The organism is Taklimakanibacter lacteus (genome assembly GCA_003576695.1).
Lineage (GTDB): Bacteria > Pseudomonadota > Alphaproteobacteria > Rhizobiales > Aestuariivirgaceae > Taklimakanibacter > Taklimakanibacter lacteus.
The window spans coordinates 1-54,507 of sequence record QOZQ01000013.1 but is presented as its reverse complement, the minus strand read 5'-3'; the positions used below and the strand labels follow the sequence as shown (position 1 = coordinate 54,507).

At 62.8% G+C, this 54,507-nt stretch carries 59 protein-coding genes and 1 tRNA gene (1 of these 60 only partly in view); 32 read left to right on the top strand and 28 right to left on the bottom strand.

What is annotated here, in order from left to right:
• The 9 genes from DT068_RS23495 to DT068_RS23455 form a co-directional block, all read left to right on the top strand.
• On the top strand, positions 1 to 1,150 hold the 3' portion of the coding sequence (locus tag DT068_RS23495; RefSeq protein ID WP_119392334.1) for a D-alanyl-D-alanine carboxypeptidase family protein. The gene continues 17 nt to the left of window position 1, outside the view; the window shows 1,150 of its 1,167 coding nt (coding positions 18–1,167); its start codon lies off the left edge, out of view; its stop codon occupies positions 1,148 to 1,150.
• A gap of 1 nt (position 1,151) precedes the next feature.
• Positions 1,152 to 1,784, top strand: coding sequence for a dTMP kinase (gene tmk, locus DT068_RS23490; RefSeq protein WP_119392471.1), 633 nt, complete (start codon positions 1,152 to 1,154; stop codon positions 1,782 to 1,784).
• A complete protein-coding gene (locus DT068_RS23485; protein WP_119392333.1) occupies positions 1,781 to 2,809 on the top strand; it encodes a DNA polymerase III subunit delta' in 1,029 nt (342 codons plus the stop codon). Before tmk ends, DT068_RS23485 begins: the two co-directional genes overlap by 4 nt.
• 17 nt (positions 2,810 to 2,826) lie before the next feature.
• Entirely contained in the window at positions 2,827 to 4,374 is a 1,548-nt protein-coding gene (metG, locus tag DT068_RS23480; protein WP_119392332.1) for a methionine--tRNA ligase, read from the top strand.
• Complete coding sequence (locus tag DT068_RS23475; RefSeq protein WP_119392331.1) at positions 4,371 to 5,165, top strand: TatD family hydrolase; 795 nt, start codon at positions 4,371 to 4,373, stop codon at positions 5,163 to 5,165. Before metG ends, DT068_RS23475 begins: the two co-directional genes overlap by 4 nt.
• Before the next feature lie 3 nt (positions 5,166 to 5,168).
• Entirely contained in the window at positions 5,169 to 5,963 is a 795-nt protein-coding gene (locus DT068_RS23470; RefSeq protein ID WP_119392330.1) for an MBL fold metallo-hydrolase, read from the top strand.
• A 15-nt stretch (positions 5,964 to 5,978) separates the two neighbouring features.
• Positions 5,979 to 8,450, top strand: coding sequence for an HAD family hydrolase (locus tag DT068_RS23465; protein ID WP_119392329.1), 2,472 nt, complete (start codon positions 5,979 to 5,981; stop codon positions 8,448 to 8,450).
• A 103-nt stretch (positions 8,451 to 8,553) separates the two neighbouring features.
• Positions 8,554 to 8,892 (top strand): hypothetical protein, encoded by a 339-nt coding sequence (locus tag DT068_RS23460; protein WP_119392328.1) that lies wholly within the window; start codon positions 8,554 to 8,556, stop codon positions 8,890 to 8,892.
• Complete coding sequence (locus DT068_RS23455) at positions 8,893 to 9,792, top strand: cyclase family protein (protein ID WP_119392327.1); 900 nt, start codon at positions 8,893 to 8,895, stop codon at positions 9,790 to 9,792.
• Positions 9,793 to 9,796: 4 nt separating this feature from the next.
• Here the strand turns inward: DT068_RS23455 and DT068_RS23450 are convergent, their stop codons facing one another.
• From DT068_RS23450 to DT068_RS23435, 4 genes are read right to left on the bottom strand one after another with little or no spacing between them, the layout of a single operon-like run.
• Positions 9,797 to 11,341: a VOC family protein gene (locus DT068_RS23450; RefSeq protein WP_119392326.1), complete on the bottom strand. Its 1,545-nt coding sequence runs from the start codon at positions 11,339 to 11,341 to the stop codon at positions 9,797 to 9,799.
• On the bottom strand, positions 11,338 to 11,808 hold the full coding sequence (locus tag DT068_RS23445) for a GNAT family N-acetyltransferase (RefSeq protein WP_119392325.1): 471 nt from the start codon (positions 11,806 to 11,808) through the stop codon (positions 11,338 to 11,340). The genes DT068_RS23450 and DT068_RS23445 overlap by 4 nt, the downstream gene beginning before the upstream one ends.
• Positions 11,809 to 11,817: 9 nt before the next feature.
• Positions 11,818 to 12,210: a RidA family protein gene (locus DT068_RS23440; protein ID WP_119392324.1), complete on the bottom strand. Its 393-nt coding sequence runs from the start codon at positions 12,208 to 12,210 to the stop codon at positions 11,818 to 11,820.
• Positions 12,211 to 12,237: 27 nt separating this feature from the next.
• The gene (locus tag DT068_RS23435; RefSeq protein WP_119392323.1) at positions 12,238 to 12,699 is read right to left on the bottom strand and encodes an Lrp/AsnC family transcriptional regulator; all 462 of its coding nucleotides are present in this window, start codon (positions 12,697 to 12,699) and stop codon (positions 12,238 to 12,240) included.
• Positions 12,700 to 12,839: 140 nt separating this feature from the next.
• On the opposite strand from DT068_RS23435, the gene DT068_RS23430 reads away from it, so the two are divergent.
• Positions 12,840 to 13,799, top strand: coding sequence for a DMT family transporter (locus DT068_RS23430; protein WP_119392322.1), 960 nt, complete (start codon positions 12,840 to 12,842; stop codon positions 13,797 to 13,799).
• Positions 13,800 to 13,831: 32 nt separating this feature from the next.
• A complete protein-coding gene (gene mazG, locus DT068_RS23425) occupies positions 13,832 to 14,626 on the top strand; it encodes a nucleoside triphosphate pyrophosphohydrolase (protein ID WP_119392321.1) in 795 nt (264 codons plus the stop codon).
• A gap of 15 nt (positions 14,627 to 14,641) precedes the next feature.
• On the opposite strand, the gene hflX is transcribed toward mazG, so the two are convergent.
• From hflX to DT068_RS23405, 4 genes are all read right to left on the bottom strand, one after another.
• Complete coding sequence (hflX, locus tag DT068_RS23420; RefSeq protein WP_119392320.1) at positions 14,642 to 16,027, bottom strand: GTPase HflX; 1,386 nt, start codon at positions 16,025 to 16,027, stop codon at positions 14,642 to 14,644.
• Positions 16,024 to 16,269, bottom strand: a complete 246-nt coding sequence (gene hfq, locus DT068_RS23415) for an RNA chaperone Hfq (protein ID WP_119274020.1) — start codon at positions 16,267 to 16,269, stop codon at positions 16,024 to 16,026. Before hfq ends, hflX begins: the two co-directional genes overlap by 4 nt.
• 263 nt (positions 16,270 to 16,532) lie before the next feature.
• Entirely contained in the window at positions 16,533 to 17,897 is a 1,365-nt protein-coding gene (locus DT068_RS23410; RefSeq protein WP_119392319.1) for a PleD family two-component system response regulator, read from the bottom strand.
• Entirely contained in the window at positions 17,894 to 18,289 is a 396-nt protein-coding gene (locus DT068_RS23405; protein WP_119392318.1) for a response regulator, read from the bottom strand. The genes DT068_RS23410 and DT068_RS23405 overlap by 4 nt, the downstream gene beginning before the upstream one ends.
• Positions 18,290 to 18,521: 232 nt before the next feature.
• Here DT068_RS23405 and DT068_RS23400 point away from each other — a divergent pair, with 232 nt between their 5' ends.
• Complete coding sequence (locus DT068_RS23400; RefSeq protein WP_119392317.1) at positions 18,522 to 18,806, top strand: DUF3572 domain-containing protein; 285 nt, start codon at positions 18,522 to 18,524, stop codon at positions 18,804 to 18,806.
• Here DT068_RS23400 and DT068_RS23395 read toward each other — a convergent pair whose 3' ends face one another.
• On the bottom strand, positions 18,807 to 19,457 hold the full coding sequence (locus DT068_RS23395) for a glutathione S-transferase family protein (protein ID WP_162914402.1): 651 nt from the start codon (positions 19,455 to 19,457) through the stop codon (positions 18,807 to 18,809).
• A gap of 122 nt (positions 19,458 to 19,579) precedes the next feature.
• On the opposite strand from DT068_RS23395, the gene DT068_RS23390 reads away from it, so the two are divergent.
• Positions 19,580 to 20,869: a DNA polymerase IV gene (locus tag DT068_RS23390; protein WP_119392315.1), complete on the top strand. Its 1,290-nt coding sequence runs from the start codon at positions 19,580 to 19,582 to the stop codon at positions 20,867 to 20,869.
• On the opposite strand, the gene DT068_RS23385 is transcribed toward DT068_RS23390, so the two are convergent.
• Positions 20,866 to 21,711 (bottom strand): EipB family protein, encoded by an 846-nt coding sequence (locus DT068_RS23385; RefSeq protein ID WP_119392314.1) that lies wholly within the window; start codon positions 21,709 to 21,711, stop codon positions 20,866 to 20,868. The two genes, DT068_RS23390 and DT068_RS23385, sit on opposite strands and share 4 nt — an antisense overlap.
• A gap of 49 nt (positions 21,712 to 21,760) precedes the next feature.
• Between DT068_RS23385 and DT068_RS23380 the strand changes: the two genes are divergently transcribed.
• The 8 genes from DT068_RS23380 (at position 21,761) to DT068_RS23345 (ending at position 28,229) form a co-directional block, all read left to right on the top strand.
• Positions 21,761 to 22,732, top strand: a complete 972-nt coding sequence (locus DT068_RS23380; protein ID WP_119392313.1) for a 2-hydroxyacid dehydrogenase — start codon at positions 21,761 to 21,763, stop codon at positions 22,730 to 22,732.
• Positions 22,733 to 22,750: 18 nt separating this feature from the next.
• Positions 22,751 to 23,215, top strand: a complete 465-nt coding sequence (locus DT068_RS23375; RefSeq protein ID WP_119392312.1) for a RidA family protein — start codon at positions 22,751 to 22,753, stop codon at positions 23,213 to 23,215.
• Entirely contained in the window at positions 23,212 to 23,976 is a 765-nt protein-coding gene (locus DT068_RS23370; protein ID WP_368905085.1) for a glycerophosphodiester phosphodiesterase family protein, read from the top strand. The genes DT068_RS23375 and DT068_RS23370 overlap by 4 nt, the downstream gene beginning before the upstream one ends.
• Positions 23,976 to 25,127 (top strand): GNAT family N-acetyltransferase, encoded by a 1,152-nt coding sequence (locus DT068_RS23365; protein WP_119392311.1) that lies wholly within the window; start codon positions 23,976 to 23,978, stop codon positions 25,125 to 25,127. Before DT068_RS23370 ends, DT068_RS23365 begins: the two co-directional genes overlap by 1 nt.
• A gap of 22 nt (positions 25,128 to 25,149) precedes the next feature.
• Positions 25,150 to 25,584, top strand: a complete 435-nt coding sequence (locus DT068_RS23360) for an HIT family protein (RefSeq protein ID WP_119392310.1) — start codon at positions 25,150 to 25,152, stop codon at positions 25,582 to 25,584.
• 13 nt (positions 25,585 to 25,597) lie between these two features.
• A complete protein-coding gene (locus tag DT068_RS23355; RefSeq protein WP_119392309.1) occupies positions 25,598 to 27,517 on the top strand; it encodes an NAD(P)-binding protein in 1,920 nt (639 codons plus the stop codon).
• A 65-nt stretch (positions 27,518 to 27,582) separates the two neighbouring features.
• A complete protein-coding gene (locus DT068_RS23350) occupies positions 27,583 to 27,834 on the top strand; it encodes an AbrB/MazE/SpoVT family DNA-binding domain-containing protein (protein ID WP_119392308.1) in 252 nt (83 codons plus the stop codon).
• Positions 27,831 to 28,229: a type II toxin-antitoxin system VapC family toxin gene (locus DT068_RS23345; RefSeq protein WP_119392307.1), complete on the top strand. Its 399-nt coding sequence runs from the start codon at positions 27,831 to 27,833 to the stop codon at positions 28,227 to 28,229. Before DT068_RS23350 ends, DT068_RS23345 begins: the two co-directional genes overlap by 4 nt.
• Here the strand turns inward: DT068_RS23345 and clpA are convergent.
• The 3 genes from clpA to DT068_RS23330 form a co-directional block, all read right to left on the bottom strand.
• On the bottom strand, positions 28,226 to 30,625 hold the full coding sequence (gene clpA / locus DT068_RS23340) for an ATP-dependent Clp protease ATP-binding subunit ClpA (protein ID WP_119392306.1): 2,400 nt from the start codon (positions 30,623 to 30,625) through the stop codon (positions 28,226 to 28,228). The two genes, DT068_RS23345 and clpA, sit on opposite strands and share 4 nt — an antisense overlap.
• Before the next feature lie 11 nt (positions 30,626 to 30,636).
• Positions 30,637 to 30,960 (bottom strand): ATP-dependent Clp protease adapter ClpS, encoded by a 324-nt coding sequence (gene clpS / locus DT068_RS23335; RefSeq protein ID WP_119392469.1) that lies wholly within the window; start codon positions 30,958 to 30,960, stop codon positions 30,637 to 30,639.
• Between the two features lie 204 nt (positions 30,961 to 31,164).
• Complete coding sequence (locus tag DT068_RS23330) at positions 31,165 to 31,509, bottom strand: phasin family protein (protein WP_119392305.1); 345 nt, start codon at positions 31,507 to 31,509, stop codon at positions 31,165 to 31,167.
• Between the two features lie 305 nt (positions 31,510 to 31,814).
• Here DT068_RS23330 and DT068_RS23325 point away from each other — a divergent pair, with 305 nt between their 5' ends.
• Positions 31,815 to 33,332, top strand: coding sequence for a serine hydrolase (locus DT068_RS23325; RefSeq protein WP_119392304.1), 1,518 nt, complete (start codon positions 31,815 to 31,817; stop codon positions 33,330 to 33,332).
• Between the two features lie 164 nt (positions 33,333 to 33,496).
• Here the strand turns inward: DT068_RS23325 and DT068_RS23320 are convergent, their stop codons facing one another.
• From DT068_RS23320 to putA, 5 genes are all read right to left on the bottom strand, one after another.
• The gene (locus DT068_RS23320) at positions 33,497 to 34,186 is read right to left on the bottom strand and encodes a DnaJ domain-containing protein (RefSeq protein WP_119392303.1); all 690 of its coding nucleotides are present in this window, start codon (positions 34,184 to 34,186) and stop codon (positions 33,497 to 33,499) included.
• 12 nt (positions 34,187 to 34,198) lie between these two features.
• Complete coding sequence (locus DT068_RS23315) at positions 34,199 to 34,933, bottom strand: vWA domain-containing protein (RefSeq protein ID WP_119392302.1); 735 nt, start codon at positions 34,931 to 34,933, stop codon at positions 34,199 to 34,201.
• Positions 34,934 to 35,162: 229 nt separating this feature from the next.
• A complete protein-coding gene (locus tag DT068_RS23310; RefSeq protein ID WP_119392301.1) occupies positions 35,163 to 35,657 on the bottom strand; it encodes a hypothetical protein in 495 nt (164 codons plus the stop codon).
• A gap of 185 nt (positions 35,658 to 35,842) precedes the next feature.
• The gene (locus DT068_RS23305; protein ID WP_119392300.1) at positions 35,843 to 37,120 is read right to left on the bottom strand and encodes a flavin monoamine oxidase family protein; all 1,278 of its coding nucleotides are present in this window, start codon (positions 37,118 to 37,120) and stop codon (positions 35,843 to 35,845) included.
• The gene (gene putA / locus DT068_RS23300; RefSeq protein WP_119392299.1) at positions 37,120 to 40,278 is read right to left on the bottom strand and encodes a bifunctional proline dehydrogenase/L-glutamate gamma-semialdehyde dehydrogenase PutA; all 3,159 of its coding nucleotides are present in this window, start codon (positions 40,276 to 40,278) and stop codon (positions 37,120 to 37,122) included. Before putA ends, DT068_RS23305 begins: the two co-directional genes overlap by 1 nt.
• A gap of 57 nt (positions 40,279 to 40,335) precedes the next feature.
• Here putA and panC point away from each other — a divergent pair, with 57 nt between their 5' ends.
• On the top strand, positions 40,336 to 41,178 hold the full coding sequence (gene panC / locus DT068_RS23295; RefSeq protein WP_119392298.1) for a pantoate--beta-alanine ligase: 843 nt from the start codon (positions 40,336 to 40,338) through the stop codon (positions 41,176 to 41,178).
• On the opposite strand, the gene DT068_RS23290 is transcribed toward panC, so the two are convergent.
• Positions 41,175 to 41,630 carry a GNAT family N-acetyltransferase gene (locus DT068_RS23290; protein ID WP_119392297.1) on the bottom strand — a complete coding sequence of 152 codons (456 nt, stop codon included), beginning with the start codon at positions 41,628 to 41,630 and terminating at the stop codon, positions 41,175 to 41,177. The genes panC and DT068_RS23290 overlap by 4 nt on opposite strands.
• Entirely contained in the window at positions 41,627 to 42,043 is a 417-nt protein-coding gene (locus tag DT068_RS23285) for a DUF1489 family protein (RefSeq protein ID WP_119392296.1), read from the bottom strand. Before DT068_RS23285 ends, DT068_RS23290 begins: the two co-directional genes overlap by 4 nt.
• Before the next feature lie 110 nt (positions 42,044 to 42,153).
• On the opposite strand from DT068_RS23285, the gene DT068_RS23280 reads away from it, so the two are divergent.
• On the top strand, positions 42,154 to 42,357 hold the full coding sequence (locus DT068_RS23280) for a dodecin family protein (protein ID WP_119392295.1): 204 nt from the start codon (positions 42,154 to 42,156) through the stop codon (positions 42,355 to 42,357).
• Positions 42,358 to 42,360: 3 nt separating this feature from the next.
• Here the strand turns inward: DT068_RS23280 and DT068_RS23275 are convergent, their stop codons facing one another.
• The 4 genes from DT068_RS23275 to DT068_RS23260 form a co-directional block, all read right to left on the bottom strand.
• Positions 42,361 to 42,669: a HigA family addiction module antitoxin gene (locus tag DT068_RS23275; RefSeq protein WP_119392294.1), complete on the bottom strand. Its 309-nt coding sequence runs from the start codon at positions 42,667 to 42,669 to the stop codon at positions 42,361 to 42,363.
• Between the two features lie 8 nt (positions 42,670 to 42,677).
• Positions 42,678 to 42,974, bottom strand: coding sequence for a type II toxin-antitoxin system RelE/ParE family toxin (locus tag DT068_RS23270; protein ID WP_119392293.1), 297 nt, complete (start codon positions 42,972 to 42,974; stop codon positions 42,678 to 42,680).
• 48 nt (positions 42,975 to 43,022) lie between these two features.
• Entirely contained in the window at positions 43,023 to 43,679 is a 657-nt protein-coding gene (locus DT068_RS23265) for a glutathione S-transferase family protein (RefSeq protein WP_119392292.1), read from the bottom strand.
• Positions 43,680 to 43,950: 271 nt separating this feature from the next.
• Positions 43,951 to 45,150, bottom strand: coding sequence for an MFS transporter (locus DT068_RS23260; protein WP_119392291.1), 1,200 nt, complete (start codon positions 45,148 to 45,150; stop codon positions 43,951 to 43,953).
• A gap of 208 nt (positions 45,151 to 45,358) precedes the next feature.
• On the opposite strand from DT068_RS23260, the gene DT068_RS23255 reads away from it, so the two are divergent.
• Entirely contained in the window at positions 45,359 to 46,741 is a 1,383-nt protein-coding gene (locus DT068_RS23255) for a cation diffusion facilitator family transporter (RefSeq protein ID WP_119392290.1), read from the top strand.
• Positions 46,742 to 46,749: 8 nt separating this feature from the next.
• The gene (locus DT068_RS23250; protein WP_119392289.1) at positions 46,750 to 47,337 is read left to right on the top strand and encodes a HutD/Ves family protein; all 588 of its coding nucleotides are present in this window, start codon (positions 46,750 to 46,752) and stop codon (positions 47,335 to 47,337) included.
• On the opposite strand, the gene DT068_RS23245 is transcribed toward DT068_RS23250, so the two are convergent.
• The gene (locus DT068_RS23245; RefSeq protein ID WP_119392288.1) at positions 47,310 to 47,777 is read right to left on the bottom strand and encodes a GNAT family N-acetyltransferase; all 468 of its coding nucleotides are present in this window, start codon (positions 47,775 to 47,777) and stop codon (positions 47,310 to 47,312) included. The genes DT068_RS23250 and DT068_RS23245 overlap by 28 nt on opposite strands.
• Entirely contained in the window at positions 47,765 to 49,168 is a 1,404-nt protein-coding gene (mgtE, locus tag DT068_RS23240; protein ID WP_119392287.1) for a magnesium transporter, read from the bottom strand. Before mgtE ends, DT068_RS23245 begins: the two co-directional genes overlap by 13 nt.
• A gap of 51 nt (positions 49,169 to 49,219) precedes the next feature.
• Between mgtE and DT068_RS23235 the strand changes: the two genes are divergently transcribed.
• The 5 genes from DT068_RS23235 to DT068_RS23215 all read left to right on the top strand — a co-directional run bounded on the left by DT068_RS23235 (position 49,220) and on the right by DT068_RS23215 (position 52,508).
• Positions 49,220 to 49,579, top strand: coding sequence for a cupin domain-containing protein (locus DT068_RS23235; RefSeq protein WP_119392286.1), 360 nt, complete (start codon positions 49,220 to 49,222; stop codon positions 49,577 to 49,579).
• A 245-nt stretch (positions 49,580 to 49,824) separates the two neighbouring features.
• On the top strand, positions 49,825 to 50,730 hold the full coding sequence (locus DT068_RS23230; protein ID WP_119392285.1) for a DMT family transporter: 906 nt from the start codon (positions 49,825 to 49,827) through the stop codon (positions 50,728 to 50,730).
• 63 nt (positions 50,731 to 50,793) lie between these two features.
• Complete coding sequence (locus DT068_RS23225) at positions 50,794 to 51,258, top strand: hypothetical protein (RefSeq protein ID WP_119392284.1); 465 nt, start codon at positions 50,794 to 50,796, stop codon at positions 51,256 to 51,258.
• A gap of 779 nt (positions 51,259 to 52,037) precedes the next feature.
• Positions 52,038 to 52,235, top strand: a complete 198-nt coding sequence (locus DT068_RS23220; protein ID WP_119392283.1) for a hypothetical protein — start codon at positions 52,038 to 52,040, stop codon at positions 52,233 to 52,235.
• Positions 52,236 to 52,238: 3 nt separating this feature from the next.
• Positions 52,239 to 52,508, top strand: coding sequence for a type II toxin-antitoxin system RelE/ParE family toxin (locus tag DT068_RS23215; protein ID WP_119392282.1), 270 nt, complete (start codon positions 52,239 to 52,241; stop codon positions 52,506 to 52,508).
• Positions 52,509 to 52,563: 55 nt separating this feature from the next.
• Here DT068_RS23215 and DT068_RS23210 read toward each other — a convergent pair whose 3' ends face one another.
• The gene (locus tag DT068_RS23210; protein WP_119392281.1) at positions 52,564 to 53,226 is read right to left on the bottom strand and encodes an outer membrane protein; all 663 of its coding nucleotides are present in this window, start codon (positions 53,224 to 53,226) and stop codon (positions 52,564 to 52,566) included.
• A gap of 216 nt (positions 53,227 to 53,442) precedes the next feature.
• Positions 53,443 to 53,527: transfer RNA gene (locus DT068_RS23205), tRNA-Leu, on the bottom strand.
• A 101-nt stretch (positions 53,528 to 53,628) separates the two neighbouring features.
• On the opposite strand from DT068_RS23205, the gene lipB reads away from it, so the two are divergent.
• A complete protein-coding gene (gene lipB, locus DT068_RS23200) occupies positions 53,629 to 54,306 on the top strand; it encodes a lipoyl(octanoyl) transferase LipB (protein WP_119392280.1) in 678 nt (225 codons plus the stop codon).
• Positions 54,307 to 54,507 lie beyond the last annotated feature (201 nt).

The following is a 54,507-nucleotide window of genomic DNA, read 5'->3' as shown; positions in this document are numbered from 1 at the left end:
CCTTGCCGTCATCTGTGCCAGCTTTCTCCTTGTCGCGGGAGCCGCCGCGCAGACGGCGCCCTTGCCGCCACCGCTCGACACGAGCATACCGAACGCCATCCTGATCGACGCGCGCACCGGCATCGTCTTCTATGAGAAAGGGGCCGATGCGCAGATCCCGCCATCCAGCATGACGAAGCTGATGACCGCGATCCTGATCTTCGACGCGCTGAAGGAAGGTAAGCTCACGATGGATCAGGAGTTCCTGATCAGCGAGAACGCCTGGCGCAGGGGCGGAGCGCCCTCGGGCGGCTCGACGATGTATGCCGCGGTCAACTCGAAGATCAAATTGTCCGACCTTATCCAGGGCATCATCGTGCAGTCCGCCAATGACGCCTGCATCGCGGTCGCTGAAGGGATGGCGGGATCGGAAGAGGCTTTCGCCGACCGCATGACCCGCCGCGCGCGCCAATTGGGCCTCGCCCAGGCGAATTTTCGCAACGCCACCGGCCTGCCGGATCCGCAGCATCTGATGTCGGTGCGCGAGCTCTCGATCCTGGCGCAGTACATCATCAAGACCTATCCCGAATATTATCACTATTACAGCCAGCGTGAGTTCACCTGGAACAAGATCAGCCAGAAGAACCGCAACCCGCTGCTCATCGACTATCCGGGCGCCGATGGCATGAAGACGGGCTACACCAAGGCAGGCGGCTATGGACTGGTCGGCACGGCCATCCGCGATGGCCGCCGCCTGGTGCTGGTCGTCAATGGCGCCAGCTCGATCAACGACCGCCGCAAGGAATCGCAGAAGATCCTCGACTGGGGCTTCAAGCAGTTCCGGCCGATCGAGGTCTACAACGCCAATGACCGCGTGGCGCGGGCCAGGGTGTGGGGCGGCGAGAGCCGGTGGGTCGATCTGGTGACGCCGCAGTCGATCCGCATCCTGCTGTCGCCCCAGGAGCAGCAGAAGGTCACCGTCGACCTGCACTATATGGGCCCGCTTCTGGCGCCGGTGAAAGCGGGCGAGAAGGCCGGCTCCATCCAGTTCAATCTCGAAGGCCGCACCGTCGCCGAATTCCCGATCGAGACATCGGCGGAAATCGCCGCGGTCTCCTCCATGTGGCTCAAAGCTTGGGACAGCCTGCTGTATATGACCTTTGGCGGCTGAAGTGCCAGGCCATTTCATCACTTTCGAAGGGGGCGAAGGCACCGGCAAGAGCTCGCATGCCCGCGATCTTGCCGAGAGCCTGCGCAAGAAAGGCAAGAGTGTCGTCCTGACCCGGGAGCCGGGTGGCTCGCCCGGGGCGGAAGACATAAGGACACTGCTGGTCACCGGCAGCGCGGGGCGGTGGTCGGCAACCGCCGAGACACTTCTCAACTACGCCGCCCGCGAGACCCATTTGCGCGAGACGATCCGGCCGGCGCTGGCGCGCGGCGACCTCGTTCTATGCGATCGCTTCATGGATTCGACGCGCGCCTATCAGGGCGTGGCCGGTGGCGCCGACATGGAACTGATCGAAACGCTGGAGCGCCGCATCGTCGGGGCAACGCGGCCCGAGCTCACCTTGATCCTCGATGTCGATCCCGAGCTTGGGCTGAAGCGTGCCAAAGGCCGCGGCGCCAGCGCCGAAGACCGGTTCGAGAAGAAGGGTCTCGAATTCCACCGCATCCTGCGCCAGGGCTTCCTCGCGATCGCCGCCCAAGACCCGCAGCGTTGCCGGGTGATCGATTCGAGCCGGTCCTATCAAGCCGTCGCGGAGGACATCTGGCGCCTGGTCGCACCTCTCGCAGGTGCCACATGAGCGATGACGCCGAAGATCCGCGCGAGACGGAGCATCATCCGCGCCGGCGCACCGACCTCGTAGGCCACCAGGCGGCCGAGGAAACGCTCATCCGGCAATGGGCGTCGGGGCGCATGCATCATGCGTGGTTGCTCGCCGGGCCGCGCGGCATCGGCAAGGCGACGCTCGCTTATCGCGTGGCGCGCTTTCTCCTGAGCTTTCCCGGTCCGCGTGCGACGGCGGAGCGCACCGGCCTGTTTGTTCCGGCCGAAGCGCCCGTTGCGCACCGCATCGCGGCGAGAGGCCATGCCGATCTCATCACCCTCGAACGCGCTTATGACGCCAAGGCCGAGCGGCTCAAATCCGAGATCGCGGTCGACGATGTGCGCCGGGCCAGCGCCTTCTTCAGCCGTACAGCGGGCGAGGGGGGCTGGCGCATCTGCATTGTCGATGCGGCCGAGGACCTCAACACCGAATCGGCCAATGCGCTGCTCAAGATTCTCGAGGAGCCGCCGGCGCGCTCGCTGTTCGTCCTGGTCAGCCACCAGGCCGGCCGGCTTCTGCCGACGATCCGCTCGCGGTGCCTGAGGCTCGATCTGGCCCCCTTGAGCCAGGCCGACACGATCTCCGTCGTCGGGCCGATGGCCGATCAGAGCGGCGAAGAGGTCGAGCGGGCGGTGCGCCTCTCGCAAGGCAGCCCGGGACGGGCGCTCGAGCTTCTGAACTCGCAAGGGGCGAAGTATTTCGACCTCCTGCGCCAGATCATGTCTCGCTCGCAAAACCTTGATCTCGCAGCCAAAATATCGATCGCGGACGGGCTACAGGGACGTGACATGGCAGAGGATTTTATGGTCTTCACCGAGTTGCTGCTGACCTTCGTCGCCGACCTGGCGCGGCGCGCGGCAATCGCCGGCGAGGGAGCCGCCCTTGCCCGCGCGCATGAGGAGATCGGGCATTCCCTTCGCCTGGCAAATGCCCTAAACCTCGACCGCCGCCAGACGATCCTTGATGCGCTGACCGTTCTCGGATCGGCTAAAGCCGCGTAATTAATCGAGAATTCCGAGTGACGAAGAAGTTCTACATCACCACCGCCATTTCCTATCCGAATGGCGCTCCCCATATCGGCCATGCCTATGAGGTGCTGGCGACGGATGCGCTTGCGCGCTTCAAGCGGCTCGACGGCTACGACGTGATGTTCCTCACCGGCACCGACGAGCATGGCCAGAAGATCGAGCAGACGGCACGCAAACAGGGCCGCACCGCCGCCGACTTCGTCGACGAAATGGCGCAGCTCTTCAAGGACATGGTGGCGCTGCTTGGCTGTGCGAATGACGATTTCATCCGCACCACGGATGCCCGGCACAAGAAGACCGTCAGCGCTTTGTGGAAGCTTCTGGAAGAGGCGGGCGACATCTATCTGTCGAACTATTCCGGCTGGTATTCGGTGCGCGATGAGGCCTTCTACGGCGCCGACGAGATCGAGGACCGCGACGGCAGGAAATTCTCCACCAAGACCGGCACGCCGGTCGAATGGGTGGAGGAGGCGAGCTATTTCTTCAAGCTGTCGGCCTATCAGGACAAGCTCCTCAAGCTCTATGCCGACCAGCCCGATTTCATCGGACCGGCGGAGCGGCGCAATGAGGTCGTGAGCTTCGTCAAAGGCGGCCTGCAGGATCTCTCCGTGTCGCGCACCACCTTCGACTGGGGCATACCGGTTCCGGGAGCAGAGGGCCACATCATGTATGTGTGGCTCGATGCCCTGACCAATTATCTGTCCGCCACCGGCTGGCCGGACAAGAGCCCACGCAACCACTACTGGCCGGCCGATCTGCATATCATCGGCAAGGACATCGTGCGCTTCCATGCCGTCTACTGGCCGGCCTTCCTGATGTCGGCAGGCCTGCCGCTGCCCAAACGCGTCTTCGGCCATGGCTTCCTGTTCAACCGCGGCGAGAAGATGTCGAAGTCGGTCGGCAATGTCATCTCGCCGGCGGAGCTCGTGTCGCGCTATGGCGTCGACCAGGTGCGCTATTTCTTCCTGCGCGAAGTGCCCTTCGGCCAGGACGGCAATTACAGCCACGAAGCGATCATCGCGCGCATCAATGCCGATCTTTCGAACGATCTCGGCAATCTGGCGCAGCGCTCGCTGTCGATGATCGGCAAGAACTGCAGCGGCAAGGTTCCCGCCTGCGGAAAGCTCTCGGCTGAAGATCAGGCCATTCTCGCCGCGACCGATACACTTCTCGCCGAATGCCGCACGCATCATGACGTTCAGGCGATCAATAAGGCGCTGGACGCGATCTGGAAGGTCGTCGCCGATGCCAACCGTTATTTCGCCGGCCAGGAGCCCTGGGCGCTGAAGAAGACGGATCCCGAGCGGATGGGAACGGTGCTCTATGTGACCGCCGAGATCCTGCGCCAGGTCGGCATCCTGGCGCAGCCCTATATGCCGGTCTCGGCCAACAAGCTGCTCGATCTGCTGGCGGTCCCAGCAGACAGGCGAGATTTTGCGGCACTGGGCAATGCCGGACGTCTCGTCTCCGACACCGCGCTGCCGGCACCGGCCGCAGTCTTCCCACGTTATGTGGACGAGGCCGACGCGCCGGCATGAATGTCGTCGACAGCCATTGCCATCTCGACTATCCGGGCCTCGCCGAGGACCTTGCCGGTGTGATCGCGCGTGCCGAGGGGGCAGGGGTCAGGCTCATGCTCTCGATCGGCACCAGGGTGAAGAAATTCGACCAGGTCCTGGCGCTGGCCGAGCAATATGAGAATGTCTTCTGCACGGTCGGCACGCATCCGCATAATGCCGCCGAGGAGCCCGACGTGACGGCGGACGATCTGGTGCGGCTGGCGCAGCATCCCAAAGTGGTCGGCATCGGCGAAGCAGGGCTCGACTATCACTATGATCTGAGCCCGCGCGACAGCCAGGCCCGGAGCTTTCGCGTCCATATCGAAGCGGCGCGCCGCACCGGCCTGCCGCTCGTTATCCACAGCCGCAATGCGGAAGCCGACACTGCCGCCATCCTCGAAGAGGAGATGCGAAAGGGTGCGTTCAAGCCGCTCCTGCATTGCTTTTCGTCGAAAGCGGAGCTGGCGCGCCGCGGCCTCAAGGTCGGCGCCTATGTCTCGCTTTCCGGCATCCTCACCTACAAGAATGCCGAGGACATCAGGGAGACGGCACGCGAAGTGCCCATGGACCGTCTTCTGGTCGAAACAGACGCGCCCTATCTCGCGCCGGTGCCGTACCGGGGCAAATCGAACGAGCCCGCTTTTGTCGTGAAGACGCTCGAGAAACTGGCGGAGGTCAAGGCGGTGACGGCTGAGGAGATGGCGAATGCCACGAGCCGCAATTTCTTCGCTTTGTTCGACAAGGTGCCGAAGCCCGGCTGGGTGCCGTGATCCATGGCCGGGTCGCTCACCATATTGGGCTGCGGCTCATCGGGTGGGGTTCCGCGCATCGGCAACAATTGGGGCCTGTGCGATCCGGAGAATCCCAGAAACCGGCGGCGGCGCTGCTCGATCCTGCTCCGCCTCGCGGCCGCGGGTGGCGAGACGCAAGTCCTCATCGACACATCGCCCGATCTGCGCGACCAGATGCTGTCCACCGGCACGGACGCGCTCGATGCCGTCCTCTTCACCCACGAGCATGCCGACCATACGCATGGCATCGATGAGCTGCGGGCCTTCTATCTGCGCCAGCGCCATCTCATACCGATCTGGGCGGACGAGAAGACCGCCAGTCTCCTGGTCAGCCGGTTCGGCTATTGCTTCATCACGGCGCCGGGCAGCGACTATCCGCCGATCCTGCGCCTCAACCGCATCACCGCCGGCGAACCGGTCGAGATCGTGGGGAAGGGGGGCGCGATCCGGGCCCTGCCTTTCGTGGTCCATCACGGCAATATCGACGCGCTCGGCTTCCGGGTCGGCAATATGGCCTATACACCGGATGTGAACGCCATCCCCGAAGCGAGCCTCGCCGCGTTGAGCGGCCTCGATCTGTGGGTGGTCGATGCGCTGCGGCCGGTCCCGCATCCGAGCCATTTCAGCCTGCCCGAGACGCTGGCCTGGATCGAGCGGCTGAAGCCGAAGCGCGCCGTCCTCACCAACATGCATATCGACCTCGATTTCGCCACCCTGAAACGCGAGCTTCCCCCCTATATCGAACCCGCTTATGACGGTATGATTCTGCCGTTTTGAGAAGGGGAGTAGCCCATGTCCCGCCGGATCGTTTCCCTGGTCGCCCTCCTGGCGTTCGGCTCCACGCCCTTGCTGGCGCAGCAGGCCTGTCCCGATGGTTCAGCGCGCGATGAAGCCAAGATTACGAGCGCGATCGACCTTTATGCGCGCGAGCCGTTCTCGGCGCGCACCTATCGCGTGCTGAAGGGCCTCGGTGATCCGATGATCGATCCCGATTATGGCAGCTATTCCTCCTGGCAGGATTCCGATGCCTTCAAGAGGCTCACCGCCGCAATCCTGCCCGAGGCGAAACAGCCGAACTACTATGGCTATGAGTGCCGGCTCGGTTATCCGCGCGAGGTGCTGGAAAAGCGCATAGCCGATCTCGGCAAGACCAGTCCTTATGTGAAGCAGTGGCTCACCGTGCAGCTGGCGGTGCTCGCCGCCTGCGATGGCGAGAAGATCGCCGAGCTGCCCGGCCCGCTCAGCGACCAGCAATCGCCGGTCAAGGAGCTGCAGGAGGCGGATCGCGCCTATCAGTCGGCAACGCTCGCCTTCTACACGGACCGCACCAAGGCGGTCGATCTCTACAAGGCGATCGGCGCCTCCGCGTCGCCGCATAAGGGTGCCGCGCGCTACATGGTGGCGAATATCCTCGCCAATGGAAAACAGCTCGCCGAAGCGCGGGCCGAGGCCAAAGCCATCCTTGCCGATCCGGCACTCGCCGGCGTGCATGGCATCACCCAGGAGCTCCTCGGCTATATCGCCAATCTCGAGGACACCGCACCCGGCTGGAGCGGCCTCATCAACGATACGATTGCCGTCCTCGACAAGCCGACCAAGGACATCCAGGCCTCGCCGCAGCTCGCCAAGGAATATGGGCGGGCGCTCTATGATATCGATTTCGTCGGCATTCGGGCCAAGGCCGACGACTGGTGGCTGGATGGCAAGCTGCCGGAGAACCCGACCATCTCCAAGGCGATTGTCGATGCCACGCGCCAGCATGCCATGGTGCCGTGGATGATCGGCGGTCAGACGGCGCAGGAGTATTATACGAAAGCGCCCTGGCAGTTCATCGGGCCGAAATGGGAAGCGCGCACCCAGTCGCTGGTCGACCGGTCGCTGGCCCTCGTCGCCGGCACGCCGCCCTTGGCCAAGGATGTCTTCGAGGCTCTGAAAGCCAGGCCCGACGATGCCAGCCGCAAGGCACTGTGGGACAAGGCGCAGGCCGCGGCCAAAGCGGCGAATGACAGCTGCGGCACGGCGCCTGAGACGGCGGCTGCCGGAACGTTCCTCACCCATGCGGTCAGGCTTTCGGCGCTGGCCGGGAAATTCGACGAGATCTATGGCGGGCTTGATGCCTATCCGTTCAAGAAGTCCAACGCCTATACGCAGAATGCGCTCGTGCCGTTCGGCCAGTATCTGATCGGGCAGGGCATGGTCGAGGAGGCCCGCACGTTCCGCGATCAGCTCCTGAAGGATGATCTCTGGGCCTCGTTGAGCAATGGCCAGGGAACCGCCGGCGTGCTGGCCGAGATCGGCATGTGGGCGGCGGAAGACCGGGCGCAATGGGAAAAGGCGCTTTCCCATGACACGGAGAAGACCGGCGCCGCGCTGCTCAACTTCCTGCCTGCCAAGGACCTGCGGGCCATGGCGAAGAACGAGACCTTGTTCAATCGCGATGAGCGCGCGCTGTTCGTCCGCACGGCCTGGACAAGACTCTTTGCGCGTGGTCGCGCGCCGGAAAAATCCTTCACCGATGAGCTCTATGCGCTCAATCCGGAAGTGAAGGCGGTCGCCGACAAGGTGGCGACGGATTATCCAAAGGCGAATGAGGCGAACCGCCGGCTGTTAACCATATTGCGCACGCCGCGCATGGGCATCCTGGTCAATGCGCCCGGCATCTGGGAACCGATCACCATGACCAGCGGCGGTGATGTTACGGCGCTCGATTCCTTCGATCACAACGACAAGAACTGGTGGTGCCCGTTCGAGACGGACCGGCTGCTGGGCGGCCTGCGCAACGACTTCGACAGTATCACCGGCGTCGAGCGTGCGTCATGGTCGGCGAAATCGCTCGAGCCCGTGCTCGAGGCCAATGCCGTGGCGGACCTCGCCAGGAAGCGTGAAAGCGTCCTCAAGGCGCATCCCGTGGTCAAGAGCGTCAGCTGGAGCGAGATCAAGGCGCTGAGCCAGATGCCGAGCGCGCCCAAGCTGCTGGCGACGGCGGCGACCAAATGGGGCAAGACGGCCCGCAAGGAAGATGCCTCGGCGGCCGAGGCGCTGGCGCTGGCGATCAAGACCACGCGCTATGGCTGCAACTGGCATGGCGGCCACGGCAAATATTCGAAGGCGGCCTATGACGTGCTGCATGCGAGATTCGGCACGACGCCATGGGCGACGCAGACGCCATACTGGTTCGATTGCGTGAACTTCTACAACCAGACGAGCACGACGGGCGGCAAGTGCCCAAGCCCATCATGGCCCAAGCAGGAAATCCCGCGCTGAAAGCGGAAGCCGGCAAAGCCCAGCCAATTCAAAGGCTTTGCCGGCTTTGCCGTCATCCAGAAATATTCCATAATATACATTATGCGAATGAAGGGCGGGCGGGATGAAGCCCCGGGCTGATGCCTTCTCCGTCCTCGTTCTCGACCTCGCCCATATGGGCGAACCCGGCGCTGAGCGCCGCGTCGACGGCTTTGCCACGCTCTCAGCGGCACGCGCTTACGCCGAAGCGCGCATCCGTGCATCGGTCGAGGAGCTGAGAGTGACGGACCAGACTCCGGCCGAGCTGCGCTCCCTCTGGCATGTCTATGGCGAGGACTGCCTGGTGCTGGACAACGGTTTCCGTGGCCGCGACCATCTCGATCGCTATATCGCGACGCCGGCAACGGCCCTCGAGCAAGACTGGCCGGCGCTGGCGCCCGCCCCCCAATCGGGAGACGCATGAATGGACAAGCGCGTTTGCTTTGACTTCGAGGTGGAATTCTCGAATGGCGGCGGCATACAGGGACAGGACTTCCGTCTCGATATCGACGGTGACGACATCTCCGATGATGCGCTCGCCGCCTATATCATCAAGGATCTGCGCCTGCTCATGGTCGGAACGGTGCGCATCCTCAATAAGAAGGTGATCGAGGAGCGCCACAAGCGTGCCGCGGGATCTGCTGAACTTTCCGACGGGACCAGCGGCACGGTCGTCGATCTGAGCCATGTGATCGAGAGCGGCATGATCACCTATAAAGGCCTGCCCGCGCCCCTCATCTGCGATCACCTGTCACGTGAGCAGTCACGCAAGGTCTATGCGGCCGGCACTGAGTTCCAGATCGGCAGGATCGAGATGGTCTCGAATACCGGCACCTATATCGACGTGCCGTTCCATCGCTATGCCGACGGGCATGATCTGACCGAGCTCGCGCTGCGCAAAGTATCGGACGTGCCAGGCGTCGTTGTGCGTGTAACCGGCGCCATTGAGCGCGCGATCGATTGGCATCATTTCGCCCCTGTCGACTGCGCCGGTCACGCCGTCCTCGTCCATACCGGTTGGGATCGGCATTGGCGGACCGACCGCTATTTCGAGGGACATCCGTTCCTCACCGAGAAAGCGGCTCTCTATCTGCGCGATCAGGGCGCGCTGCTGGTCGGAATCGATTCGCTCAATATCGACGACATATCGGGCGGCGCGCGCCCGGTTCATTCGATATTGCTGGCGGCTGAGATCCCGATCGTGGAGCACCTGACCGGGCTTGCGGCGCTGCCTGCCTCAGGTTTCCGGTTCACCGCCGTGCCGCCGAAGATCAAGGGCATGGGGACTTTTCCCGTTCGAGCACATGCGCATCTGAACGCATGAAGCCTTACGGCTTCAGCCAGGCTGCACAGGCCTCCCGGTCAGCCGCGGTCAGCTCGTGGCCCGCGGCGATGATCCGCGCGTCAACGGCGGCACCTGACGCTCGTAAAGCCTGCTCGAGCTTTGCGCCCAGTGTGCCATAGGGATCGCTGCGGCCCGAAAGCATCAATAGCCAGGCATTCGAGAGATCGGCCTCAGGCGTCTCTTCCAGCACCATGGCCGGGCGCAGCAGCATCGCGCGCCGGACCTGTCCCGGATGCAGCAGCATCATCGCCGCCAGCAGATTGGCGCCATTCGAATAGCCGAGACAGGTCATCTTCTCAGGGGTAAGCCCATAGGCGGCGACAGCTTCGGCAAGGAAAGCGGCGAAAGCTTCGGCCTCAAAGCGGATATCGGCCTGATCGAAGCTCATCGGCGACAAGCGTCGGAACCAGCGCAGGATGCCCTCTTCCGTGCTGCGGCCGCGCACGCCCAGAAGCGTTGCCCGTGGCGCAATGCGGCGCGCGAGCGGCATGAGATCGGCTTCATTTCCGCCCGTGCCATGCAGCAGCACGATAGTATTGCCATCAGGATCCGTGGGCATGTTGAAGCGATGGATGAAGGGCAGGTCGCGATAGATCACCCGCGACTCGCCCGGCTCTGCGAATTGCGGCAAGAGCGTCTCCAGGTCGCGGGCCTGGTCCGCTGCCTGTGGTGGAACAAAAAGTCGGCTGCCCAATGTCGCAAGCGGCTCATCGATGGTGAAGCCCGGTTCATCGGTTGCGAATTCGAGCAATGTGCCGCCCGGCTCGCGCACATAGAGCGATGAGAAATATTTGCGGTCATGCAGCTTCGTCGGGCTGGAGTTCAGGCGGGCGAGGCTCCGTTCCAGCTGGTGGAGTTCTGTGAGGTCGGTGGCGCGCAAGGCGACGTGATCGGCCGTCCCCGTTCCGGGGGCGCCGGGCCAGAAGCCATGGGCGTCCTGGATATCGATCGCATCGCCTTGCGCCGTGACGAGCCGGGTCATCGTCCCTTCCCTGGCAGCCCGACGGAAACCCGAATGACGTTCGATGAAGGCCTGCGTCTCCTCAGGTGTGGCCGACAGGATGGTGGCGGCGCGCACCCTGCCTATGGCGTGCCCGGCTGGGATTTCCCGAGCGGTCCAGGGATCGGGTGCCGGCAAGGCCGCGCCGACAAGTTTGACGGTGATGCCGTCCGGGTCGCGCAGGCGTAAAACCGGCTCGCCGAACTCCGGTGCCGGGCCTGTGGCCGGCACCTGGAAACGCAAGGCGCGTTCGAGCCAGAAACCCATGCTTGCCGGATTGATCGCCAACGCGATCTCGCCAACCTGCCCGTGACCCGCCCTGCCCGGTGAGCCGTCCTCCCACACGAGGAAAGTGATCAGTGTTCCGGGCGAGCCTTTGCGGTCGCCATAAACGAGATGGAGCTGCGTGGCGTCCTCATAGCCTCCCGTGCGTTTGACGAGACGCAGGCCGAGGAAGCCGACATAGAAATCGACATTGGCCTGCACCTTGCGGGTGATCAGCGTGATGTGATGGATGCCTTCACTCACGGGCTCAATTCCATATGAATGATCTCGATCGGATCGCCGCCCAGCCCATGCGAGAAATAGCCCCGCTTCACGGTGCGAAAGCCGTGGCGGCGATAGAAGCCTTCCGCATTGATGGTCGATTCGACCTTGATCGGCCCGGAATGGCCCTTGCGCGCATTGGCAATGCCGATATCGAGCAGTTTCCGGCCGAGTCCCGAGCCTGCCACGCCGGGCAGGAGAAAGAGGCGCGTCACTTCACCGGGCTCTGAATCGACGAAGCCCATGATCGTGCCTTTGAACTCGGCCACGACGACCTGCCCCTGCGCGATGAGGGTCTCACAATAGTCGGGCGTGCGATCGCCCATCCAGCCGGCGATCTGCTCTTGCGTGTAGTGATGGCGCGCCAGTGCCGCGACCGAGCGGCGCGTGACCTCGAACAGCGCTTCGCCATCGCCTTTTTGCGCAGGACGCAAACTCACGGGCTCCATGGCCTCTCCTCACGCAACGGCGACGGCCTCGATCTCGATATCGAACTCCATCGGCCATGACGCCACGGGCACGAAAGTGCGCGCCGGTGGATCTTTGGGAAAGTGCCGCGCATAGACACGGTTGATGGCGCCATAGAAGCCGGCATTGGCGGCATAGACGCGCACCATCAGGATGTTCTCAGGGCTCGCGCCGGCGGCGGCCAGGCAATGCTTCAGCGCGGTCAGCGATGCCTCGGTCTGGACCTCGATGTCTCCCTTCACCAGCGCTCCTGTATTTATATCGAGGGGCGGCGCCCCGGACACGAAGACAAGCCCCTGTCCCTTCGTCACCAGCGACAAGGGCACACCAAGCTTGCGGGCCGTTTCCGACAGCACCGGCACTTCGATGATTTCTCTCTTCATGTGATCTCCTGTGAACGAGGTGTCCCATCATACTGGCAGAAGTGCGTCGGGCTTCACATCGGCAACCGATGTATAAGTGTGCGTTTCGCGCACGCCGGGCAGCGGCAGGATGACCCGCTGCAGGAAATCCTGGAAAACCGACATGTCGGCGATGCGGGCCTTCACCAGATAGTCGAAACCGCCGACGACCATGTGGCATTCGAGGACCTCGGGCGCATTGGCTACCGCTTCGGCGAAGCGATCGAATACCTGCGGCGTCGTCTGATCGAGCCTGACCTGGATGAAGACGATGGTCCCGCGGCCGATCTTGGCCGGATTGAGCACCGCCCTGATACCGGTGATGTAACCCTCGCGGAACAGTCGCTTGACCCGCTGGCTGGCGCCGGTCGGCGACAGGCCGACACGGGCCGCGAGATCGAGCGTGGTGCGCCGTCCATCCTCTTGCAGCAGCCGCAGGAGATTGCGGTCGATCGCATCGAGTTCTGTCATTTCTAAACTCACGCAAGCTGGGCAGAAATTGTGCGATATTCGCAAGTGATAGCGCGAAATAGCCTATTTTATCGCGCTGATGAGGGCAATAGCCTGCGATCTTTGTCCAAGCCTACCGCTCTCTTCCATCTGCGTGCAAAATGACCGGCGAAATCCAAGATACAAGCCGAAAACTGGCGGTCCTCGCCGGCCTGGCAATGGTCGCGATCACCGCTGTGCAATTCGTTGCGGCCCGCTTCAGCCTGCGTGCCGACCTCACCGCCACCGACATCGCCACCTTGCGGTTCCTGGGCGCCGGCATTGTCTTCGTGCCGATTGTGTGGCGCACAGGTTTCGGCAAACTGAAGGCGCTCGGCTGGCGGCGCGCTCTGGCGCTCGCTCTTCTCGTTGGCCTCCCCTATCCCATGATCATCAACTGGGGCCTGACCTATGCGCCGGCCACCCATGCGGCGGCCTTGTGCCCGGCTTCGATCGTCTTCTTCTCTTTCCTGCTGTCGCGCGTCTTCTTCAGGGAACAGGTTTCGCCCTTTCAGGCAATCGCTATAGCAGTGCTCATCGCCGGCCTGCTTTTCTTCATCTCGCCCAATGGAAATAACGAGACCGACAGCTTGTTCGGCGATCTGGTGTTCGTCGGCTCGGGGATCATGTTCTCGGCCTATGCCATTCTGGTGCGCCGCTGGGCGGTCGATTCGACCATGGCCACCGCCGCCGTCGCCCTCATCTCCTGCCTGCCTCTTCCTTTCATCTATCTCTTCGTGCCGAACGGTCTCGATAGCGCTCCGACAGCTGAGATACTGATCCAGATCGTCGTTCAGGGATTTCTTGCCGGCGCGGCCGCCATCTTTCTCTACACTTATACGGTGCGGCAGCTGGGGCCGCAGATGGCCTCGTTGTTCCTGCCTTGCGTGCCCATCGCCACAGCCTTTACCGGCATGATTGTGCTGGGCGAGCATCCAACCCTCCCGCAGTTCCTGGCGATTGCCGTAATGACCGCGGCGATGATCGTGCTGGCGCTCCTGCATCAGCGCGGTGAGAGGTGGAAAGCCCGGCCGGAGGAAGCTAAGCTTGCGGCATACACGTCGTCATTCGAAGGCGACTGATCCCTGCCCCAAGCCTTGGAACCGGTACTTGCATGACCAATCCCGCCGATCTCGACCCTCGCCAGATTGATACGCTGAAAGCCATCATGGCGGCCCTGCGCACGCCGGTCACCGGCTGCCCTTGGGATCTCGAGCAGGATTTCTCGACCATCGCGCCCTATACGATCGAGGAAGCCTATGAGGTGGCGGATGCGATCGAGCGCGGCAATAAGGCCGATCTGTGCGAGGAGCTGGGCGACCTCCTCCTGCAGGTCGTCTATCACGCGCAGCTTGCGGCAGAGGAAAAGAGCTTCGCCTTCGACGATGTGGTCGAGGCCATCTGCCGCAAGATGGTGCGCCGCCATCCGCATGTCTTCGGCGATGAGCAGGCCCGCTCCGCCAAGCTCGCCAAGGGCTTCTGGGACGAGATGAAAGCGCGCGAGAAAAAGGCCGGCCATGGACCGGAAGGCATACTCGACGGCGTGCCCATCGCCCTGCCCGGCATGACGCGCGCCGTCAAACTGCAGGCCAAGGCCGCCAAGGTTGGCTTCGACTGGCCGTCGGTCGACTTCGTCTATGACAAGATGAACGAAGAAATCGCCGAGCTGAAGCAGGAAACGGCGCGCGACAGGCAGGAAGCGGAGTATGGCGACCTCTTGTTCGCCACGGCCAATCTGGGCCGGCATCTCGATATCGATCCCGAACGCGCGCTGCGCGCCGCCAACGAGAAATTCCTGCGGCGCTTTCGTCATATCGAGAACGAGCTGGCGAAGCGCGGCTCATCGCCGAAGCAGTCATCGCTGGCGGAAATGGATGCGCTGTGGGACGAAGCCAAGGCGCTCGAATAGTCCGTTTGAAGAAGACTATTCCGCCGCCTGATCCAGAATGCTCGTATTGCGCAGCCGGCTCTTGAAACGACTGGCGGCGATCTGTGCCTTGTCGGCGCCCAGGCGAACGGTGAGCACCACGCTGCCGTCCTCGAGTTCTTCGCGGCCGAGGACCTCGCCCTTGTCGTAAAACCAGGCTTGGCCCTGCCCGTCGGCGGGGTCGAGCACCGCCTCATAGATGGTGAGGCCGCGGCCGAGCTTCTCCTCGATCAGCTCGCGCAGATCGGCAAGGCCTTCGCCGGTCAGCGCCGAAACGACGGCGCAATCATCCTGGCGCAGAACCTGGGCGCGCCGCATGGCCTGCGCGTCTTCGGGCAAGAGGTCGACCTTGTTCCACACCTCGATGATGTGATCGCGGCGGTTCTCGCCAATGCCGAGCTCGGTCAGGATGGCTGAGACATCGGCCGCCTGCGCCTCGCTTTCCGGGTGGCTGATATCGCGGACATGCAGGATGACATCGGCCTCGATCACCTCTTCGAGCGTGGCGCGGAAGGCGGCGATGAGCGGCGTCGGCAGGTCGGAGATGAAGCCGACCGTGTCGGAGAGCACCGCCTTGCGGCCATGCGGCAGCGAGATCGCGCGCATGGACGGATCGAGCGTGGCGAAGAGCAGGTCCTTGGCCAGGACCCCGGCATTGGTGAGGGCATTGAACAAGGTGGACTTGCCGGCATTGGTATAGCCAACCAGCGCCACCACCGGATAGGGCACGCGCGCCCGGCCGGAGCGGTGCAGGCCGCGGGTCTTCACCACTGAATCGAGTTGCTTCTCGAGCCGCGAGATGCGCTCCTGGATGAGGCGCCGGTCGGCTTCGAGCTGGGTCTCACCGGGGCCGCCGAGGAAGCCGAAACCACCGCGCTGGCGTTCCAAGTGGGTCCAGGACCTGACCAGGCGGCTCTTCTGGTACCGCAAATGGGCAAGCTCGACCTGCAGCAGACCTTCACGGGTGCGGGCGCGGCGCCCGAAGATCTCGAGGATGAGGCCGGTGCGGTCGAGCACCTTGGCGCTCCAGGCCTTTTCAAGGTTGCGCTGCTGGATCGGGCTCAATGTGCCGTTGACGACGACAAGATCGGCCTCGGTGTCCTCCACCAGACGGGCGATCTCGTCGACCTTGCCCTGGCCGAGCAATGTTGCCGGCCTGGGCTCGGCCAGCATGACGACAAGCTGTCCCGTAATTTCCAGGTCAATGGCGAGCGCCAGACCGACGGCCTCTTCCAGGCGTGAACCCGCATCCCGATCGCCAGGCGACGCAGCCGCCCTGCCCTTGCGCTCGACATGAACGACAATGGCGCGTGTGGCCTGAGGCCCCTCAATCTGGAATCGAACTTCGTGCCCGGAAGAATGCTTCGGTCTCGTGGACTTCACCCGTCCTTGCCTTCCTCGTCGAACAGGCTGATCGGCCCGCCCGGCATGATCGTCGAAATGGCGTGCTTGTAGACGAGCTGGGACAGACCGTCCCGGCGCAGCAACACGCAGAAATTGTCAAACCAGGTAATAATACCCTGCAATTTAACCCCGTTGACGAGAAATACCGTCACGGGGATCTTCTGCTTGCGGACGTGATTGAGAAAGGTGTCCTGCAGATTTTGTGGTTTTTCCTGTGCCATTTAGCGCTTATTTCCTTCTTTTCGGTCACAGCCGAGGGAATCCGAAGCTAGCACGGTTGCAGAATGCGCAAAACCGCTAATTCGCTGCGGGCCAGATGGGACCCCGTCCCTCATTTGCGAAGTCCTGGCACAGAGTTCAATGGGTTCGCCGCTGCGCATGCAGAACGACACACTTAACACGTAAAATCCTAAATATAGCTTTTAAATCCTGTTTGGGTATTGTTTTCGCGCCGCGGTCCAGGAATGAAATTCGCGAAAGGTCTTCAGGCGGCCGTCGAATTGACGCGATTGCGGCCGCCGCGCTTGGCGCTGTAGAGCGCTTCATCCGCCCGCTTCAGAACGGTTTCCATCGTATCGGACTGGCTCTCGATGGTGGCGACGCCAATCGAGACCGTAACGGTCAGGGGACCGTTGTCAGCCCCGACATTGAAGGGCTTGCCGGAGATGTTGCGGCGCATGCGATCGGCGATCTTGGCCGCTATATCCGCGTTGGTGTTGGGCAGGACGATCACGAACTCCTCGCCACCGATGCGGCAGATCATGTCGATGTTGCGGATCGCCTGCTTGAGGCGCGACGCCAGCTCCTGCAAGACGCGGTCGCCGACCGCATGTCCGTTCTCGTCATTGACTGACTTGAAGTGATCGACATCGAGCGCCAGGAGGGAGAGCGTCTTGCCGCGGTTGATCGCATGCTCGACAAGGGCCGCCGTCTGGCTTTCCATATAGCGGCGGTTATAGAGGCCGGTCAGTGAATCGGTGACGGCCAGCTCCATCGTCGTCTGCACATGCGAGCGCAATTGATCGGTGTAGCGACAGCGCCTTATCTGGGTGTTGGCGCGCGCCAGAAGCTCCTGCTTGTCGATCGGTCGGATCAGATAGTCGTTGACGCCCATGTCGAGGGCGCGCAACAGGCGCTGATGATCGTCCGGTGCCACGACGATCAGGATGGGCACCTGGCGGGTGCGTTCGAGTGATTTGAGCTGCGAGCACAGGCGCAGACCGTCGACATTGTCCATGTCGAGATTGATGATGATGAGCTCATAGCGGGTCTCGGCCGCATGCATGACGGCGGTCAGTGGATCGTCGATGACCGTCACTTCATGATGCGGGACAAGTGCAGCTTTGGTGCGTTCGCTGGCCGCGGCGCGGTTGTCGATGACCAAAACCTTGCCCGGCCGCTGCTCGGCATTCTCCTGACGGGTCATCAGCTTGACGGTTTCGCCATTGGGCGAGCGCGCGCGCAACTCATCGGTGAGCATCTTGAGCCGTACCAGGCTTTTCACCCGGCAAAACAAGGCGAGATCGTTCACCGGCTTGGTCAGGAAGTCATCGGCCCCCGCCTCGAGGCCCTTTACTCGGTCTTCGGGCTGATCCAGGGCCGTCACCATGACCACGGGAATATGGTGAGTTTGCGCGTTGTTCTTGATCTGCCGGCAGACCTCGATACCGTCGATGCCGGGCATCATGACATCGAGAAGGACGATGTCGGGTTTCGTGCGCTGAATCGAATCGAGCGCATCGATGCCATTCATCGCCGTGACCACATCGAAATACTCGGCCGAAAGCTTCGCCTCGAGGAGGCGCACATTCGCCAGAATATCGTCGACGACCAGTACCCTGGCGGTCATTGCGGTCTCTTGAGGAAACTGTCCACGGTCTTGAGGAAGCTCATCACCGAGATGGGCTTCGAAATGTAGGCTTCGCAGCCGCCTTCGCGAATCTTTTCTTCGTCACCCTTCATGGCGAATGCCGTCACGGCGATGACGGGTATCTTCTGCAGCTCCTCGTCTTCCTTGAGCCACTTGGTGACCTCGATGCCGGACACCTCGGGCAGCTGGATGTCCATGATGATGAGGTCGGGCATATGCTGGCGCGCGATTTCGAGCGCCGACAGGCCGTCGCGCGTCTGCAGCACGCGATAGCCATGCGCTTCGAGGAGATCGTTGAAGAGCTTCATATTGAGCTCGTTGTCCTCAACAATCAAAACTGTCTTGGCCTGCGCCGCATTTGTTGCGAGCATCTGCTCGTTTCCCACTCGTTTGCCCGGTATGTGTAGCACGGCTGGCGCCCTGTCGGTGTGTTCCGTCGTTTGTCGAGACTGTCCTACAACCCACCGATTTCCCTGTTTCGTTTGAGAAATACTGCCAATTTCCCTATGGGGAATTGTGGCCGAACTCGGTAACTAACAGTTTAACCAGAACGGCACTCAGGAACGTGGTAAATTTTTGATTAACAATGAGAGCGGTACCTCCATGAAATCTTCCGGCGTTTCACGCGGCGAGGCCGAGATCATTGCCCTGAAAATACTAGGCTTTCTGGCGAACGACCACGCCCGGCTCAACCGCTTCCTAGCTCTTTCCGGGGTCGACCTCAATGACCTCGGAGCAGGCGCCCAGAGCCCTGATTTTCTGGCCGGCATCCTCAATCATCTGCTCCAGGATGAACCGCTCCTCCTCACCTTCAGCGCCGAGCATGACCTCGATCCGCGGCTGCCTGCGCTGGCGCTGCGGGCCCTGGCCCCTATCGACGAGGTCTGACTATGCCGCTGCGTCGGCGCGGATCTCGAGCGCGCCATGCGCTTCGAGGGCCGCCTTGAGGCGCGGTCTTGCACGTATGTGAGCGGCAACCCGCGCAATGTTCGGGCAGCGCTCAAGCACCGCCTCTTCGGATGGGTGGGCCCATAGCGTCAGCATGAAGAGATAGATGTCGGCGGCGGAGAAATTGTCACCCAGCAGGAACGGCCCGTCGGCGGCAAGCTTGCCTTCCATGATATCGAAAAGCGTCAGGCTGTACTGCTCGGCCTTGCGCCGGCTCAAGGCATTCTGCTCTTCGCCGTCGACGAGCCTGCGGCAGTCAAAGGCAAAGTCGATATAGGTATAGAGGTTGGTCGCCATGAAAACGAGATGGGACAGATAGACGGCATGATCGTCGCTGCCGATGGGCGGCGCCAGGCCGGTGTCGCGATGCGTGTCGGTGAGGAAGGCGACAATGGCGGCCGATTCGGTGATCGCGCGGCCGTCAGGCAGGCCGAGGGCCGGAATAAGCCCGAGCGGGCTGATCTCGCGGAATTCCGGCGCCCTCACCTGCTCGGGTGTCAGCCAGACATTCTGATAGGGGACGCCAAGCTCTTCAAGCACCAGGTGAGCGCCGATCGAGCCCCAGCGCTTCACATTGTAAAGCTTGTACATCGGCTCCTCCCTCGGTCTCGCCGCCCGTTCTGCGGCACATTGGCGGCGGAATCCGTCCCGGCGGGCAGTGAAGCCCATTTAGAACAGCTGTGCAACGCCATGATGACGGCTAGAATGACACCATGCACAGGGATGAGACGGCAAGGGGATTCTGCCGCGATTGTTTCGCGCCCGCGGGCGATGACGACCGCCGCTGCCGATCCTGCCGTTCGCCGCGCCTGATCCGCCATCCGGAATTGCACAATCTCAGCACCGCCCATCTCGATTGCGATGCCTTCTATGCCGCCATAGAGAAGCGCGACAATCCCGATCTGCGCGATAAGCCGGTCATCGTCGGTGGCGGGCACCGCGGCGTCGTGTCGACCTGCTGCTATATCGCGCGCATCCAGGGCGTCAGGTCGGCGATGCCCATGTTCACGGCGCTCAAGCTCTGCCCGGAAGCGACCGTCATTGCGCCCAATATGGCGAAATATGCAGCGGTCGGGCGCGAGGTGCGGGCGCTCATGCTCAACCTGACCCCGCTCGTCCAGCCGCTGTCGATCGATGAAGCCTTTCTCGATCTCAAGGGAACGGAAAGGCTGCATGGCCGCACCGCCGCCTTCTCCCTCGCTTATCTGGCGCTCGATATCGAAAAGCAGATCGGCATCACCGTCTCGATCGGCCTGTCGCACAACAAGTTCCTGGCCAAGATGGCGTCCGATCTCGACAAGCCGCGCGGCTTCTCGGTCATCGGCAAGGCCGAGACGCTGGGCTTCCTGGCGGCCCGGCCGGTCGGCGCCATCTGGGGCGTCGGCAAGGCGATGCAGGCCGAGCTCGGCAAGGACGGGATCACGATGATCGCGCAGTTGCAGACGCGCGAGAAGACCGATCTCATGCGCCGCTATGGCGTATTGGGTGCCCGCCTCTATCATCTGGCGCGCGGCGAGGATGCCCGCACTGTCTCGCCCGACGATGATACGAAAAGCATCAGCGCCGAGACGACTTTCGACGCCGATCTCAGCGACTACAAGACGCTCGAGCGCATTCTGTGGCAGATGAGCGAGAAGGTCTCCGGGCGCGCCAAGAAAGACCGGCTTGCCGGGCGCACCGTGACGCTCAAGCTGAAGACGGCCGACTTCAAGATCAGGACCCGCAATGCCTCGTTCCACGAGGCGACGCTGCTGGCCGACCGCATCTTCTCGGCGGCACAGCCGCTGCTCAAGCGCGAGGCGACCGGCACGGCGTTCCGGCTGCTGGGCGTCGGCATATCACAGCTGAGCGAGATCGACCCGACGGCCGCGGATGCAAGTCTCGACGAACGCGCCGCCACCCGCGCCAAGGCCGAGCATGCCATCGACCGCCTGCGCGAGAAATTCGGCAACAAGTCGATCGAACGCGGGCTGGCTTTCGAAGGCGAGCCTGAAAAAGACTAGTTGCAGGCCGGCTGGTTGAGGAGTTCGATCGAAGTCAGCTTGCCGGACAGCACATAGTCGCCGTAATCGATCATGAGCGTCCCGGCGACGCCGTTCTCATAGATTGGAAAGCTCATCTGATAGCTTGGCAGCTCCTCGGCTGTCGCCTGGTCCGGCTTATATTCGTAGAACGTCACTGACAGCGGCCAATAGGCGAGGTCCTTCAGATCCTTGTCGACATTCGGATCGGAGCCCGCTTCCTTGCGCTTGCCGATGAAGGAAATCACCTTGTAGACCTTCGATCCCGAGGCGCCATCGAACAGGATGCTGACATCGCGGGTCTCGCCGCGCTCGGCGGCCTGCATGATGTGAAGCTGATGCGCCATCGGGAAGAGAACGCCCGACGGCAACTCGAATTCCTCGGGCTTGGGCTCGGTGATGGCGCCCTTGCCGCCCGTGCGGTCGCTCTGCATGTCGGCCTTGAGCTTGGTCTCGCTCTCCAGGCGGTTATTGATGAATTGCTTGTCGTTGAGCTGCAGCGCCGTGCCGTCGCCCGCTTCCCAGGAAGCGACCTGGTTGTCGAAAAGCTGGGTCTCCCCTTCATTCGGCCGCATCTCCATGACACGGCGGAAGCTGGTCGACCAGCCATCGCAGGTCGAGCCCGTCAATTCCATGACCATGCGGCCGTCGGCGCCGGAGACGTTGGAACGCTCGGTCGAGCGCTCGAGCCTCAGGTCATAGACGGCGCGGTGGGCGCGGATCGTCACCGAAGCCCAGGCATTGCTGCCTAATGCCGCAAGGGCAGCGATGCCCAACAGAAGACTTGCGCCGCGTTTGATCTGGTGTTTTCTAGTCCCGGTCATCTCGATCCTCTTCAACCCGCCCTCTTAAGCCAAACGGTAGCTCGCAACAATGGCCCCTGCCTTACCACGTCTTCTGGCGACCAGACGCCTGCCCCAGGAGGTGGAAACCCGCCTTGGCGCAGCCTATCAGGCCCAGTTCAATGCCGATGACCACCCGATGAGCGAGGCGGAGATTCTCGAGGGCGCCGAAGGCAAGGATGCGCTCCTGATCACGTCCATGGATAAAGGCTTCGCAACGGGAATCATCGCGAAACTGCCGCCGTCGGTTAAGATCATCGCGACCTTTTCGGTGGGCCATGAGCATGTCGATATTGCGGCGGCGCGCAGCCGCAATATCGCGGTGACCAACACCCCTGACGTGCTCACCAACGCCACCGCCGATATAACGCTTCTCCTCATCCTGGGGGCGGCGCGCGGTGCCTCCTGGGGCGAGCGGATGGTGCGCGAGAACCGCTGGGACTCATGGTCGCTGACCGAACCCCTGGGCTATGACGTCACCGGGCGGCGGCTCGGCATTCTGGGCCTGGGGCGCATCGGCCAGGCGGTGGCCAGGCGCGCCCAGGCTTTCGACATGGAGCTCCATTATCATAATCGGCGGCCGGTGGCGCCTGACCTCGCCCTCGGCGCCCGCTATCATGCCGATCTCTTCGACATGCTGCCCTATTGCGATTTCCTGTCGATCAATTGCGCCTCGACGCCCGAGACCCGCGGGATCGTCAATGAGAAGCTGATCGCGAAACTGCCCAGGGGCGCCATCATCGTCAATTCGGCGCGCGGCGACATCGTCGACGACGATGCGCTGATTGCCAACCTCAAATCGGGCAGGCTCGCCGCCGCCGGGCTCGATGTCTTCCGCAACGAGCCGAAGATCGATCCGCGCTATCGTTCGCTCGACAATGTGTTCCTGCTGCCCCATCTCGGCAGCGCGACGCGCGATACCCGCGTCGACATGGGCATGCGGGCGGCCGACAATCTCGATGCCTTTTTTGCCGGGGCCAGGCCCCGGGACCTTTTGACCTGACAAGCCAAGGAGACACGCATGAGCCAGATCGACAAGAAACTCGCCGAACTCGGCATTACCCTGCCCTCGCCCGCCAAGCCGGTCGCCAATTATGTCGGCTGGGTCCGCACCGGCAATCTCGTCTATACGGCGGGCCAGGTCACGCTGAAGGACGGCAAGATCGAATATCAGGGCAAGGTCGGCAAGGACTTCACCGTCGAGGACGGCGCCAAGGCGGCGCGCCTGTGCGCCATCAATATCGTGGCGCAGCTCAAGGATGCCTGCGGCGGCAATCTCGACAAGGTCAAGCGCATCGTGAAGCTCGTCGGCTTCGTCAACGGCACGCCCGAATTCGCCGACCATCCGAAAGTGATCAACGGCGCCTCCGACTTCATGGTCGAAGTCTTCGGCGACAAGGGCAAGCATGCGCGCTCGGCGGTCGGCTCCGGCTCGCTGCCGGTCAATGTCGCGGTCGAGGTCGAGGCCATCGCCGAGGTCGAATGAGCACGCGCTGGTCGCCCGCCTTGCGCCATCTTGACTGGCTCACCGGCCGGCCGATCGCGCATCGCGGTTTCCATGACGCGAAGCAAGGCGTCATCGAGAACACCAAGAGCGCCTTCGCCGCGGCGATCGTCCTGGGCTATGCCATCGAATGCGATCTGCAGGCGAGCGGCGACGGCGAGGCCCTCGTTTTTCATGACGAGACGCTCGATCGGCTGATGCAGGCCAAGGGCTTCGTCGCCCGCCATTCCGCAACCGAGCTCCAGGCGTTGGCGTTCAAGGCGGGCAGCGACCGGATCCAGACACTGAGCCAGCTCCTGGCGCAGGTCGATGGCCAGGTGCCGCTCGTCATCGAGCTCAAGAGCCTGTGGGACGGCAATGAGGTTCTGGCCCGGCGGGCGGTCGAGCTGGTGCAGGATTATGAGGGGCCTTTCTGCTTCATGTCCTTCGATCCCAAGGTGATCGCGACGGTGCGGAAACTGGCGCCCCAGATCGTGCGCGGCATCGTGGCCGACCGGGTCACCCATCCCGACTACGACATCCTGCCGGTGAGTGCCCGCGTGGCACTTCGCGACTTCGGGCATATTGGCGACACGCAGCCCGATTTCATCTCCTATCATTGGCGCGACCTGCCCTATGCGCCGGTCACGCAATTCCGCGAAACCGGGCGGCCGGTGATCTCATGGACCATACGCAGCGCCGAGGACGCCGCCGCGGCGCGGCGCTACAGCGACCAGATCACCTTCGAGGGTTTCCGTGCCTGATGAAGATCGAAGTCGTCTCAAGCATTGATGATATCCGCAAGGCGGACTGGGACGCTTGCGCCAAATCTTCAGGAACCTCATTCAACCCATTCATATCGCACGATTTTCTGAGCGCTCTTGAGAAATCGGATTCGGCTACCCGCAAGACCGGATGGCTTGGTCAGCATTTGGCGGTGAAGGACGATGTGGGTGCGGTTCTAGGGGTTGCCCCCGCCTATCTCAAATCCCACAGCATGGGCGAATATGTCTTCGACCACGCCTGGGCCGATGCCTTCCAGCGCGCCGGCGGGGACTATTATCCGAAGCTGCAGACGGCGGTTCCGTTCACGCCGGTGACGGGGCCCAGGCTTCTGGCGCCGACGGTCGAGCTGCGGGCGCTCCTGCTTTCGGGGTTGCGCCAGCTCGCCACGGAGCGCCAGGCGAGCTCGGTCCATGTCACCTTCCTCCCGGAGGAGGACTGGAACGCGCTGGGGCAAGCGCCATGGCTCAAACGCACCGACACGCAGTTCCATTGGTTCAACCAGGATTATGCGACTTTCGATGCGTTCCTGGCAGATCTCTCCTCGCGCAAGCGCAAGAATATCCGGAAAGAGCGCGACAGCGTGCGCGCGGCGGGCATCGCTTGCGAGTGGGTGACCGGGGCTGAGATCACCGAAGCGCATTGGGACGCTTTTTTCGATTTCTACATGGATACCGGCTCGCGCAAATGGGGCAGCCCCTATCTGACCCGGCGCTTCTTCAGCCTGATCGGCCAGAGCATGGCCGACCATATTCTCCTTGTTTTCGCGAAGCGGCGGGGTCGGATCGTCGCTGGCGCGCTCAATTTCATCGGCTCCGATGCGCTCTACGGGCGCAACTGGGGGGCTCTCGAGCACCACCAGAACCTGCATTTCGAGGCCTGCTATTACCAGGCCATCGAATTCGCCATCGCCCGCAAGCTCTCCCGGGTGGAGGCCGGCGCCCAGGGCCCGCACAAGCTGGCCCGTGGCTATCTGCCGAAAAGCACCTACAGCCTGCATTATCTCGCCCATCCGGGCCTTGCCCGCGCGGTTGCCGATTATCTCGACCATGAAAGAGAAGCGGTCGCGGAAGATCAGAGCGCCCTTGCCGAGCACGCGCCGTTCAGGAATGCTGGCGAGGAAGATTTCTAGACGGAAGAGATGGAGCGGTCCGATGCCTGCCTATGATCCCAACAACATCTTCGCCAAGATCCTGCGGGGCGAAATCCCTTCCATCAAGGTCTATGAGGATTCCGACACCCTCGTCATCATGGATATCATGCCGCAGGCCGACGGCCATGTGCTGGTGCTGCCGCGCGCGCCGTCGCGCAGTCTGCTCGATGCCGATCCCGCCATCTTCAAGCCGCTGTTCGAGACGGTGCAGGTGATCGCACGGGCCGTGCAGCAGGCTTTTGGCGCGGAAGGCGTGCTGGTCAAGCAGTTCAATGAGGAAGCGGCCGGGCAGACCGTGTTCCATCTCCATGTCCATGTCGTGCCGCGCAAGGCAGGCGAGGCGCTGCGCCCGCATTCGGGCAAGATGGCCGACATGACGCTGCTTGCCCGCCATGCCGAGATGATCAAGCAGGCGCTCAATTCGCCGCAGACCTGACACAGGCCGTGCCATGGTGCGCCGGATCACGCGCCGCGACTTCCTGGATGGTGTGCTGCTCACGGCAGGTGCGGTCCTGGCAGGCCCGGCGCCGGCGGAAGCAGCAAGCTATCCCCCGGCCGCCACCGGCTTGCGCGGCCAGACCACGGCGTCGGCCAGCGTCATGCATGCCTTGCGCGATGGAAACTTCTGGGACAAGGCTGGAGCCCCTGAGGCAACAAGCGAGACCTATGACCTCGTGGTGGTGGGCGCTGGCATCAGCGGGCTCGCCGCCGCCTTCCTCTATCGCCAGCAATCGGGCGGCAAGGCACGCATTCTCATCCTAGAAAGCGCGGATGATTTCGGCGGCCATGCACGCCGCAATGAGTTCACCGCGCGCAACGGCCGCAGGATCATCGGCTATGGCGGGTCACAGTCGCTGCAGACGCCGAGCTATTTTTCGCCGGCGGTGCGTCAGCTCCTCGCCGATATCGCGATCGACACCGGCAAGCTCAAAACCCATTACGACGAAGGCTGGGCCGATCGGCACAAGCTCGGCGCGGGCGTGTTCTTCCGCAAGGAGGTCTTCGGCGCGGACCGCCTGGTCAGGCAGACCGAGAGAGCGGCCGACTGGGTGTCTGCGACGCCGCTCAATGACAAGGCCAAGCGCGATCTCATCGCGCTCATCGACGGTTCGGTCGATCACCTGGCCGGCAAATCGCGCGCCGAGAAGTTCGATATCCTGTCGCGCACCACCTATGCGGATTTTCTCACCCGCATCTGCGGCTGCGATCCGCAGGTCATCGCCTATATCCAGAATGCGCCCGAAGGCTATTTCGGCATCGGCGCCGATGCCTTCTCGGCGCTCGATGCCTGGGGAAACTGGGATCCGGGCTTCGACGGCATGGACCTCGGGGACGTGCCGCAGCGCGCCATGAGCGCCAGCGCGCGGCGCAATCTCAATGACCCCGATCCCTATGTTTTTCATTTTCCCGATGGCAATGCCGGCCTCGCCCGCGCGCTGGTCAGGGCGCTGATCCCCGAGGCTTTGCCGGGACGCGGCATGGGAAGCCTGGTGACCACGCCCGTCGACTATGGAAAGCTCGATGTCGAGCGCTCCCCGGTGCGTTTGCGCCTCGATGCCTCGGTCGTGAAGGTGGTCCATGACGGCGCGCCGGCGGATGCCCGATCCGTCACGCTCACTTATGTTGCGGACGGCAAGCTCAAGACGGTGGTGGGTCGGCATGTCGTCCTTGCCTGCTGGCATCGCGTCATCCCCTATCTCACGCAGGAACTGGCGCAGCCGCAGGTCGATGCCCTCGATGATCAGCAGAAGGTGCCGCTCATCCTCGCCAATGTCCTCATTCGCGACTGGCGGGCCCTGGCGCGGCTCGGCATCCGCGGCTTCAAGGCGCCCTCCGCCTTCTGGCACGGGGCGGCGCTCGACTTTCCGGTGAGCATGGGCAGCTACCGCTTTCCGTCGAAGCCAGGCGATCCTGCCCTCCTCACGCTCCTCAAGGTGCCGCTCGGCGCCGCCGGCCTCGCTCCCAATGAGCAGCGCCTGGCTGGACGACGCATGCTTGCCGGCCTCGGCTTCGCGGAGTTGGAGCATGAGATCCGCGACATGCTGGGCCGCGCGCTGGCGGAAGGCGGCTTCGATCCGGCTCGCGATATCGAGGCGATCACCATCAATCGCTGGGCCCATGGCTATGCGCGCGAATATATGCGGCCCTGGGACCCTTTCTGGCCGGACGGGAAGCTCCCCATCGAGACGGCGCGCAAGCCTTGGGGCCGGGTCGCCATCGCCAATGCCGATTCAGGCGCCTATGCCTACGCCAATTGCGCCATCGACCAGGCAGCGCGTGCGGTGCGCGATCTCCTGGGGCACGCGCCCGGTCTGCCGGCCTTTGCCGATTTCCCAGGGCCGCCGCGCGATATGATCGGAATGGAGTAGCTTGCGGCATTGAATGTAATGTAAAATTGCATTATACTGAGACTCGAAACACAGGAGACTTGTCAGTGACGAAACTGACCGTAACGAACCGGGGCCAAGTCACGTTTCGCAAGAACGTGTTGCAGCATCTTGGCATCAAGCCTGGCGAAAAGATCGAACTGGATCTCCTGCCGGAAGGTCGGGCTGTGCTTAAGGCTGCGCAGCCGTCGGGAACAGTTGATGATTTCATCGGCCTGTTCGCGGGCAAGACCAAGAAGCCGCTTTCGATAGAGGAAATGAATGAGATCGCCGCGTCCGGCTGGGCACGCAAGAGGTGAAGGTCTCAGTCGACACGAATGTGCTTGTCCGGGTGATGCTCCAGGACGACGCCAAGCAGGCGCGAGCGGCGGCGAAACTGCTCAGAGAGGCGTCTTTGATTGCGGTACCGCTCGTGTGCCTGTGTGAGCTGGCCTGGGTGCTGCAACGAGGCGCCAAGTTGTCGAGGGGAGATGTTTCCGCGGCAATCCGCTCGCTGATCGCGACACGCAATGTCGCGATGAACCGTCCTGCCGCCGAAGCGGGACTGGCGATGCTCGATGCGGGTGGAGATTTCGCAGATGGCGTCATGGCCTATGAAGGCCATTGGTTGGGAGGAGAGACCTTCGCCTCATTCGACAAGCAAGCTGTAGACTTGCTGACAATGCAAGGTCTCCCTGCCCGCCTCTTACCTTAATTCAGTTTTTCTTTCTTCTTAGGCGCCTTGCGCGGCTTGGCGGCGGTCGCCTTGCGCGGCAAAGCCTTGCGGTCGGGCGGCTTCGGCAGCGCCTTCTCCTCCTCGCGGCCCAGGAACTGGAAGTGCAGCTTGCCTTCGCCGTCCTCGGTCTTCTCGAAGAGGACGCGCACCGTGCCGCCCTTGGCGAGCTCGCCGAACAGCACCTCGTCGGCCAGCGGCTTCTTGATGTATTCCTGGATGACACGGGCCAGCGGCCTTGCCCCCATCTGCTGGTCGTAGCCCTTCTCGGCCAGCCAGGCGGCCGCCTCTTCCGACAGCTCGATATTGACCTGGCGTTCGGACAGCTGCGCCTCGAGCTGGAGGACGAACTTCTCGACGACCTTGCGCACCACTTCCGGCGGCAGATGGTCGAAGGGAATGATCGCATCCAGCCGGTTGCGGAATTCCGGCGAGAACATGCGGGTGATCGCCTCCTGGTCATCGCCTTCCCGGACCGAGCGGGTGAAGCCGAAGGCGGCCTTGGCCAGATCCTGGGCCCCGGCATTAGTGGTCATGATCAGGATGGTGTTGCGGAACTCGACCGTCTTGCCGTTGTGATCGGTCAATTTGCCGTGATCCATCACCTGCAGCAGGATGTTGAACAGGTCGGGATGCGCCTTCTCGATCTCGTCGAGCAGCAGCACGCAATAGGGATTCTGGTCGACGCCGTCGGTCAGGAGGCCGCCCTGGTCGAAGCCGACATAGCCCGGGGGCGCGCCGATCAGGCGCGACACCGAATGGCGCTCCATATATTCCGACATGTCGAAGCGCAGCAGCTTCACGCCCAAGACCTCGGCGAGGCGTTTGGCCACTTCGGTCTTGCCGACGCCGGTCGGGCCTGAGAACAGGTAGCAGCCGATGGGCTTCTCCGGCTCGCGCAGCCCGGCGCGGGCGAGCTTGATGGCGCCGGCCAGCGCGCCGATCGCCTTGTCCTGGCCGAAGACCATGCGCTTCAGCTCGGTGTCGAGCTCACGCAGCACGGTCGCATCGTCCTTCGACACGGTCTTCTGCGGGATGCGCGCCATGGTGGCGACGGTTTCCTCGATCTCGGGGACACCGATGACCGCCTTGCGCTTGTTCTCGGGCAGCAGCATCAGGGATGCGCCGGTCTCGTCGATGACGTCGATCGCCTTGTCGGGCAGCTTGCGGTCGCTCATATAGCGCGCCGACAGCTGCACAGCCGTCTCGATGGCGTCATCGGTGTAGCGGACCTTGTGGAACTCCTCGAAATAAGGCTTGAGGCCCTTGAGGATCTTGACCGCATCCTCGACCGAGGGCTCGTTCACGTCGATCTTCTGGAAGCGGCGGACCAGAGCGCGGTCCTTCTCGAAATGCTGGCGGTATTCCTTGTAGGTGGTCGAGCCGATGCAGCGCAGATTGCCGCCGGCGAGCGCCGGCTTCAACAGGTTGGACGCATCCATGGCGCCGCCCGAGGTGGCGCCGGCGCCGATCACCGTGTGGATCTCGTCGATGAACATGATGGCGCCGGGCTGACGCTCGATCTCCTTGATCACCGCCTTGAGGCGTTCCTCGAAATCGCCGCGATAGCGCGTGCCGGCGAGGAGCGCGCCCATGTCGAGCTGGTAGATGGTGCAGTCCTTCAGCACCTCGGGAACTTCGTTGTTGACGATGCGGCGGGCCAGGCCCTCGGCGATCGCCGTCTTGCCGACGCCCGGATCACCGACGAAGAGCGGGTTGTTCTTCTGCCGCCGGCACAGGATCTGGATCGTCCGGTTGACTTCCTGCTCGCGTCCGATCAGGGGGTCGACATGGCCTTCGGCGGCCTTCTTGTTGAGGTCGACGCAATAGGCTTCGAGCGCGTCCGCTTCGTTCTTCTTCTTGCCTTCGCCGGTGTCGTTGTCGCCGCTCTGCTGGTCCTGCTCGACGCCGCGGGCGGGGCGCGAGTCGGAGAGGCCGGCGCGCTTGGCGATGCCATGCGAGATATAGTTGACCGCGTCATAGCGGGTCATGTCCTGCTCCTGCAGGAAATAGGCGGCGTGGCTCTCGCGCTCGGCGAAGATCGCGACGAGCACATTGGCGCCGGTCACCTCGTCGCGTCCGGAAGACTGGACATGGATCACGGCGCGCTGGATCACGCGCTGGAAGCCGGCCGTCGGCTTCGATTCCTTCACATTGTCGACGATGAGATTGGCAAGCTCGCTGTCGATATAGCTTTCGAGGTTACGGCGCAGGATGTTGATGTCGACACTGCAGGCGCGCATGACGGCGGCGGCATCCTTGTCGTCGGTCAGGGCGAGAAGCAGATGCTCGAGCGTCGCATATTCATGGCTGCGCTCGTTGGCGATGGCGAGCGCGCGGTGGAGAGCCTTCTCTAGACTGCGGGAAAATGTTGGCACCCTCTGGGCTCCTATTCCTTTTCCATTGTGCATTGTAGCGGATGTTGGTGCTTGCGCGCAAAGTCCATGACTTGCGTGACCTTCGTTTCCGCTATCTCGAACGTGTAGACGCCGCAGATGCCTACTCCCTTCTGGTGGACATGCAGCATGATACGGGTCGCCTCGTCCCTGCCCTTGTTGAAGATCCGTTCCAGCACGACGATGACGAACTCCATGGGCGTGTAGTCGTCATTGAGAAGCAGCACCTTGTACAGAGACGGCTTCTTGGTCTTGGCCGCCGTGCGGGTGATGACACCCGTCTGTCCATTGTCGTGTTTCGAGTCTCGCTGGCCCATGAGATCAGTAATATATGCCCTGCTGGCGGAAATGGGAGAGGTTAAAGGCGGCGATTTTGCGTCACGCAGTAACTTCTGCTGCATGGCTCGCGGGGAATGGCCCAATTCACGCCAATTTGGCGTTTTTTTCGGCAGGATCGCGCGCAAAGAAAAACCCGGAGACGAACGCCTCCGGGCTCAAAAAGCCTAGACTGAAATCCAGACTTACTTTGTCACTTTGGGCGTCAGGCCCGCCAGCTTCGACTCGAAGGGCTTGTAGGCTTCCTTCGCGGTGGCAAGGTAAAGCTCGCCGAACTTGTTGACCTGGCCGAGGAACGCCTCATAGGCCTCCTTGGCGTAGCCCTGCTGGACTTCGAGAGCCTTGTCGAACGACTTGGCCGAGGAAGCCTTCTCGAAGGCCTCGGTGCCACGCTCGAACGACTTGCGCGAGAAGTCGACGGCTTCGGCGGTGATCGTCTGGAAGCCCTTGCTCAGAGCCGTCGCGGACGCGACATAGGCATCGACGCTGTCTTTGCCGAGAGCCTGGAAATCTTCGAACGACTTAATCATTGAGGAAATCTCCTGGGGGATAATGGGGTTCAGTACTCAACTTTGATGCAAGGCAATATATGCACTGCACAATGAAAGTCAAGGTTTCTTTTGCAGTGCACAAAATTACTTTAGCTGCGAAATTTTGCAGTTTTACAAAATGGTAAGCCGGTTTAAGCGAAATAGGGCTCACGGCGGGACGGCAGTCCGGACGGACAGGATTAAAAGGCTGGATTTGCCCTCATGGAAAATTCACGCGATTTTCCGTCGCCCGATGGCATAAGAATGGGTAAAAGAAGCGGATTCGCTCCGCATCAGGGGACCAGATGATGTTTGTGACGGCCTTTCGCCACTTGATGCTCAGCCTGGCGCTGCTCCTTGCAGCTGCGGTCGGCACCCCCGAAACGGCTCTCGCCAAAGCCAAATTCTCGGCGCTGGCCGTCGATGCCCGGACCGGCGACATCCTGTTCGCCAGTAATCCCGACGGCCTGCGCCACCCGGCGTCGCTTACCAAGGTCATGACCCTCTACATCCTGTTCCAGGAGTTGAAAGCGGGCCGCCTCACCCTTGCCAGCCGGATCACCGTTTCGCGCTATGCGGCCGGCCGTCCGCCGACCAAGCTCGGCGTCGGCGCTGGCAAAACGGTGAGTGTCGAGGAAGCCATCAAGGCGCTCATCACATTGTCCGCCAACGACATCGCGGTTGCCGTCGGCGAGAACATCGCCGGCAGCGAGACGGCCTTCGCGCAGCGCATGACCAATACGGCACGCTCGCTCGGCATGTCGCGCACCACCTTCCGCAATGCGTCGGGCCTTCCCGATCCGCGCCAGGTCACGACGGCGCGCGACATGGCGACGCTCAGCCTGAGGGTGCAGCGCGACTTCCCGCAATATTACCCTTATTTCCGCACCACCTCGTTCAAATTCGGCAAGCGGATGATCCGCACCCATAACCGCCTGCTCGGCCGTTTCGAGGGCACCGACGGCATCAAGACCGGCTATATCCGCGCCTCGGGCTTCAACCTCACGACATCGGCGCGGCGCGGCGACAAGCGCATCATCGGCGTGGTGATGGGCGGCCGGACTGGCCGGGCGCGCGACAACTACATGATCGCCATGCTCAGCAAGGCGTTCCCCAAATGCAAGAGCGGCAGCACGCTGGCCAATGCCATCGAAGGCACGGTGCCGCGCGCCAGCGAGGCTGAGGTCAAAGTCGCCGCGGCCGAGGAGACGGATGTCGAGGCGGTCGCCAAGCGCAGCAAGAAGCGCCGCACCGGACGCGCCGCCGACCAGATGCCGGAGCCTGAAGGCGATACCGGCGGCTATGACAATGAGCAGATGGCGGAGCAGGCCCAGAACGCCTCCAACTCCCTGCCCGGAACCACTTTCGCCGCGGTGAGCGAGGATGCCTCCGTGGCCCCGGACCAGGCCGATCTCGCCCGTGTCTCGGGCGAAGTCGCCAATCCCGATACGCAGCCTGAGCAAAAGATCGCCGCGGTGGCGCCGGTCGAAGCCGGCATGCCGAGCGACCTGCCATTCAAAGTCAAGAAACCCGGCGACACACAAGGCGGCCAGGTGGTCGTGCCGTCGGTCCAATCCTCTTGGAACATCCAGATCGGCGCCTATCCGAGTAAGAAGTCCGCGCAGGATGCGCTCTACAAGGCGCGCAAGGTCAACAGCAAGCTCTTTGCCGAGAAGCAGGCCTATACGGTCGAGGTGAAGAAGGGCGAGGAAACGATCTTCCGGGCGCGCATGTCGGGCTTCACCGCCAAGAGCGCCAAGACCGCCTGCCGGACGCTCAAGCGCAAGGGCGTCGATTGCGCGACGCTGGCGCCGCAGAGCTGAATATAGAGCGCCGAGCGCTCTATATCTTTAGTTTGCGCATCGGATCATCCGAAAACCGCAGGCGCGTGATCAGGAAAAGTGGCCACCGGTTTTCCGTCCGATCACGCGCGATTCATGGACTGGATGGCCGCCTCAAGGGCGGCCATGTACTTTTCGGTCCGATGCTAGAGTAATACGTCCTTGGCCTGGTTGATCTTGGCGGCAAGATAATCGGAGCCGCCGTGATCGGGATGGAATTCCTTCATCAGGCGGCGATGCGCGGCGCGGATTTCGTCCGGCGTGGCGCCCTCCTTCAAGCCGAGCACGGCCAGGGCCTCTGCCCGGCTCATCTTGCCTGAGGGTGCTGCTCCGTTGCCGGGGCCCGCATTCCATGCCTCGCGCCAGCCGGCCTTGCTGCGGTCGAGCCAGGCCTCGAAGAGGGCGCGGCTCTGGTCGTTGACGGATGAGCATTGGCGGTGGAAGGCCCTGAGCTCCTCATCCGCCAGGGCCGACAGCCGCCGCCCCTTGTAAGGTCCGGCCAGTACGGTTCCCTCCATCCGCCCGGAATCATGATCGAGCTCCATGGCGAGAAGACCGGTGGCGACGCGCGAGCGCTGTCCGGCTGATTTCTGTCCCCAGGGGAATCCGCCGGGAAAGAGGCCGGAATGGCCGAGCAGCGTGAGCCCCACGATGAAGATGGGGATCGCCGCATTGAAGGCGCCGCGCATGGTGAGGAAGCCGGCAACCGCAATTAGGGCGACACCGCCCGCCTTGCGCATGAAGATCGCCGCCTGACTGGCCGGCGTCGCGATGAACTGGCGCAACAACCAATAGCCGCCCAACGCAATGACAAGCGCAATGACCAGATTCTGCATTTCAGGGCTTTATCACCGCAGCTGTTCGAGGAGAAGGCGGGCCGTCCCGCCTTTCTCGCGCGAATGATCGGCGAGCGCCTCGCGGCCACCCGCGGCATAGACTGCGACCGCGGCGAGCAGCTCGCGCAATTGTCGGGCCGAGGAAGCATCGAGCCGGAAATAGGCCCCGTGCGTCAGTTTGGCGATTTCCTGGAAGGCGTGCCGCGTCACGCCGTCATTGCCCTCCTGGAACATGAAGATCGGCACGTTCAGGAGCCCGATCTCGCCTGCCGTCTGGCACAGGCTATCGACATTCTCCTCCATCGCATCGCCGACATAGACGACGGCGCTGATCTTGCCCTCGCTGGCGGCACGGCGCACATGGCTCAGCACCTTGCCGATCTGGGTGTTGCCGCCCCGGCAATCGACGCCGGTCATCATATTGGCGAGTGACGAAGGCTCGCTCACCCATTTGGAGGCGCGGCACTCGTTGAAGCCGCGGAAATAGACGAGCTGGACATCGAGGCCACCGATCTTCTCGGTCTCGATGAACATCTCGCTCTGGATCTGCAAGGCGCGGTCCCAGGTCGGCTGCCGGCTCATGGTCGCGTCCATGGCAAAAATCAGCCGGCCACGCTCGCCGGCGCGCCGTTCGACCGGCGGCATGCGCTTCACCTGCTCGAGGAAGGATGAAACATCCTCGGCCGCTGAAACCTCGCTGGGCTTTGTCCCGGCCTTTACCGGTGCCGTGGATTTGACGCCTGGCATTCGCCGCCCTCCTCAAAGCAAATCCCGTCAAAGTTGGAGACTTTGGCGATAAGGATTTGCTTCAACATCTCCTTTGGCGCGCATCCTTGCCGAAGCAGGCACTTCGGCGGGAAGCGCGCTAAAAGCGACGTTACAGATAGGTAAGCCTAGCACGATTCAAAGGATTATTTTGAAGGGAGAATAATGATGGGGGGAACCCCGCCGGGAATCGCCGGCGGGGCCGCTCGGATTACTTCTTCACCGCATCGCATGACACATCCGGATTCATGTCGGCAAAGGTGCCTTTCTTGTTGGCCTTCCAGGCCCAGACGTGAAGCTCGTAGAACGGACCCAGGCCGTAACGGTTAGGGGCGTTGTTGAAGCTGAACAGATGGCCCTTGAGCTCCGCCGGACCCTTGAAGGTGATATATTCGACCGCGATCAGGGCCATCTTGCCGTCGGCCATCGGCTCATACATGACCGCCTCGGGACGCGCGAGATCGATTCCGTCATCCTTGAGATGCTCGGCATTCACATAGTGAATGCCCATGGAGCCACCCTCGATGCCGCTGGCGCAGGGGATCGGGGCATAGCCTTCCGCCAAAGCGACGGAGACGTCCTTGAAGCGGTCATTGGCGCTGCGCACGGCATCAGCCAGTGGATTGGAGCTGCTCGCCGCATCCGATGCCGCCCCCGCGGCCGCGATCAGGAATGACGAAAGAAGAACGGATCGTAATATCTTCATGTGAATCTCCAGTCGATGGCCTGGCACCGCATGGTCGCCAGGCGATGCGCTTGGTAGGCGAAGCGGCGACGTCCATGAATGACGTGCCGTCTGCGATGCTTGACTTGCCGTCCGGCGATTGCGGAGATGGATGCCTGGCGAGAACTGATCCGTGGACTGAGATGCACGGGCCTCGCGCGCGACGATCAGTCGTTCAGGAGCTCGATGGTCGCTTGCGCGGCGGCCTCGCCGGAGCGGATGGCGCCTTCGAACCAGCCGGCGCAGCTCTCGGCAAAATCCGAGGTCGCGAAAGCGAGGCGGCCTTCCCTGCCCCAGATCTCGGCATCGCCGATCCAGGTCTCTTCGGCCGGCAGGGCAACCCAGGTTCCGCGCGCATAAGGATCGTTCACCCAGTCATGCCAGTCCCAGGCGACAAGCTCGGCTTCCGGAAAGAAGCGGGCCAGCGCGGCCGCCACGGAATTGCGGTCTTCAGGCAGCAGTGTTCCGTCATCGAGCGCGAAGCCGACGATCAGCGTCGTGCCGTCGGCTGCCTGCCGCTCGGAAAAGAGCCAGCGCAAGCCGCCCGGTCCGCCGCTCGCCAGGATGCCGGGCGCAACGTTCTTGACCTTCAGCCACAGCTTGAGCGAGCGGCCGCCATGACCCAGTGCGATGGCACGCTGTTTCCTCTCGGAAAGCCCCGGCGTGAAGCTCATGGCCGGAAGCGCATTCAACGGCAGGCAAGCTATGGCAGCTCTCGCAGATACGGTCTCTCCGTTCGCGCAAATGAGCGTCACTCCATCCTGATCCTGCCTGACGGCGCTCACCGCTGCGTTGAGCCGCAAATCGGCCTTCGCCTGCGCAATCATGCGCTCGGCCAGTATGCCGGTGCCGGGCACCAGCGTGTGGCGCAGCGCCGTCATCATGCTTGCGGGCGTGCCGTCGCCATAGGCGCAGCTTGCGAGGAACTCGCTCGCGGCGATCTTCTCCGGATCGCCATTGCCGGAGATCGTCCACCAGGCGAGCACATGGGCGCGCGCTTCGGGACTGGCTCCGATGCGATCGAGATAGCGGCTGAGCGTCATCGGCCCTTGCCAGGGAAATGGCTTGCCTTCCTTGTAGAGAAGCGCGTCATGCCTGATTGCGGCGATGGCGCGCTCGAAGCTCGTGCGGGCTTCTTCCGATGTCGGCTGGCCGCTGCGCAACATTTGGCCATCATGCCAGCGATGCTTGTTGATCGCATGAGTCGGACGCAAGGTGATCCCGGTCCTCTCGGCATGATCGCGGATGCGGTCATGCCAGGGCGCGATCCAGCCGCCGCCGAATTCGAGCAGATCCGCGCTGCCGGTGAATTTCCGGGTGAAACCGCGGCCGCCGGCGCGGTCGCGCGCTTCGAGAATGATCGTCGACAACCCGGCTTCGGCGCATCTGGAGGCTGCCGCCGCGCCGGCAAGACCCGCCCCCAGGATGGCGACATCGGCGCGCATCAGGCAGCGCCGCGATCGCTGCTTTCCATGCTCATCAGCGCGGCATTGCCGCCCGAGGCCGTCGTGTCGATCGAGCAGACGCGCTCGGTGGCGAAGCGGTTGAGATAATGCGGCCCACCGGCCTTGGGCCCGGTGCCAGACAAGCCTTCGCCGCCGAAGGGCTGCACGCCCACGACCGCGCCGATCTGGTTGCGGTTGACATACATGTTACCGACCCGCACCCGGGCGCGCACCTCATCGACGGTCGTCTCGATGCGCGTGTGGAGTCCGAGGGTGAGGCCGAAGCCGGTGGCGTTGATGGCATCGCACACTTCGCCCAGGTGGTCGCCGGCGAAGCGCACGACATGCAGGATGGGTCCGAAGACCTCGCGCTTCAGCGTCGAGATCGACGGGATCTCATAGGCGGCCGGCGACACGAAGGTCCCGGCCTTTGTCGAGCCCGGCAATTGCATGTCGAGGATGGTCTTCGCCTCCTTCGCCATGCGCGCCTTGTGATCGTTCAGCATCTTCCTGGCGTCGTCGTCGATCACCGGGCCGACATCGGTCGCATAATCGAGCGGATCGCCAATGGTGAGCTCGGCCATGGCGCCTTCGAGCATCGGGATGAGGCGACCTGCTATGTCCTGCTGGACGAACAGCAGGCGCGCCGCCGAGCAGCGCTGGCCGGCGCTGTCGAAGGCCGATGCCAGCACATCGCGCACCGCCTGCTCGGGCAGAGCCGAGCTGTCGACGATCATGGCATTCATGCCGCCGGTCTCGGCGATGAGCGGCAGGATGGCGCCGTCACGCGCGGCCAGCGAGCGGTTGATGATGGATGCCGTGTCGTTCGAGCCGGTGAAGGCGACGCCCGACAAAGCCGGATGCGCCAGCAGGATCTTGCCGATCCGGGCGCCATCGCCCGGCAGGTAATGCAGGATATCGGTTGGTATGCCCGCCTCATGCAGAAGCTTGACCGCCTCATGGGCGATGAGCGGCGTCTGCTCGGCAGGCTTGGCGATGACCGCATTGCCGGCGGCGAGTGCGGCCGCGACCTGGCCGGTGAAGATGGCGAGCGGGAAATTCCACGGGCTGATGCAGGCGAAGATGCCGCGGCCATGCAGCGAGATCTCATTGAGCTCGCCCGTCGGACCCGGCAGGCGTTGTGGCGCTTCGAATTCCTTGCGCGCGCGCTCGGCATAATAGCGCAGGAAATCGACCGCCTCGCGCAGATCGGCCTGCGCATTGTCGAGCGTCTTGCCGGCCTCGCGAATAAGCAGCGCCATGAAGCGCGCGGTACTGGCCTCATAGAGATCGGCGGCCTTCTCCAGCGCCGTGGCACGGAAAGCGCCGCCCTTGCCGTTCCAGCCCTGGGTCGCCTTGGCCGCATCGGCCATGGCTTGGGCGATCGCCTTCTCGTCGGCTTCCGTCACCTCGCCCACCCGGACCGAGCGGTCATGCGGTGACGTGATCTCGCGCACCGGTCCGCCCTTGACCGGCTTGCCGCTGACCAGCGCCGCCGCCATCACCGGCTTTGCCAGCACCTTGCCGATGCCGGCAAGCATGGTTTCGCGCGTCTGGTCATCCCACATGGGATAGCCCGTGGAATTGACGCGCGGCGCGAAGATGTCGCGCGGCAGGGGAATGCGCGGATGCGGAATGGAATTGAGGCCCGCCACCTGCTCCACCGGATCGGCAATGATCTCGCCGATCGGCGCTTCGTCATCGGCCAGCCGGTTGACGAAGGAGGTGTTGGCGCCGTTTTCGAGCAGGCGGCGCACCAGATAGGCGAGCAGATCCTCATGGCTGCCGACCGGCGCATAGATGCGGCAGGGCTGGCGCATCCTGGGGATGCGCGCCACTTCCTCATATAGCGCCTGGCCCATGCCATGGAGGCGCTGGAATTCATAGGAACGGTCATCGCCCGCCATCACCGCCACGGCGGCCAGCGAATGGGCATTGTGGGTGGCGAATTGCGGATAGAAGACATCGCGGCGCGACAGGAGATATCTGGCGCAGGCCAGATAGGAGAGATCGGTCGAGACCTTGCGGGTGAAGAGCGAATAGCCTTCAAGGCCTGCTTCCTGGGCGCGCTTCACCTCGGTGTCCCAATAGGCGCCCTTGACCAGGCGAACGGGCAGCTTCCGCCCGGTCTGGCTTGCGAGATCGGCCAGCCACTGCAGCACCGGCCGGGCGCGCTTGCCATAGGCCTGGACGGCAAGGCCCAGCCCGTTCCAGCCCTTGAGCGACGGCTCATGTGCCAGCCGTCCGAACAACTCGAGCGAGAGGTCGAGCCGGTTCACTTCCTCGGCATCGATGGTGAGGCCGAGATCGAGAGCCCTGGCCTGGCGTGCCAGGTCGATGACGCGCGGCAGGAGCTCGGCCATGGTGCGGGCTTCCTGCTTCTCCTCATAGCGCGGATGGAGGGCGGAGAGCTTCACCGAGATCGACGGCTTGCCGAAGATGCCTTCCGGCCCGGCCGGCCCGGCGCGCGAGCCCACCACTTTCAGCGCATTCTCATAGGCCTTGAGATAGCGGCGCGCGTCTTCCGCGGTGAAGGCGGCCTCGCCCAGCATGTCGAAGGAGAAGCGGTAATTCTGCGCCTCGAGGGGCTTCGCGACATCGAGCGCTTCATCGATGGTGCGGCCGAGCACGAACTGCTTGCCCATGATGCGCATGGCATGTTTCATCGCATTGCGGATGAAGGGCTCGCCCGAGCGTGAGACGAGGCGCTTCAGATAGCTGCCGATATCGGTCGTCGTGCCCTGCCCCAGCTCGACAAAGCGGCCGGTGAGCATGAGGCCCCAGGCGGAAGCGTTGACGAAGAGCGATTCCGACTGGCCGACATGGCGGTCCCATTGCTTGCCGCCGATCTTGTCGGCGATGAGCTTGTCGGCCGTGTCGCCATCGGGGATGCGCAACAGCGCCTCGGCGAGGCACATCAGCACGACGCCCTCTTCGGAGGAGAGCGAATATTCCTGCATGAAGGCATCGATGCCGCCCTGCTGCCGGCGCCCTGCCCGCACCGCCGCGACAAGCTGGCGGGCCAGCTCGCCGACCTGGCGCGACTGTTCGGACGTCAGGCGGGCCTCGGCGCTGAGCGACTTGACGAGCGCGGTCTCGTCCGCGAAGAGGAGTTTCGATATCTGGGCGCGGCTGGGAAGAGCTGGAGATGAGGTCATGATGCCGGATGGAGTTGTGTGGGGGCCACTCGTTAGCACCTCTTTTGCCGATCCGAAATGACCCTGAAGATCGTTCGTAACATTCTAGATTTGCGCAAGGAGACCGCCAAATGGCGGGCCGAAGGGTTGGCCAGCGCCGTCGTTCCGACCATGGGTGCCCTGCATGCGGGACATATCACCCTGGTACGCGAAGGGCTCAAGCACGCCGACCGCGTGGTGACGACGATCTTCGTCAATCCGAAGCAGTTCGCGGCGCATGAGGATCTCGGCCGCTATCCGCGCACCGAGACATCCGATATCGCCCAGCTCGAGGAAGCGGGCACGCATCTCGTCTTCGCCCCGCCGCCCGATGTGGTCTATCCGCCGGGCTTCGTGACCAGCGTCATCCTTGCAGGTCCGGCCAAAGCCGGCCTCGAGGACAAATTTCGCCCGCACTTCTTCGACGGCGTCGCTACCGTGGTGGCGAAGCTCTTCACCCAGACGCAAGCCGATTTCGCCATGTTCGGCGAAAAGGACTATCAGCAACTCATGGTGGTGACGCGCATGGCGCGCGACCTCGATCTGCCGATCAAGGTGGTCGGCGTTCCCACGGTGCGTGAAGAAAGCGGCCTCGCTCTCTCCTCGCGCAACGCCTATCTGAGCAAGGCCGAGCACCATCAGGCGGCCGCGCTCTATCAGACGCTCACCCAGGCCGCCCGGAAGATCAGGGCGGGCCAGGCGCCGAGCCGGGCCACCGCAGCGGCGCGGCGCGCGCTGACGACGCTCGGCTTCCGGGTCGACTATGTGGCGGCGCGCAATGCCGAGACGCTGGCGCTGCCGAAGGACAAGGATGAGCCGCTGCGCCTCCTGGTCGCCGCCTGGCTCGGCAAGACGCGTCTCATCGACAATGTGGCGGTCTAAATCTCCTTCGCCAGGATCAGCCGCCCCTCGGTCTCGAAGCCAAGTGCTGAATAGAAGGCCTTCAAATCATGCGCGTCCTGCGCATAGGGCGTCACGGTGACCTGATAGGTCGTAGCGCCACGGCCTTTGAGAAAATCCTCAATGGCCAGGACGAGCTTTCGCGACACGCCTTTGCCGCGCCAGTCGGGCAACACATAGAGATCGCCCATTTCGCCGCCCCAACCGAATTCGATGCCGAATTCGAGCGAGATGGTGGCGACGCCTATGGCCTGCCCGGCATTCTCCGCAATGAAGAGCCCGCAATTGTCGAGACCGGCCATGCTCCGCGTGTTGCGCCTGATGACATCGTCCGGTGTGTCGAACTGCTCCTCGCGGAAGAAGCGGATGAGGAGATCAGCGGCCCCTGCCACATCATCCGAGCCGGTCAGGCGGCGGACCGCGATCCCGCTCATAGGAGGCCGAGCTCGATCAGCTCCTTGCGCATCTTGGGCGGAATGTCCTTGCCGCGATCGCCCTTGGGCAGGTCGCGCGGGGCGTCCTCGTCCTTGAGATAGCGCCAGCCCTGGAAGGCGCGCCGCGGCATGGGATAGACCGGAATAAGCTGGTGCTTGAGCTCGATGCGGCAGCGCTCGATGCCGTCCTTGCCGGTGACCGGCACCAGGTCGGCGATCGGGGTGCGGCACTGGACGATGCCCTTGATCACCCAATAGAGCGAGCCGCCGGGCACGATCTCCTCCTTGCGGCGCGGGAACATGCGGGTCGTATGGCTGAACTTGTCGCGCCCGGCCTTCGAGTCCTTCAGCCATTTATACATGTCGTCGATGTCTTCGCTGCCGACGGAGAGCTTTATGATGTGCAGGGGCATGGGGTACGGGTCATTCTTTGAAAGGCCGCATATTATGCTACGATCCCGGGGTGGACAAACGCCGGGCATGAGGTTTTCGGCAAATGCTGTGAATAACCGGGAGACAGACCATGAGCGTCGCCAAAGTCATCGAACTTACCAGCGCGTCATCGAAAAGCATCGAGGATGCCATCGAACAGGGCGTCAAGCGTGCCGACCAGACGCTCGATCAGGTCGAGGGCGTGTGGGTGCAGGACATCAAGGCGACCGTCAAGAACGGCAAGATCGCCGAATGGCGGGTCAACATCAAGGTGACCTTCCTGCTCAAGAACTGATCGTCAGGCGGCAGTTTTCAAGGGTTTTGCCCGTTCGATCCGCTGGCGCTCGCGTGGGCTGTGCAGGGCCTCCCACAAGTCGCTGCGCCGCTGGATATTGAGCCAGAAATCCGGGCTATTCCCGAAAACGCGTGCCAGGATAAGCGCGGTTGCCGCGGTTACATTGCGGCGGCCATTGCACAATTCATTGACATGCTTGCGCTGCACGCCCATGGCCTCCGCCAGCGCTGTTTGAGTGAGCTTCATGGGGAGCATGAACTCCTCGACCAGAATCTCGCCGACGGTTGCTGGCTTGCGCTTCGTCATCAGCATGGCTCACCTCACCTGTAGCTATGATCATCGAGATAGAGATCCGACGCTTCTCCCTTGCTGCCATCCCACTGAAAAATTAGCCGCCACTGCTTGTTGACGCGTATGGAATGGAACCCGGCCAAATTGCCTCGAAGCTTCTCGAAGTGGTTACTGGGTGGCACGCGCAAATCTTGATCGGTCATTGCATCGTCTATCATTTGGAGTTTGCGGAAGAGCCGGCTTTCTAGATCGGCTGGAATATTCTTTGAGTGGATGTCATCCACGAAGAATGCGCGAAGCCAGGAATCTCGAAAACCTGCGATCATTCCGCTGCCTTGCGTCTTTGTACCACTCTATGGGTCAAAGAGCAAGAATTAGTCTATTTCCGAGCTCTCGATAGTCCATGTCTCTTGCAAAGCCGCCTTCTTCCAGGCCTGGAAGGCCTCCGTCGCCAGGACAGCCTCCTTATAGGCGCGGCTTTCCGGCGACAGCTTGATGTCATAGGTGTCGAAGCGGGTGACCACGGGAGCGAACATCGCATCGGCATTGCCGAAGGCGCCGAACAGGAACTTGCCCCTCTTGCCATAGTTGCGTCGGCAATCGCGCCACAGCGCATCGATGCGGGCGATGTCGGCCTTGACTGCGTCGCTTAGTGTGATGGCCTTGCGCGGGCGGTGAAGGTTCATAGGGCACGCGCCGCGCAGTGCCGCGAAGCCCGAATGCATCTCGGTCGCCGCCGCCCGTGCCGCCGTCCGGGCGGCGCGGCTCTCAGGCCAGAGCTTCCGGCCGGGAAACATCTCCGCCAGATATTCGAGAATGGCTAGCGATTCCCACACCGTCACCTTGCCATGATGCAGCACCGGCACCTTGCCGGCGCCCGAATGCTCGGTGATGCGTTGCTTGGACTTTGCCTCGTAAAGCGGGATCACCGTTTCTTCGAAAGGAATTTGCGCCATGGTGAGCGCCATCCAGGGTCTCAGCGACCAGGACGAATAATTCTTGTTGCCGATGACAAGGTGAAGCTTCGCCATAACGCCTCCTTGGAGCGACGCGCACAGTCGTCGCCGGCGGGGCGGTGGTCAAGCAAAATCAGATGTGGTCGATCCGGGTGAGCGCGAAGACCGCCATGGCGATGAGCGCTACGACATACATGTAGAAGATCGGCGGAATTCTGATCGCGCGAGATGATGGGCGGCTACGCAACATGACACACACTCCAACACGCCCAACATTGCACGACTTCGTTAAGCAGATATGGAGACACTCTTTACCGCTGATTCACCATGCGCGCTGTGATCTTTGTCACATCGAGCGCGGCAAATAGCGCCAGGCGACATAGCCGACGATGGCCAGCCATACGCCTAGGATCACGAACACCGCCCCCAGGGGGAAGACGAGAAGGACGAAGGAATAGGTCAGCGACGGCAGCAGGTCGGACAGATCGATATAGCTGCGATAGACGCCGGTCATCTGCGGGCGCTCATGGGCACGCACCGCGCGCAGATAGGGAATGCCCCCTACCCCATCCAGTCCGGAATTGGCGACGGCGCCGATCAACAGGAAGACCGCGGCCCATATCGGCGCATCGGTCCCGGCACAACCGGCCGCGATCACGGCAGCGGCGGCAACCAGATATGCCCAAACGATCACCTTGCGCACACCGATCCGTTCCGAGACCTTGCCGAACAGATAGGCCGTGCACAGAGCAAGCTGGCTGAGCGAGATCAGCACGCCGCTCGCTTCCTTGCCGAGATTGCCTTCGATCATCAGGAGCGAGCCATAGACGAAGAAAGTCGTCCAGAAGCAGGAACGGCCGAAGGCGATGAGCCAGGCGAGCCTGAGCCGCGGCTGGCTGACGAAGCGCCCGACATTGGCGAGCGGCGACTGCGGCGTCGAGCGCGCCGCCTTGATGACCGGATGGTCGTTGAGGCGCAGGTACCAGAAGAACAGGATGACCAGGCAGCAGGTGGCGATGCACAGGAGCTGCGGCGCCCAAGGACCGTAATTCTCATACAGCCAGATGCCAAGGAACGGCCCGACCGTCCAGGACAATGTCGAGAAAGCGAGCCGCATCGGCTCCGAGCGAACGAGATCGGCCTTGCGGATGTGATCGAGGATATAGAGGGCGAGCGCGATATTGAGCGTGGCTGCCCCGACATTGCGCAGATACATGCCACCCACCTGCCCCGACAGCGTATGGGTGGCGAAGGCCAGGGAAGCCAGGATCAGTCCGACGACGCCAGCCGTATAGACCCAGCGGCGCGGCACATAGCGGAAAAGCAACGGCAAGGTCAGCGTCGAGATCAGCACGGCCGAGCTCACACAGGTGAACAGAACACTGACTTTCTGACTGGTCAGCAGCAAATCATGCGCCTGGACGGAGACGACGGTCGCCACGACGGCACGGGCGAAGGATTCGATCGCGAAGAGGCTGGCAAAGGCCACAGCCCCGCGCTTGGGCGGCACTGCTGTCCAGATGACGGGAGAGGCTTCGGAAGCCATAGGCGAGGAAACTCAAGGGGCGATGGACAAGAGCACCGCCGCCCGCGGATTCGCAAGGAATTTCAGGGCAGATCATGCATGCGCCGCCCGCATGGACTCAGGCCGGGAACACTTTCATAGCCGACGGCATAAATCCACGATGAGCGAATTTTGTTGCAGTGCAAGAAAGCGGGTTCCGCTTTCTTGCAGACGGCATTAAGGAGCGCCCATGGCCGTTTCCGAAAAGCAATCCGTCGCCCTTGTCTCCATGGCCGCGAGTGCCGGCCTCGCCGTCGCCAAGCTTGTGGCCGGGCTCCTGACCGGCTCGCTCGGCATCCTTTCGGAGGCCGTCCACAGCTTCATCGACTTCTGCGCCACGGTCATCACCTTCTTCGCCGTGCGCCTCGGTGATCAGCCGCCGGACGAGCGCCACCATTACGGCCATGCGAAATTCGAGAGTATCGCCGCCCTCGCCGAAACCGGTCTGCTGCTCGCCACCACCGGATGGATCGCCTACGAGGCGATTCACCGCCTGATCTCGGGTGATACGCAAATTTTTCTCACCTGGTGGGCGGTGGCGATCATCGTGCTCTCGATCGTCATCGACTTCTTCCGCTCCCGCGCGCTCGACCGTATTGCCAAAGCGACGTCGAGCGAGGCGCTCGCCGCCGATGCTCTCAATTTCACTTCCGATATGTGGAGCTCGACCGCGGTGCTGCTCGGACTCGCGGTCACCTGGTCCGGTTTCCCTGCGGCTGATTCGATCGCCGCTCTCATCGTCGCCGCGGTCATGGCCGTCATTGCGCTGCGCCTCGGCAAACGCACGCTCGACACGCTACTCGACGCGGCACCCGGTTCCGCCACCGAGGATATTCGCAAGATCGTCGAGGCCGCACCCGGCGTGCTGGCGCTCGAAAGATTGCGCATCCGCCCGGCCGGCGCCACGCTTTTTGCCGGTGTCGTCGTTTCCGTGCCGCGCACCATGCCGGTCGACGACTTGATCGCTTTGCGCGAGAAACTCGTCCGCGACATCCGCCTGGCCTATCCGCACGCCGATGTGACGGTCACGACCGATCCGGTGGCGCTCGACGACGAGACCATTGCCCAGCGCGTGCGGCTCATCGCCCATCGTCAGGATCTCGCCATCCACCACCTTACCATCCAGCGCGTCGGCATCCGTACCGCCGTCAGCTTCGATCTGGAGGTCGACGGCAAGATGGCGCTGCTCGACGCGCATGAAAAAGCGACGGCGCTCGAGGCCGCCATCCGCGGCGAGCTTGGCGCCGATGTCGAGGTCGAAAGCCATATAGAGCCCCTGCCCGAGAGGGTCCTTCCCGGCGAGGACCTGCCGGAACCCGGCAAGAACGAGATCGAGGCCATATTGCGCAAGCTCGCGGCCGGCGAGAAACGCGTCAGCGACATCCATAATGTCCGTATCAGGCGCAACAGCGAGGGCATCTTCGTGCATTATCACTGTCGGTTTTCACCTGACGAGGCGGTCGACACCGTTCATGAGATCATCGATCACATCGAGGTGGCGCTGCAACGGCTGAAGCCTGAAGTCAGGCGGGTGATCGCTCATGCCGAGCCGATCGGCCACGCGCTGCATTGAGGAGCGAAATGCGGATATTGAGACAAGGCGACTACAAGGTCATGCCGTGGAAGAATGGCGGCGGCATCACCACCGAAATCGCGGCCTTCCCGGCCGATGCGGGCCTCGGCGGCAAGCCGTTCCAGTGGCGGGTCAGCATCGCCGACGTGGCGAGCGATGGCCCCTTCTCCACTTTCGCGGGCTATGACCGCCATATCATGCTGCTTGAGGGCAAAGGCATGCGGCTACATGCCGAAGAAGCCGGTGTGATCGATCTTGCCGTGCCCTACCGCCCGGCGAGCTTCTCCGGCGACTGGGCCGTAAGTGGCGCGCTCATCGACGGCCCGGTGAAGGATTTCAACCTCATGGTCGCGCGGCAGTCCGGTCGGGGCGCGCTCGCCTGCCAGGAGCTCTCGGCGCCCCTGCCATTGACCGGCGATGGGTCGACGCGCCTCATTCATTCCATCGACGGCGAATTCTCGGTCGGCGGACATCTCCTGGCATCGGGCGAGACGGTAATTCTGGACGGGCTGGAGAGCGCCGTGCTGGCGCCTCTCGCTTCCACCGTTCTGATCGCCCTGTGCTCGATCTACCAGGGCCAGGGTGTGCGCATGTAGCGCAAATAAGGGGTGCGGATGGCGTGACGCTCATAGAAGCGCTGCAGGGTCCCATCCGTCTCATCGACCATCCAATAGACCTGGGATGCGCCCCGCAGATCAGCCTCGGCATAGATGGCTTTCAGAAGGGCCTCGCCTGCCCCGCTGCCGCGGCGCGCCTCGTCCACGAAGAGATCCTGCAGGAAGGCGACGTCGGACCCGGTCCAGGCGAAGGGAGCGAAGCTCACAGTTGCGAAACCGATGGCCTCGCCTGTGCCGGCGCGGGCCAGGAGGATCAGGAGATGGCTTGCCGGCGCCAGGGCCATCTGCCAGGTCCGCTCGGTGACATTTTCCGGCACCTCCCCCGACATATGGCGCTGCCACAGGCGCCACAGCCTGACCCAATCAGCCTTGTCGCCGGCCCCGGCGCGCGCCACGACGACAGGGGTCAGACCAGCCATAGCGCCGCAAGCCCCAGAAAGGCGAAGAAGCCGACCACATCCGTCACCGTGGTCACGAACACGCCCGAGGCGATCGCCGGATCGATGTCGAAATAATCGAGCGCCAGCGGCACCAGGATGCCGGCAAGCGCTGCGGCGAACAGGTTGATGATCATGGCCGCGCCGATGATGAGGCCAAGGCGGTCGGAACCGAACCACCAGAAAGCCATGGTGCCGATCAGCAGCGCGAAGATCAGCCCGCTGAGCAGTCCCGAGGCGCATTCGCGCAAGGTCACCTTCAGGGCATTGAAGGGCCCAAGCTCGCGCATGGCGAGCGCCCTGACCGCCACCGTCATGGTCTGGGTGCCGGCATTGCCGCCCATCGAGGCCACGATCGGCATGAGCACGGCCAAGGCCACCATCTGGCTGATGGTGGCGTCGAAGAACGAGATCACCCAGGAAGCGAGGATGGCGGTGAACAGATTGAGCAGCCGCCAGGCGAAGCGCGACCTGGTCGTCGTCCAGACCGTGTCGTTGATCGTCTCCTCGGTGGTCACGCCGCCCAGATGCAGGATGTCTTCTTCCGCTTCGTCCTGGATCACATCGACGATGTCATCGACGGTCAGGACACCAACCAGGCGCTGGTCGGCATCGACGACCGCCGCCGATACCAGGTTGTACTGCTTGAATTTGAAGGCGATATCCTCTTCCTCGTCGAGAACCTGGAAGGTCGTCTGCTCGCGCTCCATGATATCGGCGACCTTGCGGTCGCGCCTGTTGCGCAGGATACGGCTGACCGGCACGACGCCGACCAGATGGAAGCTCGGATTGATGACATAGATCTCGATGAAATCGTCCGGCAGCTCCTTCTCGTTGCGCATATGGTCGATGGTCTTGCCGATCGTCCAGAATTCGGGAACCGCCACGAATTCGGTCTGCATCAGGCGCCCGGCAGTGCCTTCCGGATATTCGAGAGCGCGGTTGAGCGCGGCGCGGTGCTTGCGCGATATCCTGGCCAGGATCTCCTCCTGGTCGGCGCGGTCGAGATCCTCGATCAGATAGGCGGCATCGTCGGTGTCGAGCTTCCTGATGGCGGAAGCGATGACATCGGCCGGCAGCGCCTCCATGAGCTGGTCGCGCACCGCCTCGTCGAGCTCGGCGAGGGCTTCGACATCGAAGCTGCGGCCGAGCGCCGAAATCAGGCTGACGCGTTCATCGGGCTCGAGGGCGGCGATCAGGTCGGCCAGGTCGGCGGCATGCAGGTCCTTCGCCTCGCGCCGCAGCGTCTCGGTGTCACCGGCGCCCAGTGCTCCTTGCATGGCAGCCAGGAAATCAGGCGACAGCGATCCCCATTCGTCGCGAATATCCTTTTCCGTGCCGGTTGCCGCCATTGCCGCCCGAATGCCTTTCATCCTAAATTGAAGGCACAGTTTCAGAGACCCCTGTGAAGAGCAAGACCCATCATGCGCAAGATCGAAAATGCCGAGCGGATCGTCACCAATATCAGGACCACGAAGTTCAAGCCCTATGTGGTCGACGGCAAGGTCCTCACCGACCAAAGCTATCTGCAGCTCGACGACACTTTCCCGGAAAGCGCGGGCTTCTACATCTACCGGATGGAGCCCGGCGCCTCGAGCCAGCCGCATGAGCACACCTGCCATGAGCAGTTCCTGATGATCGAAGGCGAGCTCATCGACAATGACGGCTATGTCTACAAGCCGGGAGATTTCGTGCTGCTCAAGGAAGGCACCCAGCACAATTCCCATACCAAGACCGGTGCCACGATCGCCGTCTTCGTGCGCGAGATCGAACGCAATCTTTGAGGCATGGGCGCGCCGTCATCCCCTCGCCCCGCTTCAGCGGGGAGAGGGAGGGACCCATTGCGAAGCAATGGGAGGGTGAGGGGCCTTTCTCCGATTGTGCTCAAAGCTCAGATCAAGGTTCAGTTTTGTTGAAAGTTGGATGAAGATCTGCCCGTGATGCCGATGCCCCTCACCCTTCCCGCCGCTGCGCGGCGGGCCCCTACCCTCTCCCCGCCGCGCTTCGCTTGCAGGGCGAGGGTGAAATCATGAAAACCGACACGCTCGCCAAGCTCGCTTGCGCCTATTCCGGGCTCGTCTGGGGCCTGTTCTGGATTCCGATCCGCGCCTTGGCGGGCGCCGGCATCGACGGCCTGTGGGCGACGCTGTTCTTCTATGCCGTGCCCTTCGCCCTGGTCCTTCCTCTCCTGGTCCTCAGATGGCGTCCCGCCGTCAGCGGGGGACTCTGGCTGCAGGTCCTGGGGCTCGTGCCGGCGTTGAGCCTGGTGCTCTATTCAGTCTCGATCCTCTATACGGACGTGGTGCGCGCCACGCTTCTGTTCTATCTGACGCCGCTATGGAGCACACTGCTGGCGCGCCTTTTTCTCGGCGAGCCGATCACGCCCTTGCGCTGGCTTGCCATGGCGATCGCCATCATCGGCATGCTGGTCATCTTCCATGCCGATTCAGGCATTCCGCTGCCCGAGCAACCGGGCGACTGGCTGGCGCTCTTCTCAGGCTTCCTGTGGTCGGTCGCCTCGATCCTGCTCAGGGCCGACAAGGGCACCCACGCACTCGACCTCCTCATCCAGAATTTCCTCTGGTCGGCGCTGGTCGCGCTTGTCCTCCTCGTCGTTTTCGGCCCCGGCCTCGCCGCATCGCCGCCGCTGGATGTCTACCTGGCCCAACTGCCCTGGCTCATACCGACCGTGCTCGTCGTGGTGATGACCGGCGTCTATGCGTCAATGTGGGGTACGCCCAAGCTCAATCCGGGCCTGGTCGGACTCCTGTTCATGACCGAGATCAGCGTCGGCGCCATCACCGCTGCTCTGTGGTCGGGCGACCCCTTCGGCTGGCGCGAGGTGATCGGCGTCATCCTCATCTCGGGCGCCGGCGTGCTCGAAAGCCTGTGGGAAATGTGGCGGCGGCGCGGCTCGGCGGCGCAAGCGCTCTAGAATCCGCGCGAAGTTGTTGCTTAGATGCCGGGTGAGGCGCACTCTCCTGCGAGAGGGGTCGATATGGCGAATCTCATCCGGGCTATCGGAGTGGCCGCGATCTTTATCGGGCTGGTCCTGCTGTTTTTGGCATTGCTGCCGCTTGTCCAGGGAAGGTCCCTGGCGATACTCAATTCCTTCCTCCTGACCCAGGGTGTGGCGGCCCTGTCGGCCGGCATCATTACGCTGGGGATCGGGCAGCTTATCGTGGTCAACGAACGCCTCGCCGACAATCTGGAAAACTTTGTCGCCCATGTCAGGGGTGAAGATAGCGAACAGATCGGCGCGCCGCCGCGTGAACCCCCGCGTGAAGCCTTTGCCAATGTGCCGAGCTATGACCCGCGTCGCGATCCCAAGATAGTCAAGGAAGGCAGCTACCGCTCGCACACAGTCCTCACCCTCGAGGACGGCAGCGTGGTGATCGAGACCCCGGCAGGCTGGAAGCGCTTCCGCAGCATCCGCGACTTCGAGCGGTTGGTCTCGGCTTGAAGAGTCCGGAAGCCCGACCGCTGCTGGAGCATCGGACCGATAGGCGCGAAGTGGTTTTCGGAATCCGATGCGCACATCAGAGAGATAAGGTGCGGAGGCGATTCGATGGGAACGTCCGGCGCTCTAACTGTGCGTGTCGGGAGGCTCGTCGATCCCGCGGACCCTGAACAGGAAGGATGCCCGTCCCAGATATTCGCCCGTATCAAACGCGTTTCGGCGCATGAGGCACATATTTCCCAGATACACGGACTCTTCATGTGGGGCGGGATTCGCAGCTTGAAATCCAGCAGGGCGCTGTCGGGATGGACGTGGATCTCCGGCACCTGGTTCAATCCCGGGCGAAGGCCCGGCGGTCGCGGCTCGGTTAGCCTTGGGAATCTCGTATCGACATTGCTCAGGAAGGTGCCCAGCACCGGGTCGATGTTGCCGGAGCCGATCCACACATGCACATAGAGATCGGACTGTTCAGGTACAGCGGATGGATCCGGAAATGTGATGCCGACACGGCCCGTGAGAGTGCCGCCGGGTGGAGCGCTCATCGTCCATCCGAATCCGCTCCAAATGGCGATATCCCCGCGCCCGAGCCCCTTCGCAATGTCTTCACGCCGGTTGGCTATGAGGTTTTCGGTCTTGGCCCGGTGTTTGGCGAGCTGCTTGTGACTTTCGAGGATTTCTGTCGGCGCTCTTTTCGATCTGGCCCGAAGTCAGTTTCGCCATGGCTGCATCTCCTCATCCGATTCTCTGGCAATTTTGAGCGTTCTCGCTTATATTGATGTTCCATGAACATGCTCGAAACCATCAGCATCGACGTCTATCCATGGGCTGCACCCACGCAGGAGCAGCGTGCCTGGTTCGATGCGCTGTCGCCGGATGAAAAGCGCAAGGCCATACAGGCAGCAATTGATGAAGGATTCAACGGCCCGCTATCCGGCAAGTCCATTGAGGACATCATCAACGAGGCCCGCGCGGAACGTTGACACATGCGCCATCGTATCACGGCGCGCGCGGAACGCGATCTCAAGGATATCTACCGCTATACAGTTCTGACTTTTGGCCCTGTGCAAGCCGAGAAGTATCTGCGTGAGCTTGATGCCGTGTTTGAAATCTTGGGCGACTATCCGAACATGGGCAGGGTCTACGAAGGCAGCACGCATCAGTTCGTCCATGGCAGGCACATCATCCTGTACCGGATCAGGTCAAACGAGATCGTTATCGGCCGCATCTTCCACGGTGCGGATCGGCGATCCTAACCAGGGGGATCACCGTCCCGCGCAAATGGCTCCGGGACGGTTCTGAGCTTGCTGCCTAGTGAAAATACCAGCTCAGGCCGCCACGAATGACGACAAGGTCGAGATCACTTTCGAACTCGGTTCCCTGGGCATTGTCATACTCATAGTCGGTCTTGCCGAAATCATAGTAGAGGGCCTCGGCGCGCAGACTGAAATCTTCCGAAACCGCATATTCGGCGCCGCCGCCGACGACAAAGCCCACGGCGCTTTCGGATTGCTTGTCGCTGCTGCCCAGCCCGTCGTCATTGGCGAATTCGAGATCGCTGAAGGCGACACCGCCCGTCGCATAAAGGAGGATATTGTCGGAGGCAAAACCGAGCCTGGCGCGCAGCGAGGCCAGCCAGTCCATGTCGGTCTCGCATCGGAAGGGATCGAAGTCGCAACCGCCCTCCCCATCGATATCGGAAAGATCGAAATCTCCCTCGAGCCCGAAGACGAGGTGGTCGGACTGAAAATTAAACCCCGCATGCAGGCCGCCGATTATGCCGTCGATGTCGTGGTCGAATTCGGAGGGGAACTCCGTCTCGGTATCATCACTGCCCCAGCCATAGCCGAGATGGGCGCCGGCATAGGCGCCCGACCAGTCATGGGTGGCGGGCGGCTCTTCGATATCGGCCGCGTAGACGCTCCCCGTCAGCAACAACCATGCAGACCCTAACCACAAGAGCTTCTTCAGCATGCGAGTTCCACCTTACCGCGAGACTCGCCAATCATGCCCGTGGGAAACGCCATGTTCAATTTCCAATTGAGCCGGCAACCGAGTTTCCGGTCGACCGTGTCGCCCTTGCTACAGTACAGAAACGGGATCGCGGATTAAATGCGCTTCCGGACAATCTGTATTGCCGTCGGCGCCTGATCCGGCGCCCGTATGCGGGGTGTCTTTGCACCAGGGGATTGGTGCGGCCAAGAGGACTCGAACCTCCACGATGTTACTCGCTAGCACCTCAAGCTAGTGCGTCTACCAATTCCGCCATGGCCGCAAATCATTGGAAGCGGGCGGTGTGTATCAGGCGGATATGGTGAAATCAACCCCCGCCGGGCAACCCTTTTCCGCCCGCGCAATAACGCCTATCTAGGAGCCATGCGCCCCCGCTCGAGCCTCGCTTTTGCCCTGAAATCGGGCTTTTCTGCCCGCTGGGAGGTTACCCCGGGGCTCGTCTCCTATGAGGACGGGCTCGCCCGGATGGAGCGCGAGACGCTGGCCATTGCACGCGGCGAGGCGCCGGAGCTTGTCTGGCTCCTGGAGCACCCGCCCCTCTACACCGCCGGCACCAGCGCCAAAGACAGCGATCTGGTGGCACCCGGGCGATTCCCGGTCCACAAGACCGGGCGCGGCGGGCAATATACCTATCATGGACCCGGCCAGCGGGTGGCCTATGTGATGCTCGACCTGCGCAAGCGCGGCCAGGATGTACGGGCTTTCGTGGCCGGCCTCGAAAGCTGGCTGATCACGACGCTCGCTGCCTTCAACGTGACGGGCGAGCGGCGCGAAGACCGGGTTGGCGTGTGGGTCCGGCGCCCGGAAAAAGGCCCTGACATTGAAGACAAGATCGCCGCCATCGGCATCCGGGTGCGCCAGGGCGTCACCTTCCATGGCATAAGCCTCAATGTCGAGCCGGACCTGTCGCATTTCACCGGCATCGTGCCCTGCGGGGTCAAAGACCATGGCGTCACCAGCCTGGTCGATCTCGGCCTGCCGATCACCATGGAAGATGCCGATATCGCTCTCAACAAGGCCTATCGCGACATTTTCGGCTGACTGCAGGCAGTTGCCTTTGCGAATGGCCGCCGGATTTCTCGAGTTTCCTGAATTCGCCTGCTCGCCCCGGCCAAGCACTCGGGCTAGCCCGGATTTCTCACACGGCCATTGGATATTGCCAAACGGAGTGTCGGTCTGTCTTGGGCTTCTCGCGTTATGAGCATTTCAGCGATTTCAGCCGCCCTGCGGGCGAGCTTGATC

Excerpts from the sequence above, each read along its gene's own strand:
- DT068_RS23325 (WP_119392304.1), top strand. The coding sequence starts at position 31,815 with ATGATGTTTGTGACGGCCTTTCGCCACTTGATGCTCAGCCTGGCGCTG.
- DT068_RS23380 (WP_119392313.1), top strand. The coding sequence starts at position 21,761 with ATGGCCCCTGCCTTACCACGTCTTCTGGCGACCAGACGCCTGCCCCAG.
- DT068_RS23250 (WP_119392289.1), top strand. The coding sequence starts at position 46,750 with ATGCGGATATTGAGACAAGGCGACTACAAGGTCATGCCGTGGAAGAAT.
- hfq (WP_119274020.1), bottom strand. The coding sequence starts at position 16,269 with ATGGCACAGGAAAAACCACAAAATCTGCAGGACACCTTTCTCAATCAC.
- DT068_RS23400 (WP_119392317.1), top strand. The coding sequence starts at position 18,522 with ATGAAATCTTCCGGCGTTTCACGCGGCGAGGCCGAGATCATTGCCCTG.
- DT068_RS23220 (WP_119392283.1), top strand. The coding sequence starts at position 52,038 with ATGAACATGCTCGAAACCATCAGCATCGACGTCTATCCATGGGCTGCA.
- DT068_RS23260 (WP_119392291.1), bottom strand. The coding sequence starts at position 45,150 with ATGGCTTCCGAAGCCTCTCCCGTCATCTGGACAGCAGTGCCGCCCAAG.
- DT068_RS23465 (WP_119392329.1), top strand. The coding sequence starts at position 5,979 with ATGTCCCGCCGGATCGTTTCCCTGGTCGCCCTCCTGGCGTTCGGCTCC.
- DT068_RS23285 (WP_119392296.1), bottom strand. The coding sequence starts at position 42,043 with ATGCCCCTGCACATCATAAAGCTCTCCGTCGGCAGCGAAGACATCGAC.
- DT068_RS23365 (WP_119392311.1), top strand. The coding sequence starts at position 23,976 with ATGAAGATCGAAGTCGTCTCAAGCATTGATGATATCCGCAAGGCGGAC.
- DT068_RS23215 (WP_119392282.1), top strand. The coding sequence starts at position 52,239 with ATGCGCCATCGTATCACGGCGCGCGCGGAACGCGATCTCAAGGATATC.
- mgtE (WP_119392287.1), bottom strand. The coding sequence starts at position 49,168 with ATGAAAGGCATTCGGGCGGCAATGGCGGCAACCGGCACGGAAAAGGAT.
- DT068_RS23385 (WP_119392314.1), bottom strand. The coding sequence starts at position 21,711 with ATGACCGGGACTAGAAAACACCAGATCAAACGCGGCGCAAGTCTTCTG.
- DT068_RS23320 (WP_119392303.1), bottom strand. The coding sequence starts at position 34,186 with ATGCAGAATCTGGTCATTGCGCTTGTCATTGCGTTGGGCGGCTATTGG.
- DT068_RS23305 (WP_119392300.1), bottom strand. The coding sequence starts at position 37,120 with ATGCGCGCCGATGTCGCCATCCTGGGGGCGGGTCTTGCCGGCGCGGCG.
- DT068_RS23355 (WP_119392309.1), top strand. The coding sequence starts at position 25,598 with ATGGTGCGCCGGATCACGCGCCGCGACTTCCTGGATGGTGTGCTGCTC.
- panC (WP_119392298.1), top strand. The coding sequence starts at position 40,336 with ATGACCCTGAAGATCGTTCGTAACATTCTAGATTTGCGCAAGGAGACC.
- DT068_RS23485 (WP_119392333.1), top strand. The coding sequence starts at position 1,781 with ATGAGCGATGACGCCGAAGATCCGCGCGAGACGGAGCATCATCCGCGC.
- DT068_RS23265 (WP_119392292.1), bottom strand. The coding sequence starts at position 43,679 with ATGGCGAAGCTTCACCTTGTCATCGGCAACAAGAATTATTCGTCCTGG.
- DT068_RS23390 (WP_119392315.1), top strand. The coding sequence starts at position 19,580 with ATGCACAGGGATGAGACGGCAAGGGGATTCTGCCGCGATTGTTTCGCG.
- DT068_RS23445 (WP_119392325.1), bottom strand. The coding sequence starts at position 11,808 with ATGGAGCCCGTGAGTTTGCGTCCTGCGCAAAAAGGCGATGGCGAAGCG.
- DT068_RS23270 (WP_119392293.1), bottom strand. The coding sequence starts at position 42,974 with ATGATCGCAGGTTTTCGAGATTCCTGGCTTCGCGCATTCTTCGTGGAT.
- DT068_RS23255 (WP_119392290.1), top strand. The coding sequence starts at position 45,359 with ATGGCCGTTTCCGAAAAGCAATCCGTCGCCCTTGTCTCCATGGCCGCG.
- DT068_RS23225 (WP_119392284.1), top strand. The coding sequence starts at position 50,794 with ATGGCGAATCTCATCCGGGCTATCGGAGTGGCCGCGATCTTTATCGGG.
- DT068_RS23455 (WP_119392327.1), top strand. The coding sequence starts at position 8,893 with ATGGACAAGCGCGTTTGCTTTGACTTCGAGGTGGAATTCTCGAATGGC.
- putA (WP_119392299.1), bottom strand. The coding sequence starts at position 40,278 with ATGACCTCATCTCCAGCTCTTCCCAGCCGCGCCCAGATATCGAAACTC.
- clpS (WP_119392469.1), bottom strand. The coding sequence starts at position 30,960 with ATGGGCCAGCGAGACTCGAAACACGACAATGGACAGACGGGTGTCATC.
- DT068_RS23275 (WP_119392294.1), bottom strand. The coding sequence starts at position 42,669 with ATGCTGATGACGAAGCGCAAGCCAGCAACCGTCGGCGAGATTCTGGTC.
- DT068_RS23395 (WP_162914402.1), bottom strand. The coding sequence starts at position 19,457 with ATGTACAAGCTTTACAATGTGAAGCGCTGGGGCTCGATCGGCGCTCAC.
- DT068_RS23230 (WP_119392285.1), top strand. The coding sequence starts at position 49,825 with ATGAAAACCGACACGCTCGCCAAGCTCGCTTGCGCCTATTCCGGGCTC.
- DT068_RS23310 (WP_119392301.1), bottom strand. The coding sequence starts at position 35,657 with ATGAAGATATTACGATCCGTTCTTCTTTCGTCATTCCTGATCGCGGCC.
- DT068_RS23475 (WP_119392331.1), top strand. The coding sequence starts at position 4,371 with ATGAATGTCGTCGACAGCCATTGCCATCTCGACTATCCGGGCCTCGCC.
- DT068_RS23405 (WP_119392318.1), bottom strand. The coding sequence starts at position 18,289 with ATGCTCGCAACAAATGCGGCGCAGGCCAAGACAGTTTTGATTGTTGAG.
- DT068_RS23430 (WP_119392322.1), top strand. The coding sequence starts at position 12,840 with ATGACCGGCGAAATCCAAGATACAAGCCGAAAACTGGCGGTCCTCGCC.
- DT068_RS23460 (WP_119392328.1), top strand. The coding sequence starts at position 8,554 with ATGAAGCCCCGGGCTGATGCCTTCTCCGTCCTCGTTCTCGACCTCGCC.
- DT068_RS23245 (WP_119392288.1), bottom strand. The coding sequence starts at position 47,777 with ATGGCTGGTCTGACCCCTGTCGTCGTGGCGCGCGCCGGGGCCGGCGAC.
- mazG (WP_119392321.1), top strand. The coding sequence starts at position 13,832 with ATGACCAATCCCGCCGATCTCGACCCTCGCCAGATTGATACGCTGAAA.
- DT068_RS23290 (WP_119392297.1), bottom strand. The coding sequence starts at position 41,630 with ATGAGCGGGATCGCGGTCCGCCGCCTGACCGGCTCGGATGATGTGGCA.
- DT068_RS23375 (WP_119392312.1), top strand. The coding sequence starts at position 22,751 with ATGAGCCAGATCGACAAGAAACTCGCCGAACTCGGCATTACCCTGCCC.
- DT068_RS23235 (WP_119392286.1), top strand. The coding sequence starts at position 49,220 with ATGCGCAAGATCGAAAATGCCGAGCGGATCGTCACCAATATCAGGACC.
- DT068_RS23440 (WP_119392324.1), bottom strand. The coding sequence starts at position 12,210 with ATGAAGAGAGAAATCATCGAAGTGCCGGTGCTGTCGGAAACGGCCCGC.
- lipB (WP_119392280.1), top strand. The coding sequence starts at position 53,629 with ATGCGCCCCCGCTCGAGCCTCGCTTTTGCCCTGAAATCGGGCTTTTCT.
- DT068_RS23370 (WP_368905085.1), top strand. The coding sequence starts at position 23,212 with ATGAGCACGCGCTGGTCGCCCGCCTTGCGCCATCTTGACTGGCTCACC.
- DT068_RS23360 (WP_119392310.1), top strand. The coding sequence starts at position 25,150 with ATGCCTGCCTATGATCCCAACAACATCTTCGCCAAGATCCTGCGGGGC.
- DT068_RS23410 (WP_119392319.1), bottom strand. The coding sequence starts at position 17,897 with ATGACCGCCAGGGTACTGGTCGTCGACGATATTCTGGCGAATGTGCGC.
- DT068_RS23315 (WP_119392302.1), bottom strand. The coding sequence starts at position 34,933 with ATGCCAGGCGTCAAATCCACGGCACCGGTAAAGGCCGGGACAAAGCCC.
- DT068_RS23330 (WP_119392305.1), bottom strand. The coding sequence starts at position 31,509 with ATGATTAAGTCGTTCGAAGATTTCCAGGCTCTCGGCAAAGACAGCGTC.
- DT068_RS23280 (WP_119392295.1), top strand. The coding sequence starts at position 42,154 with ATGAGCGTCGCCAAAGTCATCGAACTTACCAGCGCGTCATCGAAAAGC.
- DT068_RS23435 (WP_119392323.1), bottom strand. The coding sequence starts at position 12,699 with ATGACAGAACTCGATGCGATCGACCGCAATCTCCTGCGGCTGCTGCAA.
- DT068_RS23470 (WP_119392330.1), top strand. The coding sequence starts at position 5,169 with ATGGCCGGGTCGCTCACCATATTGGGCTGCGGCTCATCGGGTGGGGTT.
- DT068_RS23210 (WP_119392281.1), bottom strand. The coding sequence starts at position 53,226 with ATGCTGAAGAAGCTCTTGTGGTTAGGGTCTGCATGGTTGTTGCTGACG.